Genomic DNA, 41,048 nt, shown 5'->3' with positions numbered 1-41,048 from the left:
ACTCCCCACACGTTCGTCCTGGAGCCCGCGTCGATGCGGACCAGGCTGCCGTTGATGCCCACCCACGGGTTCGACGCACCCTGGTCCCCGGCGTACCGGTAGATCTGGTTGCCGCTGTTGACGCCCCACACGGTGCCGTCGGCCGCGGCACCGATGTCGCTCAGCGCGCCGGGGATGTTGATCCACGGGTTGGCGTCGTAGTTGGTGTACCGGTAGATGGCACTCGCCGCGTTCACCCCCCACACCGTCGTCCTTGATCCCGCCGAGATCGCACTGAGACTGCCCGCGATCTTCACCCAATCCGCCATGGCGAACTTCCCCTCTCGCGTTTCGTACTTGTCCACATCCTTGGCAAGCGGACGAGTCGGCCAAACAGGTTAATACCTGTACTAATCCTCAAAAGAGTCTGTAAACCGATGTTTGATGTCGGATCGCGTTGGGAGCCGCGGGAGGGAAACAGCCCGGAGGGGAGGCGGACGACCGAAAACGCAGTCCCGCCCATGGGGGATGGACATGAGCCCCTGGCCTATGCAGGCGACAGATGCGGCTGGATCCGAGGACGCCGGTGGGCCCAGCGCGGCCGACGCAAGTGCTCTGCCTCACCGCGGGCTACAACTCGAACCGGTGGCCGATGTCCGTCGACACCAAACCGACAGGAAGGCACGCATCTACGAGCGACCGAACTGCTCGGGAGTGGTATTGGAAACCGTGGACCGGGCCCGTTCCAGCGTCAGCGAGTTCGGGGCCAGCGTCGAGGTCGACTGATCGGACGGTGCGGCGCTGCACTCAGCACGCAGCGCTGCACCGGCTGATCACAGCGCGCGGCACCTGGCCGGTCGACAGCAGCAGCTCCCACTCGGTCAAACTTCCGCGGCAAACGGTCAAGGCCCCGTGGCAGCGGACAGCCGTCGCTCCGTCGGGCCCCGCAAGGTGCGCCGTTCGGGTGGCATGGGAACGGCACAGAGGGGCGGTGCCGGTGGGCCGGTACGCGAGCGGGTTCCCTGTTGGCGTTCGCTCCCCCACCCGCAATCGGAACGAGGTCCCCCACGTGCGCAGTCCCCTGATCTCGGCGGCCGTTGCCGCTGCCGCGGTGATCGTTCTCGCCCCCGTCAGCCCGGCGTCGGCCGCAGACCCGGACGGTATCGGCGACGTCACCTGCCACGGTGGCTCGCTCGACGTGCAGTTCAATCCCGGCGTCACGTTCAGCAAGAACACCGTACGGCTCTCCGCCAACGGTGAGTTGGGCAACTGCTCCTCCCGCCGGCATCCGAAGATCACCGGCGGCACGATCCGGCTCGAAGCCTCCCTGACCGCACAGTGCCCCGGCCCCTACGGACCGGGCTACGCCAAGGCGACGATCTACTGGAACGACGGAACCAGGACCGTCATCGACCAGACCACCTTCCGGGGCGACGCACAGTCCTTCTCGCTGGAGGGCGGCTCCATCGCTACCGGCAGTTACGCCGGCGGCACCGCACGCGCCAACGGCCGCACCACCAGCAGCTCGATCGAACTGGGCGCCGCGTGCGTGAGCGGCGGGCTCACCAGCTACTCCGCCACGATCGACCAGCTCGCCGTCGGCGACATCTAGGCAGCCCGTCAGGACCCCGCGCACGCGGCACCGGGGCGGGCCGGATCACCCCGAAGCTCAGCTCGCGCGGTGGCGACCTGCGACACTGAATGTGGCCCCGCCGACCCCCCGGTCTGCGGGGCCACGGTATCCGGCAGAACATTGACCGGCCGCCGACTGCGGCAACGCACGTCTGTTCAGCCGGCGGGCCCTGTCCCGGATCGCCGCCCAGGAATCGGAGTTGCCGCGGCTTCGCCGGCGGCTCGAAGGCGGTGTCCGGCGGCTTCCACCGCAACAGGCACACGGTCCCCGACCCGCAAGGTAAGCGCCGCCCCGTTTCCGGCAAGGGGAGGTTGGACGCGGTCGTGGGGCAGCGGCATGAGCCTTGGCGTGAGTGCTTCTCAGCCTTGAGGCCGTGGCGGATGTAGTACAGGAACGGGGTCTTCCCGTCACGTTCGGCAGGTCTCCGGCAGGCACGTTCCGCAGGGCCGGCAGCCGGCCGCGAGGGCGGTCGCCTCGTCGGCGAGAAACACGCCGGCCGGGTGCTCTGACAGGTCTTCCGGTCGGCTCCGAGGAGCATGCAGGTGGTGGTGCCCACCGGTTCAGGTGGCGTCGTGGAAGACGAGGCCGAGGGTGTGGCGCCGGCCGGAGCGAACGGCGGAAACGCCGTGCCGTACCGGGGCGGCGGACCAGCCGCGCTTGGACATCACCGGCCGGTCGCGGGTGGTGAAGATGAGTCCGTGGCCCTGGGGGACGAGGGTGGCTGTGGCGCGTGACTGCGCGCGGGGCCGCTGCTCGACGAGGAGGAATTCGCCGCCGGTGTGGTCCGCACCCGGTGTGTTCAGGTTGATGACGACCTGGAGCGGGAAGACCTTGTCGCCGAAGATGTCGCGGTGCAGGGCGTTCCAGCCGCCGGTCTCGTAGCGCAGCAGGATGGGTGAGGGCCGTTCCTGGCCGGCCTGGTGGCAGATCTCCAGCCATTCCTCGAGTGTGTCGGGCCATTCGGCGTCGCGGCCGAGCTTGGCGTACCAGTCGCGGGCGATGGGCAGCAGCCGCGGGTACAGCTCTTCGCGGAGCCGCTGCACCGCTTCGGGGAAGGGGCTGTCGAAGTAGCGGTACTGCCCTTCGCCGAAGCGGTGGCGCCGCATGTCGATCGTGGCCCGGAACAGGTCGGCCCGGTCGTAGAGCTGGGCGATGTCGGCGCATTCGGCGGGGGTGAGCAGCTGCGGCAGCAGTGCGCATCCGTAGTCGTTGATCTCGTCGGTGACCGCGGGCCAGTCGGCGCTGTCGATGCGCCGGGCGAAGATGTCCTGTGTCGTGGTGGTGGTCATGCTGCTGCCTCCAGGGTGAGAAGGATGTTCTTGGCGTCCTGGCCGCCGACCTCGTCGAGTCGCGCGGGTGCCAGCAGGATGCGCGGGCTGACGGTGCCGGACTTCGTCACACCCGGTAAACGCCCCAGCGGCAGCGAACGTGAGACCGCACCTCAAAAAAGCCGGGCGGCACCGCCTCGGGCCGGCCGCTCCAGGTCCAGCAGGTCGAGCTTGCGGTCGAGGCCGCCGGCGTAGCCCACCAGCTTGCCGTCTGCACCGACCACCCGGTCGCAGGGAGTGAGGATGCCCAGCGGATTGCGGCCGTTGGCCGCGCCCACCGCCGCTCATTCCGCACGGACCGGGTGGGCTCCCACGCGCATCTTTTTGACCCTCAGCGGCCCGTTCGTCTCACGTTTCGCAGCGGCCCACCGTCTACGTGCCGAAAAGCCTGCACAAGGCAGCACCCCCAATCCATCTGGGAGCACATCATGTCGGTAGAAGAGAACAAGGCAGTTGTCGGTCGCTGGTTCACCGAGTTCTGGGGCCCCGACTTCAATCCGGCTGTCATCGACGAGATCGCGGCGCCGGACATCCGCTTCGAGTACTCCCTGCATGCTCCCTGCCGCGGACGCGACGAGGTGCGTGCCTTCGCGACGAAGTTCCGGGCGGCGTTCCCCGACCTCGCCTTCTCCGGTACCGCCGACCTGATCGCCGAAGGCGACTACGTCGTCGGCCAGTGGGAGGGCGGCGGCACCCAGACCGGTGACGCCTTCGACGACATGCCCATTGGCTCCCTGCCCGCCGGCACCGGCAAGACCATGCACTTCACCGGCACCACCGTCCTCAAGGTCGAAAACGGCCTCATCACCCAGGAGATCGGCCTGGACGACGGCGTCACCGTCCTCCAGCAGCTCGGCCTCGTCACCAAGGCCTGACATCGCGGCGGCATGACCGAGCCGCCGGATAAACGCTGAAGGAAAGCGGGCGGTTCATGGCAGCCGGAAAGTGTGCCATGACCCGCCGGCGCACCACATCCGAGCGGCCCCGGCGGCCCGACCCTCACCCCGCCCTGAGTGCAAGGGCGCCGGCGCCGCTGCTACGAGTGCCGCGCGGGCCCGCACGGAGAGAGGGGCCGCCGCAGGACAACGGCTGACCGATCCGGACCTGCTGGCCCGCGTGATCGGCGAGCCCGCCCCCGCCCAGCCAGTGGCGCGCAGCGGATCCTTGGTCGGGTATCTCTGTAGGCTGCCGACTTGCCGTGTCCAGCGTGCGGCTTGCTGCTGTGGGGAGGGTTTGGCGGGTGGCGGAGAAGACCGAGCGGAACTCAGTGTCGCTGGGTGTGTTTCTGGCTGTGGCAGCTCACCCCGGGGTGCCGTTCAGCATCATCGAGCTGGCGGGTCGCGGTATTACCGCGGACGCGGCCGCGAGCCGTTGGGTGCTTGAGGTCGGGAAGCCTTCTCTGCACGGCTTCGCCCTCGCCGACAAGTTGATCGACTTCGGCGAGCGGGAGGATCAGCTCGTCGGCCTGTGGCAGGGATACAGAGCCGGCGAGGTCGGCGTGGTGGCCTTCGAGCTCCGGCTGGCGGAGATCGTCGTGGCCATGGAGAGGTGGGCGTCGGTCCCGGAGGGGCCTGTGGCGGACTCCTCAGGGCGGCTTCGCCGAAAACGGGGTCCAGTTACGGATGGGTGACTCGGGGGCGAAGGCTGCTCTCGGTTCGGCTCCGGCGGTTGCTCGTCGCCGAAGCGCGCTGGCATGCCGGACGACGAACCCGTGGCCTTTCCGTCAGCTGCGAGTGGGGCCATGGCCGACGTGGTGCACCGTATGGCCGGGACATCGTCTCTCAAAGTCCCCGGGCGTCCACAGAAGCGACTTCCGGCAGATCGGTTTCTGCCAGAGAGCTGTCCGCCGCCTGGCCGTCGGGCACGGGCACGGGCACGGGCGCCTGAGGCTCAGATCTTCCACGGGCCCCGGCGGAGGCAGACCTGCCAGGGGTCCGAGGTCCGCGGCGGTTGATGATGATCACACCCACCACCGTGATCGCACCGCCGGCCAGAGCAGTGGCGCGCGGTACCTCCCCCAGCCAGACGAAGGCAACGAGAAGGGCGATCGGCGGCACCAGGTACAGCGCCGCCGTGGAGGCGGCCAGCGGCAGGCGCGCGACCGCATACCCCCAGATGACGAAGCCCAGCGCGGACGGGAGCAGGCCCAGGTACAACGCGGCCCCGATCGCCCCGGCGGGAGCATGGGTGACTGCACGGACGGTCGCCGGGACGAGCGGCAACGCGAAAACGGAGCCTGCGACCATCGCATAGGTCGCCACCTCGAGCCCGCCGTACTCACGAAGCAGCGGCTTCGTCGCGAAATGGTAGACGCCTTGCACAACAGCAGCCGCGAGCACCACGAACGCACTGGCCGAAACACCGCCGGCCCCGCCCACGACAGCCACCACCGCACAACCGCAGAGCGCTGTCGCACTGCCACCGATCACTCGCCGGGTCAGCCGCTCGCCGAGGAACAGCGCGCCCAGCAGCACACTGAACACCGGGGCCGCGGCGATGATGAGGCTGGCAGTCCCGGCCGGAACGTGAACCTCGCCCCAGTTGAGGAGCACCTGGTAGGCCGTCATACCGGTCGCCCCGCACACCGCGATCCGCGGCACATCGCTCCTCGCGGGAATCCGCACCCCCGCCAGAGGAGCGCAAACGACAAGCACCAAGGCCGCCGAGCCAAGCCGCAGCACCGATAGGGCAGCGACACCAAGACCGTCCACTCCGACACTGATCGCAGGGAACGCAGACGCCCACAGGACAACGGTGCCGGCCAGGGCCAGAAGGCTGGGCGAGAACAAGCGAGAGGTCACGGGCCTCAGCGTGGCCCACTCATAGCCAAAGATCTAGTTAGTCTTAGTATGCTTGACCCATAGAACTACTTACGCTTTGGGCCTCATCGGCCCCTGGCCTACCTGACCTGCCGTGACCTGACCTCTACCCAGCCAAGCGATGCCTTCCCGCTCGGATGGAAGGGGGAGTATGCGCATCCGAACACGACTGAGAAGTTCGACTTCATGCTTGATGTGCGACGACTACGTGTCCTCCGCTACCTGGCGATCCACGGAACCGTGGCTGCGACGGCCGAGGCGCTCCACCTGACCGCCCCCGCCATCTCCCAGCATCTGGCGGCGCTGGATCGGGAAGCCGGTCTCCCGGTGGTCGAAAAGCACGGCCGCTCCCTGCGGTTGACCGCCGCCGGGGAACTGCTCGTCGCCCATGCGGAGGTCGTCCTCGCTGACCTGGCCGCTGCCGAGTCCGAACTCGCCGCCCTCAAAGGCGGCACGCGGGGCACGGTCAGGATGGCCGCTTTCGCCTCCGCCGCCCGCATTCTCATGCCCCGCGTATGGTCCGGGCTGACCGCCAGAGGCGAACTCGAAGTCACCTTGTACCTGGTCGAGCAGGAACCCGACCTGGCCCTGGCCGCGCTGCGCCGACAAGAGACCGACCTTGCCATCGTCCACGCGTACACCGTGCTGCCCCGGGAGTTTCCGCCCGGCTGCGAACACCGGGTTCTCCTGCACGACCCCGTCGTGCTCGCGATACACCCCGAACACGCCGCCGCCCTCGGCCTGCACCCCGGTGAACCCGTCGACCTCGCCCGTGTGGCCGGTCATGCCTGGCTCACCCCGGGCCCCGACACCTCCTGTTACGAGATGATCCAACGGGCCTGCGGCGCAGCCGGATTCGCACCTTCGATCCGCACCCGAAGCAGCGACTTCTCCGTGCTGACCGCCCTGGTCTCCGCAAGGGCCGGAGTCGCCCTCGTGCCCCAGCTTGCCCTGCCCGAGACCCGCACATCGCTCGCCCTGCACCCGCTCGCCACGCCTGTCACGCGGACCATCTACACCACGGTCCGCGCCGGCACGACACGCAGGCCCGACCTGGGCCGCGTGCTGGAACTCCTGCGGGCCGCCGCTTCCCAACACCTCGCCGGCACCCCGCACCCCAGCTCAAGCCTCTGACGACGTCGAACCCGACCCGAGCCCGCCGTGTCCAACAAAACCGGGCTGCTGGATCGCCCCAGCGGATCCGACGCTCTGACACGGTGGCCACAGCGGAACGGGATTCAGGGACGGTCGCACCACGATCTGCTTGCTCGGCCGGCGCGGCGCGAAACCGCCGACGCCCAGGCCGATCGGCGCGGTGCCGCTGATCGGGACCAGGACCGTGCGGGTGCCGGCTGAGGCTCTGGCTTGGGACAGGGGCCCTCTGCTGGCGCGCTGGAGCGTGACAGCGAGGCCAAGGCGTGCATGCGACAACAGGTGTTGTCATCCTCGCATACGATGAGCCCGCCCAGCCTGGCGGCCGGGTGCTGCTGCGCTCGTGACGGCGGGAGCTGAGATGAGGAGTCCACATGGCGGGCCCAGCAGAAGAGATACCGGCGCCCGAAGGCGTGGCAGCCCGCAGCGCGGAAGCCGACTCGGTCGCGCCGGGGTTCCTGCGGCGGCGGTTGCCGGGGGGATGGTCGACACGGCAGTGGCTGACGGCCGGGGTGTCGGCTGCCCTTGCCGTCCTTCTCGCGCTGTCCTGCGTGGGGGTGTGGGTGTTCGCCCGGTCCACCGCGATCAGCAATCGCCTGGTCGACGGCAGCACACCCGCCCTGGTGGCCTCGATCAGACTGGAAAGCGCCTTGCTGAACCAGGAGACCGGGATCCGCGGTTACGGGCTCACCGGAGAGCAGACGTTTCTCCAGCCGTACCAGCAAGGCCTGGCGCAGCAGAGCGCACAGACCGCGCGGTTGCGGGTGCTGCTCAGCGACGGCGGCCACGGTGACCGGGTGGCGCTGGCGGACCTCGACCAGGTGCTGCGCCGGGCGCAGAGCTGGCAGCAGCTCATCGCCCGCCCTGTCGCGGCCTCCCCCGCCGGGAAGCCGGCCGTACTGGCCACCGACCGGGCCGCCCAGGGCAAGCAGATGTTCGACGCGCTGCGGGTGACCATGACCGCCCTGGAGCAGGACCTGCAAAGCGCCCGCGATCACTCCCGCAGCGATCTGACCGGGGCCCGGCAGCTGCGCACGACGGTGTTCTCGCTGATCGCCGCCGTCGTCGCAGCGCTGGCCGTACTGGTATTCGCCGGCCTGCGCCGGGGTGTCAACCGCCCTCTGGAACAACTCTCCCGCGATGTCCGGCGGGTCGCGGCCGGCGACTTCACCCACCCCGTTGCCGCCACCGGCCCCGCCGACATCCATCAACTGGCCGCCGATGTCGAGCAGATGCGCCGACGGCTGGCCGACCAGCTCGCCGTCACCGACGAGGCCCGCGGCAGGCTCGACGAGCAGGCCGCCGAACTGCGGCGCTCCAACGCCGAGCTGGAGCAGTTCGCCTACGTCGCCTCCCACGACCTGCAGGAGCCGCTGCGCAAGGTCGCCAGCTTCTGCCAGCTCCTGGAGCGCCGTTACCGGGACCAGCTGGACGAGCGCGGCGTGACGTACATCGGGTACGCCGTCGACGGCGCGAACCGGATGCAGGTCCTGATCAACGAGCTGCTGACGTTCTCACGGGTCGGGCGGGTGCACACCGAACATGTGGAAGTCGACCTCGACCAGGTCTTCGCGGGCACCACGGACACCCTGAGTGTGGCGATCGAGGAGTCCGGCGCGACCATCACGCACGACCGCCTTCCCACCGTGTACGGCAATGCCGGCCAGCTGGGGATGCTGCTGCAGAACCTGCTGTCCAACGCGCTGAAGTTCCGCTCCCCCGACCGCGAACCGCACATCCGTGTCACCGCCACCCGCGACGGCGACGGGGACGGCGACCTGTGGCAACTGGCCGTGACCGACAACGGCATCGGCATCGACCCCGAGTTCGCCGACAAGGTCTTCGTCCTCTTCCAGCGCCTGCACACCCGCGACGCCTACCCGGGAACGGGCATCGGCCTCGCCCTGTGCAAGAAGATCGCCGAATTCCACGGCGGCACCATCACCCTCGACACCGCGCACTCCCCCGGGACGCGCATCGTCTTCACCCTCCCCGCAGCCCCGGATCCCGCCCGGCCCCACATCGCGAGCGCGACGCGGCAGGAGAACACCGTCGGGTAGGCGGCCGCTTCCGGCCGGTGCGGCGGGGAGGAGGGCCTTGTCTCGGGCCGCGGTCAGCGGCGGGGCACGAGGTCTGCGCTCATCGGTCGGCTCCGGCCCTGAGGCGACGGCCCCCGTGGTGCGGGCCGTGCCAGTCGAGGCACAGCACGGTGGCGTCGTCGGCCAGGTGGCCGCGGCAGGCGTCGGTGACCGCTGTGGTCAGGACGCGCACGACCTCGCGGGGGTGTTCCGAGGCGGTGTCGCGGACCAGGCCGGGCAGGTCCACGGACTCGGCTTGCCGTTCCTGCATGCCGTCGGTGTAGAGCAGGACGCGGTCGCCGGGGCGCAGGTCGAGGTCCTGGACGTGGTAGGTGGTGGCTCCGGGGACGCCGAAGAGCGGGTCGACATCCAGGCGCATCTCGTTCACCGTGCCGTCGCGCAGGAGCAGCGGACAGGGGTGCCCGGCGTTGACGAGCTGTGTGCCGGTTCCGTCCAGGGCGATGCGCAGGAACTGTCCGGTGGCGACGCTGTGGCGCCCGTGGTCGAGGATCGCCCGGTCGATCCGGCGGGCCTGGTCAGCCAGGTCGGCGCCGTCGCGGCGAGCGCCGCGCGAGGCGTTGACCAGGAGGGTGGCCATAAGGGCGGCGTCGACGTCGTGGCCCATGGCGTCGGTGATGGAGACGTGCAGGGTGTCGTGGTCGAGGGTGTAGTCGTAGGTGTCCCCGGCGGCGGAGTCGGCGGGCTCCAGGGACGCCGCGAGGGCGAACTGTGCGGCTTCGCAGGAAGGGGCGTCGGGCAGGAGCTGGCGCTGGATCTCGGCGGCCAGGCTGAGCGGGGTGGCGCGCTGGCCCCAGCGGTAGAGGTCGGTGAAGCGGCGGTCGGTGACGATGATGTAGGCCAGTGCGTGCGCGGCCTCGCGGACCTCGTCCAAGATCTCCTGGCTGACCTGCGGCAGGGACAACTCCAGGACACCGATGGTGTCGCCACGGTTGGTCACCGGGGCGAGCAGCCGCTCTCCGTGGCCCGCGTCGGAGGTCCGCACCAGCTCCTGGGTGCGCAGCACCCGGTCGTAGACGCTGCCGGCCAGCCGGATCTGATCGGCGTCGCGGTCGGCCTGCGAGGCGGTCTCCTCGTCGACCCGCACCATCTGCCGGCCGACGACGTCGACGAACAGGAACGACACCGCCCGCGCCTCGAACCGGTCGCGCAGATTGCGCGCCACCACAGCAAGAGACGCCCCCGGCGCCGCGTCCTCCGCTGCCGCCAGCACCTTGGCCAGCCCGAACCCGTCACCCGCCACCGTTGCCTCCCGAGTGTTCTCCTGCGGATGTCCCAGCCTGACCGCCGGCATCGCCCGCACCCGATCTCACACCGCTTCGACCGTGCGCAGCAGGCAGGCACGCCCAGTCCCTGGCATAAATGACCCTTCGTGAGAGTTCCGCGCGCAGCTCGGAGCCGACCACGGATCCGCAGGTCACCGTTCGCGGACGCCCGTCGGTTGGCGTGCGCTGCGGTCGGTCGGGTAAACGGTTCCTGTTGTCACTTGTCCGAGGGAGCTGTGCATGCCGGATTCTCCGCAGCGCGAGATGCCTCCGGCCGAGCCGGGAGGTGAGCTCCTGGCCGGCCGGTACCGGATGGAGGGGCATGTGGGCCAGGGGGGAACTGCGGATGTCTTCCTGGGGACGGATCTGCGGCTGGGCCGCACGGTCGCGGTGAAGCGGTTCCGTCCGGGTACCCGCGCTGTGGCCGAGGACCGGTTCTGCGAGGAGGGCGTCCTGCTGGCCCGGCTACGGCATCCGAACCTGGTGACCGTCTACGACTCCGGCCGGGACGCGCAGGGCGCCTACCTGGTCATGGAGCACATCGACGGCATGACCCTGCGCGAGCGGATAGCGGCCGGTCCGCTGAGGTACGACGACGTCGTACGGCTCGGCAGCCGGCTGTCGTCGGCACTGGCGCATGTGCATGCCGCGGGCGTGGTGCACCGTGACATGAAACCGTCCAATGTGCTGGTGAACGCCGACGGAGAGCCCTTTCTCGCTGATTTCGGGGTGTCCCGCCCGATCGATGAACCGACGCGCGCCGAAGCGGGCACGCTCGTTGGCACCGTGGCCTATATGGCCCCCGAACAGATCCTCGGCAATGGCTCGGGGCCGGCGTCCGACGTCTACGCGTTGGGGCTCGTTCTGCTGGAGTGTCTCAAGGGCGCGAGGGAATTCCGGGGCGCTCTGCCGGAAGCCGGATACGCCCGGCTGATGCGGTCGCCGGAGATCGGGGAGGACGTGCCCGAGCCCCTGAGGCCGGTCCTGGAGGCGATGACACGCTCCGACCCGTGGTCCCGACCCGGCGCCGCGGATTGCGCCGCACTCTTCCGCTCGGTCCCGGACACGTGGGTACCCCCGCCCGCCACCGCACCCGAGGCAGAGACGTCCTGGACAGAGGGCGCCGATGCCGGCCCGCCACAAGGCACCCCGGCGCGGCGGCGGCGTCTGCCGCTCGCCCTGGCGGCTACGGGCGCGCTCGCGGTCATCGCCACGACGGGCATCGTCGTGGCGGTCTCGGACGGCGGGCATCACGCTCCCGGTGCGGCGGACCACCGTCCCGCGCCGGCCACCTCGTCAGCCACGAGGCGGACACCGGCGTTGCCCGCTCGTACGACCGCCTCGCGCCACGGGTCGACGACCGGACCCGCCGCCGGCCCTTCCTCAGCCCCTGACCGGGCAGCGGCGGTCGCACCTCCGGCGGATCCCGGTCAGGGCCCCAAAACCCCGCCGGGCCATGGACACAGCGCCGGTCACGGCAAGGGCCTCGCGAAAGGCAAACACAAGACGAAGAGCTGACAAAGGACGCCGCCGGCCGGGCGCCGGGACGGGGACAGGCGGCAATCCGGTGAACCGGGGAAATGGCAGGTTCTTGTCAAAATCCCGGCCAAGCTCTTGTCTTTCCGGCACCCCGCCGCCCGCTGACGTGATCAGGTCGCTCCGAACAGTCCACATCCACGTTCGTTCGGGAGACTCCGTGCAGGCACCGACCCGCAAGAGACACTGGCTGACGATCTCGACCATCACGGCACTGGCGGCGCTGTTCGCGATTCCGGCCGGTGCCGCGCCCGGGCATCCAGCCATTCACCCGCGAGCGTTCAACGCCGCTGTCACGGCCGCCGACGGCGGGGGTGACGACGACGGTGGCGGCGAGGCCGACGAGATCGCCGAGGGCGCTGACCAGTTCGCCGAGGCGCGCACCTCCCCCGGCACCATCGCCCCCGGCGCCTTCACCGCCGCCTGGGACCAGCTGAACAAGCTCCAGCAAACGGGGGGACGTTGGAAGCCGGTGACGGGGCTTCCCTACAACTCCGACGATCCGCGCTACCGCGACATCTCCTCCAACTCCAGCGGCGGTTCGGGCCTGGTGACCGGCCGGGCCGCCGCACTCGCGGCCGACGACGACGGATACGTCTACGAGGGCAGCGCCGGCGGCGGTGTCTGGCGGTCGGCGACCGGCGGCGGGCACTGGCAGCCGATCAGCGACGCGCTGCCCTCCCAGGCCACCGGCGCGCTGGCGCTCGACGGCCGGGGGCGGCTGTGGCTGGGCACCGGTGAGGCCACGACGAACGCGGACGCGTACCTCGGCAGCGGGGTGTACGTCCTGGCGCATCCGCACGGCGGCACCTTCAGCACCTACGACCGCGTCGGCGGCGCCGAGTTGGACTCCACCACCATCCACACCCTGCGCTTCGGCGGCGACAAGGTGTGGGCCTCGACCAGCAAGGGCGTGTGGAGCCACTCCACGACGGACCTGCGCGGCCCGTGGAAGCTGGAGTTCGCCCCCAACCCGGCCTATCTGCCCGGCGGTTCCCTCGCGAGCGACCCGAACGCGCCGTACAAGAACATCGCCAACGACGTGGCGATCGACCCCAGGAACCCCTCCAACGTCCTGCTGGCGGTCGGCTGGCGCAGCGGTGACACCTACAACGGCTTCTACCGCAAGGTCGGGAGCAGTTGGACCCGGGTCGGCTCGCTGGGCGCATTGCCCACCGACGCGGCCACCGTGGGCAACGTGACCTTCGCCCGCTCCAAGGACGGCTCCCGCTATTACGCGATCAACCAGTCCCCCACCGCGCTGAACACCGACCCGGACAGCAACCTGGACGGCATCTACGTCTCGAAGACCGGCGACCCGTTCGGCAACTGGACCCGGATCGCGGACACCGAGACGCTGGCAGCCTCCGGCTCCGCGCTGGACGAACCGGGCTTCATGCCCGGTGTACAGGCCTGGTACAACGAGTTCCTCCAAGTCGACCCCACCGACGCCACGCACGTGTACGCCGGGCTGGAAGAGGTCTTCGAGACCAAGGACAGCGGCGCGAACTGGTCGGCGGTGGGCCCGTACTGGAACTTCGACTTCCCCTGCTGGAGCATCGACCCGACCAAGCAGACCGGCGACTGCAGCCCCACCACCCACGCCGACCAGCACGCGGTCACCATCGGCAGCAACCACGGCAGGCCGTACGTCTACGTCGGCGACGACGGCGGCGTCTACAAGCGCCCGCTCAACGGCCGCACCGACGCGGCCGGCCACGCAACCGACTGGGTGTCCACCAACGACGGCACCATCGACACCCTGCAGTACTACTCGGTGGGCATCGGCCGCGACCCCTCCCGCCGCGGCGTGACCGTCAACGGCGGCCTGCAGGACAACGGCCAGTCCATTCTGCGGCCCGGTGACAAGGTCATGGGCTCCAACTTCGGCGGTGACGGCGGCGACACCCTCACCGACCCGGCCAACGGGTGCGATATCGCCCAGGAATACGTCTACCTGGCCGTCAACGTCACCCAGAACTGCGCGGTCAACAACGGCGCCTGGGTCGACGACCCCGCCAAGGCCACCAGCTACGACGTCGCCCCGCCCGACAACGCCACCGGCGCCGCCCGCTTCACCGCCCCCCTGACCGCGGACACCCGCGACAGCGACACCTGGATCGCCGGCGGCCAGCACGTCTGGGTACAGACCCACGGCTACGCCATCCGCAGCGGCGACGAGTGGACCGATGCCTTCGACCTCGGCGACGGCCACACCGCCACCGCCGTCGCCGCCCAGGGCGGCAAGGTCTACGCCGCCTGGTGCGGGCCCTGCAACAACCAGGGCTTCACCCGCGGCATCGCGGTCGGCAACGCCGACGGCACCGGCTGGCACCAGGTGAGCCTGCCCGCCACCGGCGCCGACGGAACCGTGCCCAACCGGTACCTGTCCGGCCTCGCCATCGACCCGGCCAACTCAAGCCACGTCTATCTCGCCGTGAACGGCTTCTCCCGGCACTGGACCGAAGGCCCCGGCGCCGGCGTCGGCCACGTCTTCGAGTCCACCGACGGCGGCACCACATGGAAGGACATCTCCGCCAACCTCCCCGACGTGCCCACCGACTCGCTGCTGGCCCTGCCCGGCGGCGGCCTCGCGCTGGCCACCGACCTCGGCGTCGTCTACCGCGCCCCGCACCACACCACCTGGAGCCGCGTCGGGAAGCTGCCGGCCGTGGCCGTCCTCCAGCTCAAGGCCGGCCCCGACGGGCGCGTCTACGCCGCCACCCACGGCCGTGGAATCTTTTCGATCACGCTGAGGTGACACCCTGAGCTGATCTCCGCCGCAGCGAAGGGCCCGGCCGTCGAGCGACCGCCGGGCCCTTCGTCTTCCATACGTACGCGTCGCGAGGCGCAATCCTGCTGTCAGCCGGAGTCACCTTCACCGCGGCGCGCGCCACCCAGGACGGCGTCGAGATCAGCCTCCTCGGACGCCAGGTGACGGTCGGGTCCTCACGTTTCGGCCGGTGAGGCGCTTTCTCGGTGGCGGACCGGCATGGACCCGGTATCAAGCGGGGTTCACCTTCAGGGCTTGAGGATGATCTTGTTGGTTTCGCCCCGCTTGTTCTTGAACATCTCGTAGGCGCGCGGGGCCTCGTCCAGGGGCAGGTGGTGCGAGACCACGAAGGAGGGGTCGATGTCGCCGCTGCGGATACGCTCCAGCAGCGGCTTCATGTAGTGCTGGACGTGGCACTGGCCGGCGCGCAGCGTCAGGGACCGGTTCATCAGCGAGCCGATCGGGAACTTGTCCATCAGACCGCCGTAGACACCGATGGTCGACACCGTCCCGCCGTTGCGGCAGGCGAGGATCGCCTCGCGGAGAGCGTGCGGGCGCTCGGTTTCCATGCGGGTGGCCTGCTTGGTGCGGTCGTACGCGTTGACCGGACCGGTCGGGTGGTGTGCTTCCATACCGACCGCGTCGATGCACGCGTCCGGGCCGCGGCCGGCGGTCAGGTCGCGGAGTGCTTCGAGGGTGTCTGTCTCTTCGTAGTTGAGGGTTTCCGCGCCGGTGTGCTCGCGGGTGCGGTCCAGCCGGGAGGGGAAGCGGTCGATGACGATGACCCGTTCAGCCCCGAGCAGGTAGGCGCTGGCGGCGGCGAACTGGCCGACCGGGCCCGCGCCCCACACCGCGACGGTGTCGCCGGGCGTGATGTCGCAGTTGTCGGCGCCCATGTAGCCGGTGGGCAGGATGTCGGACAGGAACAGGACCTGGTCGTCGCTCAGCTCGTCGCCGACCTTGATCGGGCCGATGTCGGCAAAGGGCACCCGGGCGTACTCGGCCTGGCCGCCGGCGTAGCCGCCGAGCATGTGGGAGTAGCCGAAGATCCCGGCGGGGCTGTGGCCCATGAGTTTCTCGGCCAGGCCCGCGTTGGGGTTGGAGTTCTCGCACACGGAGTACAGCTCGTGCTTGCAGGCCCAGCACCGGCCGCAGGCGATGGGGAAGGGGACGACGACCCGGTCGCCGATCTTGAGGTTGCGGACGTCGGAGCCCACGTCGACGACCTCGCCCATGAACTCGTGGCCGAGGACGTCGCCCTTCTTCATGGTGGGGATGTAGCCGTCGTAGAGGTGCAGATCGGAGCCGCAGATGGTGGTGGAGGTAACACGGATGATCGCGTCACCGGCGTTGAGAATCTTCGGGTCCGGGACGTCGAGGACATCGACCGAGTTGCGACCGGTCCAGCAGGTGGCCTTCATGGCGGTTCCCCTTGTCGAATCTGTCGGATCTGTCGAATCCGTCGGAGCTGTCGGATCTGTTGATCGGATGGTTGCCGGATCGGACGGTGCCGGATCCGATGTCAGGCGGCGGCGGGCGGCTGGGCCGGACGCTGCTTGGCCTGGCGCAGGGCACGCGTGCCCTCGGGGCTGGCGTCCGAGCGGACCACTTCGCCGGCCTCCATGAGCTGTTTGAACCGACGCAGGTCGTCGCGGACCTGCTGCTCGGGCTGCTCGCCGAGCAGCTTGGCGACGGCGGCGCCGGCCCGGCCCGCCGGCGGGTCGTAGGCCAGCTCCACCCGTACCTCGGTGCCCCGGTCCCCGGGAGCGTCCGAGAACCGCACCGACCCGGTGTTCCCCACCAGGGTCGGGCCGGTGGACTGCCAGGAGATGACGGTGTCCGGGCGGTCCTCGGTGATCTCGGCGTCCCACTCGATCGTCCGCTTGGCCGGGCCCCGGGCCCGCCAGTGCGAGCGCCCGTCGGCGTCGGTCTGCACTGATTCCAGGTGGGCCATGAAGCGCGGCAGGTTGGCGAAGTCGTGCCAGTAGCGGTAAACCTCAGCGCGCGGCCGGTCGATCGTGATGCTCGCGTGCAGGTCCCTGGTGTGCTCGTCGTCCTTCTTCCGCCGCCGCGCCCGGACCGCCGCGTACACATCCGCCGCGGTGATCGCGGCCACCGCGGCCGTGGCAACGGCCGTCCTGCGCTTCCGCTCACCATTGCGGACAGCCAGCGCCCGGCCCAGCGCGGTCAGGTCGATCGCGTCGCCGGCGACGCGGGTCCACACCCACGGGGCCGGTTTGCGGCTGCCCAGCAGCAGAGCGGCGTGCCCCAACTCGCGCGCGCCCAGCAGGGGCACGACCGTCCGGGCCTCGGCGGAATCGTCGACGCCCGTCAGCCGGCTGACAGCCCGCGGCGCGGCGACCTCGGCGCTCCCGAGGCCCAGACTGGCCCAGCCCAGCAGCTTGGGCAGGCGCTCTGTGGTGGAATCGTGCTGCTGCGTCATGGAGTCCTCCACGGATCGGGCCTGTCCCCGTACAGGCGCCTTGGTGATATCAGCAAGGGGGGAGCTTCCCCGGCAGTCATGGGAGAGAGCCTGATCATTCGACCACCCAGGCGAGTGGGCGCGTGGATCGGTGAGGGTCGGCGCGCTGCGAGCAGCGAGCACCGCCGCCGCAGGCCGCCGTCGTACTGACGTACTGACCCCGACTCCGATGCCAAGGAGCGCTTCGCCCGCAACCCTTCAACGAAAGATCCTTTTGTCCGTCCTGTCAAAAGGATCTTCCGGGCGATCGCTGTTTCGCGGCCCGTGCTCGGGTATCCGAGGCTCAGGGGACCAGACCGAGTCGTCCTGTCATGGCGTGACACGAGGTGACCTGACGCAACGGTCGCCGGCGGCCCGCCTCCGCAGGAGGGATACGATGCCCGATCGCAGCCGTAGCCGAGGGCCCGTGCTGGTCGCTGACGCGGGTTCGTCGAGCTTGCACCTCACCGTCTTCGCGGACGACGGAACGGTCCTCGCGTCACGCGACAGCGCGTCCGCGCCCGGCAGCGACGTGGCCGAGCGGCTTCGAGAGCTGCTGAAGGATGCGCCGGCGGTGGTGGGGGTGGGGCACCGCATCGTGCACGGCGGTCCGGAGTTCCGGGCGCACACGCTGGTGGACGGGCCGGTCCGCGACCGGCTGCGACGCACAGCCGAGCTGGCACCGCTGCACGTGCCGCCGGCCCTCGCCGTCCTGGACGCGGCACGCGACCTGCTGCCCGACGTGCCGCATGCCGTGTGCTTCGACACGGTCTTCCACGCCGGCCTCCCGGCCGCCGCCCGTGCGTACGCGGTGCCCGAGAGGTGGCGCCGCGAGTACGGGATCCGGCGCTACGGCTTCCACGGGCTGTCCTACACCTGGGCACTCGCCCGTACCGCCGACCTGTTCTCCGTCCGCCGCGAAGACCTGCAGATCGTCATCGCGCACCTCGGCGGCGGCTGCTCGGCGTGCGCCGTGCGCAACGGGCACAGCGTCGACACCACCATGGGGTTCACCCCGCTGGAGGGTCTGGTGATGAGCCGCCGGAGCGGCAGCCTCGACCCCGGCGCGCTGATCTGGCTGCAGAACCGGCACGGATTGACCCCGCGGGAACTGGACGACGCGCTGAACCACCATGCGGGACTGCTGGGGCTGTCCGGCACCTCGGGCGATACCCGTGACCTCGTACGCGACCGCGCGGCCGGCGACGAGAACGCCGCCCTGGCGCTGGACGTCTTCACCCACCACTGCCGGCGCGGCATCGCCGCGATGGCTGCCTCCCTGGACCGACTGGACGCCCTGGTCTTCACCGGCGAGATCGGCGAGGACCAGCCCGAGATACGGGAGGCGGTCTGCGCCGGGCTGAGAACCCTCGGACCGGCCGGTGGTCTGCGCGTCCCCGTGGGCGGCTCCCAGGCCCCGGCCGAGCTGCTCAGCGGTCCTGGCGCCGAGACACCCGTCGTCCTGGTCCCCACCGGCGAGGCCCGCCAAGTCGCCGTGGAGACCAGGCGGTTGCTGAGTGACGGTTGACTTTTCCCGCCGACGGGCGATGGACCTCAGCGGGGTGCGTCGAGCACGTTGCGGATGCGGGTGGCGACGTGCAGATTGAGACGGGTCTCGACGTCACCGAGGTCGTGCCCGGTGATCTCACGGATGCGCTGGAGTCGGTAGCGGACCGTGCTGCGGTGGATGAGCAGCGTCTCCGAGGTCGCGTCGTAGCTGCCGCCGCTCTCCAGATAGCGGGAGAGTGTCATCAACAGCTCGGTGTGGTGGCGGGCGTCGTAGTCCAGCAGCCGGCCCAGCCATTCGCGGACGAAGCGGTCGGCTTCCCGTTCGCCGTCGCCGGTGCCCATCATGCGGCACAGGCCCAGCTCCTCGAAGCCGGTGCTGCCGTACGGGTCCTGGGAACGGCGGCGGACGGCGAGGGCACGGACGGCCTCGTCGTAGGAGTGCGGCAGATCGGTGAGGGTGTCGCAGGGGCCGCCGACCCCGATCGCGCCGGCCCCGGTGCCGAGTTCGTCCGAGACGGCCCGGTGCAGTTCGTCTCCCGGGTCGCGCCGGTCCTCACCGGCCAACACGACGACCGTGGTCGCGCCGCGAGAGCCGACGAGTACATCCCGGCGCAGCCGCCCGGCCGCCCGCGCCACCGCGTCGCCGAGTGCGCCGCTCTCGGCTGCGTCGGGCCATTCCAGCACGGCGACCTTGTGCTGACGGTGCAGGTCGTGGCCCAGGGCTGCCGCCTGGGTGAAGCTGTCGTCGGTCGCCTCACCTGAGATCAGCCGGTCGACCAGGTCGCAGCGCAGCTGAGGCTGAAGCTCGGCCAGCCTGCGCTCGTGGGAGAGCTGCGGAGCCAGCACCAGAGCGGCCTGTTCGAGCGCCGAGGTGTCGGTTTCCGCCGCCCGCCGGTCCGGGTCGACCAGCGCGACCACGCCGAGCAGATCACCGGCCATCTCGACGGGGACGACCAGCCGGTCCCGGTCCCGGACGGCGCCGGGACGGCGCCGCGCGCCCTGCATCAGGGTGTCCCGGCGCCCGTTCTCCGGCCCCGGGGGCGGTCCACCGCCCGGTCCTGGCCGGCCTTCGTCCCGATCGGGACCAGCCCAGGCCCGCAGGTTGCCGAAGCGGTCCTCGGTGAGGGCCGTGAATCCCGTGTGGTCGTGCAGGGCCTGCAGGATTCCCGCCTCGCCCCTGCCGGAGGCGGCGGCGCGGGAGAGCGCTTCGTGGGAGGCGAGCCGCGAGGCCAGGGCGGAGGAGATCGCGCCCGGGCCGGCGGTGGATGAGCCGTCCTCGGTCCCCGGTATGTTCCTGGTTTCCGACAGGTCCCCGGTCCCCGGCGGGCTTTCCGGCCCGGGGCGGGCCGGCTCTCCCCGGCGCCCCGCGAGGCGCGCGAGGGCGATCCCGGTCTGCTGCGCGAGCAGATCGGTCAGGGCGGTCTCCTCGGGTGAGGGGGTGGTCGGGGAGCGGACGACGAGATAGCCGAGGCAGTGGTCCCGGTACCGCAGGGCGATGGCCCGTACCCACCGGCCGCCCGGCTCGTGCAGGTGCCTGCTGCGGCCGTGCAGAGCCTCGATCCGCCGGTCGAGCCGGTCGGCGGCCACCACCTCGGCGGCGGCCGCTTCTGCCGGGGATTCGCCGGTGGAACCCGCTCCCGGCTGCCGCGCCGCCGCGCTCCCCGGCCGGGCGACGGCGGAAGCAGCCACCCGGCACGGTGGGCAGCGCCGCGCCAGACCGTGGTGCACGGCATACGCCGCTTCGGCGGTGAACGGGCCGGTGGCGGCGATCGCCGCCATGGCTCCCCACAGCACCTCGCGCTCGTCGTCGCCGTCGAGCATGACCGTCACCAGCCGTAGCAGAGCGTGCCGTGCGGCCCCCGGCTGCGGGACGGGGTGAGCGGGTCCGGCGGTCGGAACAGGAACAGCGTCCATCGCAGGTCCATTCGCGGCTCGGCAGCGGCTTCCCGCCTTCCACGCTACGCCGCTCCGCACCGGCTCTCACCTGCGAGCCGTGCCGCCGCCCCGTCCTGGCGGACCGGTCGGGGACCGGGGATTGGTCCTGCCGGAGCGAGGAACCGGGGCGCGTCCCGTAAGAGGCTCGACTGAGGTGGTGTGTGCCGGGACCGATCTCCTGGCGGCCCCGCCGTCCGAACCGTGTCGCGACAGAGGAGATTCCCATGGCGAAGGCAGTCGGTATCGACCTCGGTACCACCAACTCGGTCATCGCGGTCTGGGAGGGCGGTGAGCCGACCGTCGTCCCGAACGCCGAGGGGAACAGGACGACCCCATCGGTGGTCGCCTTCTCCGAGAGCGGTGACCGGCTGGTCGGACAGCTCGCGCGCCGGCAGTCGATCCTCAACCCCAAAGGGACCATCACCTCGGCCAAGCGGTTCATCGGCCGTCGCTACGACGAGGTCTCCGACGAGGCCAAGGCGGTTTCCTTCGATGTGGTCGAGGGAGAAGGCGGGGTGGCCCGCTTCGAGGTGAACGGCAAGCAGTACGCGCCGGAGGAGATCAGCGCGCAGGTGCTGCGCAAGCTGGCCGACGACGCCGGGAAGTCGCTCGGCGAGAAGGTGACCGAGGCGGTCATCACCGTGCCGGCGTACTTCAACGACGCCCAGCGCCAGGCCACCAAGGACGCCGGGAAGATCGCCGGCCTGGAAGTCCTGCGGATCATCAACGAGCCGACCGCCGCGGCCCTGGCCTACGGGCTGGACAAGAAGGGCCACGAGACCGTCATGGTCTTCGACCTCGGCGGCGGCACCTTCGACATCAGCATCCTGGACGTCGGCGACGGCGTGGTGGAGGTCCGCGCCACCGCGGGCGACTCCCACCTGGGCGGCGACGACTTCGACCGCCGGGTGGTGGACCACCTGGCCGACGGCTTCCAGAAGGCCGAGGGCATCGACCTGCGCAAGGACCCGCAGGCGCTGCAGCGGCTGTTCGAGGCGGCCGAGAAGGCGAAGACCGAGCTGAGCTCGGTCACCCAGACCCAGGTGAGCCTGCCCTTCATCACGGCGGACGCCTCCGGGCCGAAGCACCTCACCGAGACGCTCCGCCGCTCCACCTTCGAGCAGATCACCGCCGATCTGGTGGAGCGCTGCCTCGACCCGGTCAAGCAGGCGATGGGCGACGCCAAGGTCACCGACAACGACATCGACGAGGTCATCCTCGTCGGCGGCTCGACCCGTATCCCCGCCGTGCAGACGCTGGTACGGCGGCTGACCGGCGGCAAGGACCCGAACATGAGCGTCAACCCGGACGAGGTCGTGGCGCTGGGCGCCGCCACCCAGGCCGGGGTGCTCAAGGGCGAGGTCAAGGACGTCCTGCTGCTGGACGTCATCCCGCTGTCGCTGGGCGTGGAGACCGCGGGCGGCGTGATGACCAAGATCATCGAGCGGAACACCACCATCCCGGCCCGCAGGTCGGAGACCTTCTCCACCGCCGAGGACAACCAGCCGGCCGTGGACATCGTGGTGCTCCAGGGCGAACGCGAGATGGCCGCCGACAACCGGGTGCTCGGCCGTTTCCGGCTGGAGAACCTCAGGCCGGCCCGCCGCGGCGAGACCCAGATCGAGGTCACGTTCGACATCGACGCCAACGGCATCCTCAAGGTCAGTGCGAAGGACAAGGACACCGGCGCCGAACAGGGCATCACCATCAGTGAGGGCTCCAACCTCGACCCGTCCGAGGTCGAGCGGATGATCCAGGAGGCCGAGGCCAACCGCAGCTCCGACCAGGCCATGCGCGAGGTCGTCGACGCCCGCAACGAGCTCGACGCGGCCGCGTACCAGGTCGAGCGCCGGCTGCACGAGTTGGAGGACGCCGCACCGGAGCACGAGCGGGCCCGCGCCCAGATGCTCATCGACGAGGCGCGTGCCGCCGACAAGCAGGACGCGCCGCTGGACCGGGTGCGCGGTCTCACCTCCGAGCTCCAGCAGATCTACGCGGCGCTGGCCTCCCACGCCGCCGGAGCCGGGCAGCCGGGCGGCGAGCCCGGCGGTGGCCCCAGCGGCGGACCCAGTGGCGGACCCGGCCAGGGTCCCGAGGGCGGATCCCCGGGGGACGACGACGTCATCGACGCAGATTTCGACAAGAGCTGAGGATGCGACATGTCGGATCAGGAACAGCCGCGTCCCGCCGAGGACCGCTCCCCGCCCGAGCCGGAGCAGACGCAGCCCGGGCAGACGCCCGCACCGCAGACGACGCCGCCGGCCCCCGAAGCCGAGCAGCAGGAGCCGGCGCCCGCGCCGCGCAGCCCCGAGGTGGAGGAACTGGAGGACCGGTGGCGGCGCGCCCTCGCCGACCTCGACAACCTCCGCAAGCGCTACGCCCGTGAACTTCCCCGGGAACGGGAGGCCGAGCGGGCCAAGGTGGCCGCGGCGTTCCTCCCGGTGGTCGACAACCTCGACCTGGCCCTCGCCCACGCGGGCGGCGACGACTCCGGCGCCATCGTCAGCGGAGTCCGGGCGGTACGCGACCAGGCCGTCGAGGTGCTGCGCAGCCTCGGCTACCCGCGCTACGAGGAGACCGGCGTCCCCTTCCACCCCGAGCAGCACGAGGTGGTGTCCGTGGTGGATGACCCGGACACCGCTCCGGGCACCGTCGTCCAGGTGCTGCGGCCCGGCTACGGCGAACCCGGCCGCCAACTGCGGCCGGCCGCCGTAGCGGTCAGCCGCCGGCAGGAATGAGGCCGCGATGGCAGAGGACTACTACCAGGTGCTCGGTGTCCCCCGCACCGCCGACGCCGCCGAGATCCAGCAGGCGTTCCGTACCCTGGCCCGCCGGCACCACCCGGACATCAACCGCGATCCGGCAGCCGAGGAGCGCTTCAAGCAGATCAACGAGGCGTACAGCGTGCTGTCCGACCCGGACACCCGGGCCCGCTACGACCGCTTCGGCCCGGACTTCCGGCAGATTCCGGAGGACTACGACGAGCGGGTCGCGGCCGGCCAGGGCTTCGGCGGCGGAGGCGGCGCGTACCGGGGCAGTCCCTTCGGAGGCAGCCGAGGCGCCGACCGGGCCGGCGCCCGGACCTGGACGGAGACCGACTTCGACAGCTCCGGCGTGGACTTCGAGGACCTCTTCGGAGGCATGTTCGGCGGCCGGGCCGGCCGCGCCGGGCGGGGCAGCCCGATCCCCGGCGCGGACCAGGAGGCCGAACTCACGCTCAGCGTGGAGGAGGCGTACCGCGGCGGCCGGCGCAAGATCACCCTGGGCGGCCCCGGCGGGGAGCGCACCTACGACGTCACCATCCCGGCCGGGGTGGTCGACGGACAGCGCATCCGCCTCGCGGGAGAGGGCGGCCGGGGCCGGGGCCCGGGTTCCGCGGGCGACCTGTACCTCGTGGTCCGCATCGCCCCCACCCCCGCTACCGGCTCGACGGGCGCGACATCCACGTGGACCTGCCCGTCACCCCCTGGGAGGCCGCCCTCGGCGCGACCGTGCCGGTCACCGGACCGGGCGGGTCCGCGAAGGTGCGGGTGCCGCCCGGTACCTCCACCGGTCGCCGGCTGCGGCTGCGCGGCGAGGGGATGCCTCATCCCAAGGGTTCCCCCGGCGACCTCTACGCCGAGATCAAGGTCATGGTGCCGCCCTCCCCCAGCGCGCGCGAACGCGAGCTGTTCGAGGAAATGGCCGCCGTCTCCTCCTTCGACCCGAGGAAGCAGACATGACGACACATCACCATAATCCCTCCCCCGGACGGGCCGCGGGCGCCGAAAGCACGCGCGCCGCCCGCCCCGTCCGGCAGGCCGGCCCCGACTACCCCCTGACGCGGGTCCACCGGATCAGCCCCTACCAGCTCACCGTGGCCGACGTGGCCGACCACAGCGGACTGCCGCCCGACCTGGTACGCCGCTTCGTGGCCCTCGGGCTGGTGGACGCCGAACGTGACGCCCGGGGCCGGCTGTGGTTCCGGGCGGGCGCGCCGTCGGCCATCGCCCGGGTGCAGCGGCTGCGGGCCGGACTGTGCCTCAACTACGCGGCCGTCGGCCTCGTCCTGGACCTGCTCGACCGTATCGATCGCCTGGAGACCGCGCTGCGGCGCAGCGAACGAGCCGCCAAGGAGCCCACGACATGGACATGAACCGCCTCACCCAGAAGTCGCAGGAAGCCCTGCAGGAAGCGCAGAGCGTCGCGGTACGGATGGGCCAGACCGAGGTCGACGGGGAGCACGTGCTGCTGGCCCTGCTCGATCAGCAGGACGGCCTGACCACCAGGCTGCTGGCCGACGCCGGCGCCGACCCGGCCGCCCTGCGCGCCGCCGTCGAAGCCGATCTCGCCAAGCGGCCACGCACGACCGGTCCGGGCGCCGCCCCCGGCCAGGTGATGGTCACCCAGCGGCTGTCCCGGCTGCTCGACACCGCGGAGCAGGAGGCCAAGCGTCTCAAGGACGAGTACGTCTCCACCGAGCACCTGGTGCTGGCCCTGGTGGACGAGGGTTCGACCACCGCGGCCGGCCGGCGGCTCGGCGAACAGGGCGTCAGCAAGGACTCCTTCCTGGCCGCCCTCACCACGGTGCGCGGGAACCAGCGGGTCACCTCCGCCAATCCCGAGGAAGCGTACGAGGCCCTGGACAAGTACGGGCGCGACCTCGTCGTCGAGGCCCGCACCGGCCGCCTCGACCCGGTGATCGGCCGCGACGCCGAAATCCGCCGGGTGATCCAGATCCTCAGCCGGAAGACCAAGAACAACCCCGTGCTGATCGGCGAACCCGGCGTCGGCAAGACCGCCATCGTCGAGGGCCTGGCGCAGCGGATCGTGCGCGGTGACGTGCCCGAAGGGCTGCGGGACAAGACGGTGTTCTCGCTCGACATGAGCGCGCTGGTGGCAGGCGCCAAATACCGGGGCGAGTTCGAGGAGCGCCTCAAGGCCGTCCTGGCCGAGGTCAAGGGCGCCGAGGGCCGGATCCTGCTGTTCGTGGACGAACTGCACACCGTCGTCGGGGCCGGCGCCGCCGAGGGCGCGATGGACGCGGGCAACATGCTCAAACCGATGCTGGCCCGCGGCGAGCTGCACATGATCGGCGCCACCACGCTGGACGAGTACCGCAAGCACATCGAGTCCGACGCCGCCCTGGAGCGCCGCTTCCAGACCGTGCTGGTGGACGAGCCGACCGTCGAGGACGCCATCTCCATCCTGCGCGGCATCCGCGAGCGGCTGGAGATCTTCCACGGCGTCAAGATCCAGGACGGCGCCCTGGTCGCCGCGGCCACCCTCAGCCACCGCTACATCAGCGACCGCTTCCTGCCGGACAAGGCCATCGACCTGGTCGACGAGGCCTGCGCGCGGCTGCGGACCGAGATCGACTCCATGCCCGCCGAACTCGACGAACTCACCCGCCGGGCCACCCGGCTGGAGATCGAGGAGGCAGCGCTGGACCAGGAGACCGACCCGGCCAGCCGCGCCCGCCTGGAGGACCTGCGGCGCGAACTGGCCGACCTGCGCGGTGAGGTGGACGCCAAGCACGCCCAGTGGGAGGCCGAGCGCCAGGCCATCCGCAAGGTCCAGGAACTGCGCCAGGAACTGGAAGCCGCCCGGCAGGAGGCCGACCAGGCCGAACGCGCCTACGACCTCAACCGGGCCGCACAGCTGCGCTACGGAACCGTCAGCGACCTGGAGCGCCGGCTGGCCGCCGAGGAGGAGCAGCTCGCCAGCAAGCAGGGCGAGAGCCGGCTGCTGCGCGAGGTGGTCACCGCCGATGAGATCGCCGAGATCGTCTCCGCGTGGACCGGCATCCCCGTCACCCGGCTCCAGGAGGGCGAACGGCAGAAGCTGCTCAAGCTCGACGAGATCCTGCGCGAGCGGGTGGTCGGGCAGGACGAGGCCGTCCAGCTCGTCGCCGACGCCGTGATCCGGGCCCGCTCCGGAGTGCGCGACCCGCGCCGGCCGATCGGCTCGTTCATCTTCCTCGGCCCCACCGGCGTCGGGAAGACCGAGCTGGCCAAGACGCTGGCCGCCGCGCTGTTCGACAGCGAGAGCAACATGATCCGCCTCGACATGAGCGAGTACCAGGAACGGCACACCGTCAGCCGGCTGGTCGGCGCGCCCCCCGGATACGTCGGCTACGAGGAGGGCGGCCAGCTCACCGAGGCGGTGCGCCGCAAGCCCTACTCGGTCGTCCTGTTCGACGAGATCGAGAAGGCGCACGCCGACGTCTTCAACACGCTGCTCCAGGTGCTGGACGACGGCCGGATCACCGACGCCCAGGGACGTACGGTCGACTTCCGCAACACCGTGGTCATCATGACCTCCAACCTCGGGTCGCAGTACCTGCTCCAGGACGCCACCCAGGCCGGCGAGATCAAGCCCGAGGCGCGGGCGCTGGTGATGACCGAACTCAACGGTCATTTCCGCCCCGAGTTCCTCAACCGCGTCGACGACATCGTCCTCTTCCACCCGCTCGGCATCGCGCAGATCGAGCGCATCGTCGATCTGCTCCTCGAGGAGCTGCGCGACCGCCTCGCCGAGCAGCGCATCACCCTCGTCCTCACCGAGCCGGCCCGCCGGCTGATCGCGGCCGAGGGCTACGACCCGGTCTACGGGGCCAGGCCGTTGCGCCGCTTCATCTCGCACGAGGTCGAGACCAGGATCGGCCGCGCGCTGCTCAGCGGTGAGGCGCGCGAAGGCGTGACCATCCTGGTCGACGCCGGGGACGGCGAACTGACCGTCACCCTCCAGGACGAACCGCAGGAGCCGTGATGAGTACTTCTCCAGAAAGCCGCCCCCCTAGCGGCGGGCGTACCGACAGCACGGGCAGCACCGGCAACACCGATTCCTCGGTGCGGACGGTCGCCTGCGTCAACTGCGGCCGGACCAACCGCGTACCGGCCGCGGCGGAGGGCAGCCCGCGCTGCGGGAACTGCCGGGCCCCGCTGCCCTGGATCGCCGAAGCGGGCGACGCCGACTTCGGCGAGGTCGCCGAGCAGGCCGACCTGCCCGTGCTCGTCGACCTCTGGGCCACCTGGTGCGGCCCCTGCCGCATGGTGAGCCCCGCCCTCGAACAGGTCGCCGAGGACCTGGCCGGCCGGATCAAACTCGTCAAGGTCGACATCGACAAGTCGCCGGCCCTGGCACAGCGGTTCGAGGTCCAGGCCGTACCCACCCTGCTGATCCTCGACCACGGCAGGCTCGTCGCCCGCGAGACCGGCGCCGCGCCCGCGACCAGGCTGCGCCAGTGGGTGGACGAGTTCCTGTCCGCGCCCCACGGATCAGCCGATTCCGCCGCCAGGAGGCCGTGATGACCAGTCTTCCCGACCCGCATCTGTCCATGGTCCGGCCCGTGACGCCCAGAACACCGCAGGGCTGCGAGGACTGCCTGCGCATGGGGACTCCGTGGGTGCACCTGCGCCTGTGCCTGACCTGCGGCCACGTCGGCTGCTGCGACTCCTCGCCGATGCGGCACGCCCGCGCTCACGCGGCGGCCGACGGACACCCGATCGTGCGGTCGTTCGAGCCCGGCGAGGACTGGCGGTGGTGCTTCGTGCACGAGGCGATGGTCTGAGCCCGGCGGGCCCGCCCGGCGCTTCTTCCGGCGCTGTTGCCTCCGCACCCGCTTCCACTGCTGTTTTCGCCGAAAGGAGTGAGCCGTGACCGCAGCCAAGGCCTCACACGTCATCGACGTGCTGTACGCCACCGAGCCGACCGCACCGATGCCGGTGCCCACAGCCGATGTCTACGGCGCCTATCCGCGGCTGACCGACGACCAGATCGCGATCCTGGGATCCTGCGGACAGGAACGGCCGGTCCGCGAGGGGGAACAGCTCTTCCGGGCGGGCGAACCCAGCGAGGAGTTCTTTGTCGTCCTCAGCGGCACGGTGGCCGTGGTCGAAGGCCACGGCGACCAGGAGCACGTCCTCCAGTTGCACGGTCCGCACAGCTTCCTCGGCGAACTCGGGCTGATGGAGGGCCAGACCGCCTTCCTCAGCGCGGTGGTGAGCTCACCCGGCGAGGTGCTGGCAGTGGATTCGGCTGCCCTGCGCGACCTGCTCAGCGGCGAACCCGCGCTCGGCGACGTGATCCTGCGGGCCTACCTGCTGCGCCGTACGATGCTGGCCGGCGCGGGCACGGGCTTCCGTATCATCGGCTCCGCCTTCTCCCCCGACACCCGCCGGCTCCTGGAGTTCGCCGCCCGCAACCGCCTCCCGCACCGCTGGGCCGATCTGGAGAAGGACACCGAGGCCGAGGCGCTGCTGACACGTCTTGGTGTCGCGGCGGAGGAGACCCCGGTCGTCGTCTGGCACGACCACCAGGTGCTGCGCAATCCCTCCAACGCCGAACTCGCCCGGCTGATCGGGCTGCGGACCGAGACCGTCGCGAGGGCCGTCTGCGACCTGATGGTCGTCGGCGCGGGACCCGGCGGCCTGGCCGCCGCGGTGTACGGCGCGTCCGAGGGGCTCTCCACCGTCGTCCTGGACGCGGTGGCGACCGGCGGCCAGGCCGGTACGTCCTCCCGGATCGAGAACTACCTCGGTTTCCCCGCCGGGATCTCCGGCATGGAACTCGCCGAACGCGCCGTCGTGCAGGCCAACCGTTTCGGCGCCCGGATCGACGTCCCCGCCGAGGCCGTCGGCCTTGAACAGCGCGAGGGGACCAACGTCGTGCGGCTGGCCGACGGCGGCACGGTCGCCGCCAACAACGTGGTGGTGGCCACCGGCGCCCGCTACCGGCGGCTGACCGCCCCCGGCGTCGAGCGGTTCGAGGGACTGGGGGTCCACTACGCCGCCACCCTCTGGGAGGCGCGGACCTGCCGTCTCGACCCGGTGGCCGTCGTCGGCGGCGGCAACTCCGCCGGCCAAGCAGCCCTGTTCATGGCGCGGGAGTCGCCCGCGGTCCATCTGCTGGTCCGCGGCGGAGACCTCGGCCACAGCATGTCCCGTTATCTGATCGACCGGATCGAGCGCCACCCCCGGATCCATGTCCGGCTGCATACCGAGGTCCGGGAAGTCACCGGCGAAGACAGCGTCGAATCCGTCGTCGTCGAGGACAACCGCAACCGCGCGCAGCAGGTGCTGGCCGCCCGTGCCCTGTTCGTCTTCATCGGCGCGAACCCCGCCACCTCCTGGCTCGCCGACGCCGTCACCCTGGACCCGCGCGGCTTCATTCCGACCGGGCAGGACGTGGTCCATCCGACACCGGACCTCTGGGAGCCCCTGGCCCGCGCGCCGCTCGCTCTGGAAACCGGTCTGCCGGGAGTCTTCGCTGTCGGCGACGTCCGCAGCGGCTCGGTCAAGCGGGTGGGCTCCGCGGTCGGCGAGGGCGCCATGGCCGTCCGTCTGGCGCACGAGCACCTCGGGGAGGTGGGACCACCCGTCACCCGATGACCTCAGCCCACTGACATCAGCGCATCCACCGCAGCGAAAGGTGAAATGACATGCCCGTCATGGGAGTTCCCAAGTTCGAGCGCTTCTTCCGCGCAGCCGCCGACCTCGACGTCAACAAGAACGACCTCAAGCGCTACAACGACTTCGTGGACGCCAAGCTCTACGACCTCTTCCTCATCGGCACGGCCGATGCCAAGGCCAACGACCGGGACATCATCGAGCCGCAGGACCTCCCGGTCACCAAGGGCCTGCAGGAGAGCATCCATGCCTTCAAGAAGCTGGAGGAGGGCATCGAACTGCGTCCGCTGCTCGACCAGCTCGCCGCCCGCCCCGCCCTCGGCATGGACGCCGCTGAGGACACCGAGCAGCGCCTGCCCGACCTGGCCGGCGGCCTCAGCGTCGCCCTCGCCCGCGCCCTCAAAACCATCGCCCGCGACACCCGCCGCCCCTCCACGGACCAGTGGGACGAGGCCTTCGAGCTCTTCGACCTGCTGATCTGACCGAGTCGGCCGGCACCATCCGGGATACGCCGTCTCCCGCTGTCATCAGGAGCGCGCGAGCCGGGCCGCGAGATAGGGCGCGGTGGCGCTGCGGCGGGCCCTGGCCACCTTGGCCGGCGGGCCCGCCGCGACCACCTGCCCGCCCGCGTCGCCGCCGCCCGGGCCGAGGTCGATGACCCAGTCGGCGGTGGCGATCGTGTCGAGGTCGTGCTCGACGAGGACGACCGTGTTGCCGGCGTCGACGAGCCGGTGCAGCTGTCGCAGCAGCAGCGCGATGTCCGAGGGGTGCAGTCCCGCCGTCGGCTCGTCGAGCAGGTAGAGCGCGTGCCCGCGGCGGGCTCGCTGCAGTTCGGTGGCCAGTTTGATGCGTTGCGCCTCACCACCGCTGAGTTCCGTCGCGGGCTGGCCCAGCCGCAGGTACCCCAGTCCCACCTCGCGCAACGTCTCCAGACTGCGGGAGGCGGCCGGGACGGCGGACAGGAACGCGGCGGCCGCGTCCACGGACAGCCCCAGCACTTCCGCGATGTTCTTGCCGCGGTAGGCGACTTCCAGGGTTTCGGCGTTGTACCGGGCGCCCTTGCAGGTCGGGCACGGCGCATAGGTGCCGGGCAGGAACAGCAGTTCCACCGCGACGAATCCCTCGCCCTGGCAGGTCTCGCACCGCCCTTCGGGCACGTTGAAGGAGAACCGCCCGGCCGAATAGCCGCGCGCCCTGGCCTCGTCCGTCCCCGCGTACAGCTTGCGCACCGCGTCGAACATCCCCGTGTACGTGGCCAGGTTGGACCGGGGGGTTCGGCCGATGGGCCGTTGGTCGACCCGCACCAGCCGGTCGAACGACTCGACCCCCGACGCGTCCTGGACGTCGAGCTCCAACTGCGCCTCGTCGGGCTCCTCGGGTACGACTCCGAGGTGGCCGCGGACGACCTCGGCGAGCACCTGCGTCACCAGCGTCGACTTTCCGGAGCCGGACACGCCCGTCACCGCCGTCAGTACGCACAGCGGTACGTCGACGGACATGTCATGCAGATTGTGGCGGGAGACGCCGCGCAGGCGCAGCCAGCCGTGCGGTGTGCGCGGGCGGTGATCGAGCCGCTGGGCGCGCCCGAAGAGGTACTGGCTGGTGGCCGACTCCCCCACCCGCTCCAGACCGGCGACCGGGCCGCTGTACAGCACGCGCCCGCCCCCCTCGCCGGCGCCGGGGCCGATGTCGACCACCCAGTCGGCCCGCCGTACGACATCCATGTCGTGCTCCACGACGAACAGCGAGTTGCCCGCCGCCTTGAGCCGGTCCAGCACGTCCAGCAGCGGTTCCGCGTCCGCCGGGTGCAGCCCCGCGGAGGGCTCGTCGAGGACGTAGACGACGCCGAACAGCCCCGAGCGCAGCTGGGTGGCGATCCGCAGCCGCTGCGCCTCGCCGGGTGACAGGGTCGTCGAGCGGCGCCCGAGGCTGAGATATCCGAGGCCCAGGTCGAGCAGTACGCCGACCCGCGCGACCAGGTCGCCGCAGATCCGGACCGCGACCTCGGTCGTCTCCCCGGACCGGGCGGTCGACGTGGTGGCGTCGGCCTGGGACCGCTCCGCGACGGGCCGCAGCAGCGCCACGACCTCGGTGAGCGGCATCGCGTTGATCTCGGCGATGGAACGTCCGGCGAAGGTCACGGCGAGCGCCTCGGGCCGCAGTCCGCTGCCGTGACACTCGGGGCAGGGCACACTCCTGACGAACCGGAGCGCCCGTTCGCGCATCTTGTCGCTCTTGGAGTCGGCGAGGACGTGCATGACGTGCTTGCGGGCGCTCCAGAACTTGCCCTGGTAGCCGTAGTCGACGCGGTCCTCCTCCGGCTCGATGTACACCGAGGGCTGCTCGTCGGTGTACAGCAGCCAGTCCCGGTCCTTCTTCCGGAGCCTGCGCCACGGCCGGTCGATGTCGATCCCCAGGCCGCTCACGACGCTGCGCAGGTTGGCGCCCTGCCAGGCGCCCGGCCAGGCGGCGATCGCCCCCTCGCGGATGCTCAGCGAGGGGTCCGGGACCAGCAGCTCCTCGGCGACGTCGTGCACGACGCCCAGTCCGTGGCACTCCGGGCAGGCACCGGCCGCGGTGTTGGGTGAGAACGACTCGGCCTCCAGCCGTGCGGCCCCGGGCGGATAGGTGCCGGCCCGGGAGTACAGCATGCGCAGCAGGTTGGACAGCGTGGTGATGGTGCCGACCGTCGAGCGAGAGCTGGGCGACCCGCGTCGCTGCTGCAGGGCCACGGCCGGCGGCAGTCCGGTGATCTCCTGCACGTGCGGCGCGCCGACCTGCTGCAGCAGCCTTCGGGCATACGGTGCCACGGACTCGAAGTAGCGCCGCTGGGCCTCCGCGTAGAGCGTGCCGAACGCGAGCGAGGACTTGCCCGAACCTGAGACACCGGTGAAGGCGACCATCGCGTCCCGCGGAACGTCAACATCGATGTTCCGCAGGTTGTTCTCACTGGCGCCCCGCACACGCACGAAAGGGTCGGTCGCGTCCACGTTCACCCTTACTGCTTACCTGATCGCCCCGGGAACCGCGCGACAGGCGCCGCCGGTAGTGGCGGTACGCAGTCGGTCCCCGGTCGGGCTCGACGCGATGTCGTTCTCTCAGCCCTGGAGTGCGGGGTCGAGGGTGATGTCGAACTCGATGAGACGGAACGGCGCCTGGACGCCGAACTCGGCGGCACGCCTCTCGTCGTCGACGGTGACGACTGGGCGGATCAGCTCGCGCTTCACGCCGAAAACGGCATCCGAGTCGAGGTAGGGGCTCCCGTCGAGAAACATATGGGTGGTGACAGGGTGGTGCCCCGGTGCGCCGACGATGAAGTGGATGTGCGCCGGCCGATAGCTGTGCCTGCCGGTTGCTTCCAGGAGGTCGCCGGCAGGACCATCGGTCGGGACCGGGTAGTGGCGCGGCACGACGCTGTTCAGCCAGTAACGCCCGTTGTCGTTGGTGGTGAACAGTCCTCGTAGGTTCAGCTCGGGCTGCTGGTCGGGTTGCTGTACGTCGTAGAAGCCGTCCCCATTGGCCTGCCAGACATCCACCAGAGCGCCGGGCAAGGGGGTTCCGTCCAGTGAGCGAACGGTGCCCGCCACGACGCACGGTTCGCCCTTCGCGTCCAGCGAGATGGTGGCGCCCAGATCGCGCGGCGGGGAGTCGACGAGGTGGAACGGACCCAGCACCGTCGACTCGGTGGCCCCGGCAGGCCGACGGTGGTTGATGGCGTCGACGAGCATGGACACGCCCAGCAGATCGGAAAGCAGGATAAATTCCTGACGCTTGTCATCGCACTTCTGTCCGGTCGCGGTCAGGAATTCAATACCCCGCATCCATTCTTCCGTTGTCGGCTCCACGTCGCGCACGAAGTCATGGAGATGGGTCACAAGGCTGGTAAGAATGGTTTTCAGGCGCTCGTCAGGTGTGTTTTCCCATCTGGAGTTCACCAGCGCGGTGGCAGTTTTTCGTCGAAGCCGGGCTCGGTAGAAGATATAACCATGGAGGCGTTCCCGTCCGGGGTAGGAAAAAAGGTTGCCGCGGTCGCGCGCCGGGCAATTGAACACTAAACCAGTTCTGTCCGCCGGTGCAAGCCGGGAGCGTCCGGGGTGCTTTTTCTGGACAGTTGCTTTCGCTATGTGGATATCAAGACCAGGGAAAGCTGGACAGAGGACCGCGGCGGGAAGGCCGACGGCGGGGCGGAGGTGGCCCGCGTCGCCCGCGAGCGCGTCGAGAGGCGTACGGTTGTCGCAACACCCCGACGTCGAATCTGTCGGACGACGTAGGAGAGGACATGCTCTTCCGCTCATCGACCATCGCAGCGATCGGCGCAGGTTTCGGCCCCGATACATCCCAGCATCGTCGCATTCAGGTAGGATCTGTCGTCATCGGAGACGTTTCGTCCTTTCGTGAGTGGGCGGTCGAATGTGACGACGTCGGGTCCGACCTTTTCGTGCACCTGCCGGTGTCCGGGAAATTCGAATCGCGGCATCGAGGCGTCGAAGTGGTGGCCTCGCGTTCATCCGTGCCGGTCTACCGTCCGGGCAGCGGATTCGGCGCACGCTGGGAAGCAGGCAGCCGCTCTTCATGTGTCGGATTCGCGCCGGGAGCGGTGGACGCGGGGCTCGCCGGCCTTCTTGGGGATGACGTGTCGGCCGGGATGTCTTTCGATCCGGTCATGGACACCACCGGGGGGCTCGGGCGGGCCTGGACGGATCTCGTACTTCTCCTGGGTCAGCAGTTGGGGACAACGGACGGCCTGCTTGCTGAGCCTCTGATTGCCGCGCCCCTCGCGGAGAGTTTGCTGAACGGCTTCCTGCTGTCGTCGAGCCACGCACACTCGGAGGCTCTGGCGGCACCGGTGACCGCCGCACGTCCCGTCGCGATCCGAATGGCTGTCGACCTCATCGAGGCTGAGCCGCAGGCCCCACTGACGGTGGAGCGCATCGCAGCGTACGCAGGTGTGGGCGTGCGCACGCTGCAGAGCGGTTTCCGGAAGCACCTCGGGATGTCGCCCATGGCTTTTGTACGTTCGGTGCGACTCCAGAGAGCACACGAAGAGCTGCGCGCTGCCGATCCGTCGACCGCAACAGTCGCCGCGACGGCTCATCGTTGGGGTTTTCGTCATATGGGCCGTTTCGCAGCCGCGCACGAAGCCCGCTACGGTGAGACCCCTGTGATGGCGCTGCGCGGACGGCGACTTCGCCCGACCGCTTGACACCCGCCTGACGCGCCGTCAAGTGCGGTACAGCGCCGTCAAGTGCGGTACAGCTCGGTAAGAAGCTCGAGTACGGTGCGGGTGGCCGGGTGGGGGTCGTCGCGCCACCAGACCAGTCGTACGGCGATCGGTTCGGCATCGCGCACCGGCAGGTAGACGATGCCGGGCCTTGGATACTGGTCGACGACGGACTGCGCGGTAACCCCCACGCAGCGACCGGTGGCGATGACGGTGAGCCAGTCGTCGATGTCGCGGCTCTCCTGTGTCGCCGGGCGCGCGTTCGCTGGCCACAATTCCGCAGTGGTCGACCCGGTGCGCTGGTCCACGAGCAGGACGCGGCTGCTGAGATCGGCCAGCTGCACCGAGCGGCGCCGCGCCAGCGGGTCGGAGGCGGCCATCGCGCACCAGCGTGCTTCCAGACCCACGATGGCGCCCTCGAAGCGGCGGTCCTCCAGCGGCCTGCGCATGACCGCAAGGTCCGCGGTGCCCTCGGCCAGGCCGGCGCTCGGGGAGTTGATGCGAAGCAGGTGCAGTTGCGTTTCCGGGTGCGATTCCCGCCACCGGTGTTGAAAGGCGGGTGTGAGTCGGCCGAGTGCCGACCAGGGGTGGCCGATGCGCAGTTCGACGTGGCCGGATGTCGCATCCTGCACCAGGTTTTCGACCTCGGTCAGCGCCCGCCGGGCGTGCGCCACGACGCGTAGTCCGATCGCGGTCGGCGAGGTTTCGCGGGACGTACGTCGCAGCAGCCGTACGCCGAGGCGCTTCTCGAGCGCCGAAAGTCTGCGGGAGACCGCGGCCTGTGAGATACCCAGAGCGATCGCGGCGTCGGTGAAGGTGCCTTCGTCCACGATGGCGATGAGGCAGCGCAACTGACGCAGCTCGACATCCATAACCGCATCGTATAGTCGGCGGGTTCCATGCATTTTGCGCACGGTCCGGCGCGGCACAGGATCGGTGCATGCAAGGAGCCCCCGCTCGCCCAGCAGACCGAGCCGTCCTGCCCGCGAAGCGGGGCGCCGTGCCCATGGCCGGGATCTGCACGATGCTCGCCAGCGGCCTGTCGACCCAGCTCGGCGCCGCGATCGGGTCGCTGGGCTTCGCGGCGCTCGGCCCGGTCGGCGTCGTCGCGGTCCGCCAGTACGTCGCGGCGGCGGTGCTGCTCATCCTCGGTCGGCCCCGCCTTCGGTCCTTCACGCGGCGCCAGTGGGGGCCGGTGCTGCTGCTCGCGGCGGTCTTCGGGGTGGTGAACCTGTCGCTGTACACCGCGATCAACCGGATCGGTCTCGGCCTGGCGGTGACCCTGGAGTTCCTCGGCCCCCTCACGATCGCGCTGGCCGGCTCACGCAGACGCGTGGACCTGGGCTGCGCCGTACTCGCCGTTGCGGGAGTCGTCGCACTGATGCGCCCGCGCCCCACCGCCGATTACCTCGGCATGGGGCTCGGTCTGCTCGCCGCTGCCGGCTGGGCCGCCTACATCCTTCTCAGCCGTTCCGTCGGGCAGCGCATCCCCGGGGCACAGGGCACAGCCGCCGCAGCGGGGCTGTCCGCCCTGGTCTTCCTGCCCATCGGAGCCGGCGTCGCGGTACACCACACGCCTTCCGCCGGCGCGCTCGGTGCGGCTTTCGCGGCCGGAATCCTGTCCTCCGCTGTGCCGTTCCTCGCGGACCTGTTCACGCTGCGCCGCGTTCCCGCAGCGGCGTTCGGATTGTTCATGAGCGTCAACCCGGTGCTCGCCGCAGCCGTTGGTGCGCTCGTGCTGGGACAGAGCCTCGACGCGGCCGCCTGGTTGAGCATCGCGGCGATCATCGCGGCCAACGCCATCAGCATCCTCACACAGCCGACGCACGCTTGACGCCGCGACGGTGCTCAACGTGCGCGCAAGCAGCGCCCTTGTCACGATCACTCCACTGCCGCAAAGGAGCCTTCCATGCCCGGCGTCACGCCGACCGATCATTTCTTCTCCGTGCCCCTCGACCACGATCGGCCGGACGGCGAGCACGTCGAGATCTACGCTCGCGAGGTCGTGGCCACCGGACGCGAGCGTGCGGGGCGTTCCCTGGCTGCGTTTTGCAGGGCGGCCCCGGCATGCGGCCGCCGCGACCGGTCGGCCGGGACTCCTGGCTGGACCGCGCACTCGACGACTACCGCGTCCTCCTGCTCGACCAGCGCGGCACAGGCCGCTCCAGCCCGATCACCCGTCAAACGCTCCCGGCCCGTGGCGAGCCGGCCGCGCAGGCCGACTACCTCACCCATTTCCGCGCCGACGCCATTGTCCGCGACGCCGAGCTGATCAGGCGCGAACTGACCGACGAACCGTGGTCGGTGCTCGGCCAGAGCTTCGGCGGGATGTGCACCGTCACCTACCTCTCGTTCGCGCCCGAGGGCCTGCGCGAGGCAATCATCACCGGCGGTCTTCCCGGTTTGCGCGTCACCGCCGACGAGGTCTACCGCGCCGCCTATCCGCGCGTGCACCGCAAGAACACCGCGTACTACCGCCGGTACCCGCAGGACGCCGCCCCGGTCCGCCGCATCGCCGCGCACCTGATCGAGCACCCGGCACTCATGCCGGACGGATCCTTGCTCACCGTCGAGGCCTTCCAGTCGCTCGGGATGATGCTCGGCACGAGCGACGGCGCGGACGTGCTGCACTACCTTCTCGAAGACACCTGGGCCGGAGCGGAGCTGTCCGACAGCTTCCTCGCCCGCGCCGCGGCTTTCCTCAGCTACGCCCAACTGCCGCTGAACCCGATCATGCATGAACTCACCTACGCCCAGCGCGGCACCGGCGCGACGAACTGGGCGGCTCAGCGGGTGCGCGGCGAGTACCCCCCGTTCGACGCGCGCACGGCGTTGGCCGGGGAGGACCCGATGCTGTTCACCGGCGAGATGACCTACCGGTGCCACTTCGACCAACCCTGTCTCGCGCCGCTGCTCGAGCCCGCCGAGGCGCTGTTCGCCCGCGAGGACTGGCCCGACCTCTACGATCCGCAGCGCTTGGCCGCGAACGACGTCCCGGTGGCCGCCGCGGTCTACCTCGACGACATGTACGTCGATGCCACCTACTCGCTGCAGACCGCTGAGACCGTCAAGGGCCTACGGCTGTGGGCGACCAACGAGTTCGAGCACGACGGGCTTCGGGCCAGTGGCGGACGCGTCCTCGACCGCCTGCTGCGGATGCTGCACAGCCAGATCTGAAGCGGGGCGACGTGGAAGCCGATCTCACGCGGCATACGGACGAGGCAACGCGTGTCGCCGGGCGGCAGGTCCTCACCCTGGCGCCACCCGCGCTCGGCGCGCTGCCGGCCGAGCCGCTGTTCGTGCCGACCGACAGCGCCATCGTCGGGCACCTGGGCTCGCCGGGCTCGGCACAGCCGGAGCCGCCCTGAACACGCTCGTCAACGTGTGCCACACAGCGGGGTTGGCGCGAACTCCTCGCAGGAGGCTTTCCGCCCGGGGCAGTTCGCAGAGACTCCGGGTGTCAGTCCCGGACCGGATCGCCAACGGGCGCGCCGACGTAAGGGAAGGTGTCCACGGTCCTCGATGTGTCGACCTGCACACCATTGCCAATCGTCGCGTTCGTCATCAGCGAGAGCATGACGTCCATGACGTTGTCCGTCAGCGCGCGGCCGTTGAAGTGCTCCCGATCGAATGCCGCGTCCGAGTCGAGGACGTAGGGCATCGTGGTCGGGAACAGGCGTTGCGTCACCTCGTCGGCGTAGACCGCAGGTTCGGCCGCGGTCCGGGCAAGTGTCGTGGCCCGCTCCACGGATTGGGAGACGATGCGGGAGAAGCGGGCAGTGTCCTGCGACGGTTCGGTCCGGTTGTACTGCTCCTTCTCCTCTTCGTCGAGGATGAAGATGTTCGTCATCAGGGGAAGTCCCCATCGGGAGACCTGCGTCTCGGGCGCATGCCCGAAGAGCGAGATCGTGGCCCAGGCATGGACCTCGTGTCCCGCCGTCGCGATCATCTGCACTGGCACTTCCAGCGCGATGGCCGAGACGTTCCTGTTGCCGAAGAAGTTCGTTCCGTCGTGGAAAGCGTCGGGCGCGAACTCACCTCCCTGGAGGCCGCTCCTGAACTTCTGCAGACCCTCCCGGTTGGCGGCGAACAGCTCCGGTGCCAGGCCGGCGAACAGCCGGACGCCCTCCTCGGCCGTGATGACCGCGCCTGTACTGCCGGACGCCACGACGCTGCCGCCCCCGCCCGCCCGGGCGTCCGCACCGGTCGCCCGCCGGACCTCAACGCTTTGCGTGTGCTCGCCGTCCGCGCCGTGGACCGGTTCGCCGAACCGAACGCTGAATGTCACGTCCGCCTGCGCGTCTCCGTCCAGGTCGAATCGGAAGGCGTACAACCCCTCCTCGTGGAAGGTGTCGGACGCCTTGACCCCCGCGTTCGGGTTCACGGTGAGGATCATGGCGACGTGCCCGGGACGTCCACGGAACAGATAGAAGTCACAGAGATTCAGCCGTGGATCACGCCGCGCGGTTGCGGTGTCGAAGTGGTGCGACACAGGAATGCCTTTCGCTCGCAACCCATCCAGTCGGGATGCCGGGTGTGGAGCCAACGCATTCGTGGTCCGATCCCGCGACCCGTAGCGGTGTCAGCGTACGGTGTGGAAGATCATTGTCAAGGAAGGTGCGCAGGGCACCCCATTTCGGACCGGCCTGCTCGCCGACGCGACTTCGGCGGGCCCAGCGGACGTCCACCTGCTTCAGTGCCCACCGTTGTGGCGATCCGCGCTGTCGATCAGCCGCTTGTACTGGGGGTTGTCCTCGATGAACCGATCGACGATGGGGCAGCGGATGCTGATCCTCGCGCCCTTCGCCTCCAGGTCGTCCAGGACACGGCGAATCAGTACTTTCGCGAGCCCCCGCCCCCGATACTCCTGCCGGATCGTGGTGTGTGTCAGGACATGCTGTCCCGCGACTTCCTCGTAGACGAGCAGTCCTGCGCTCTCGCCCCCGTAGCGCACCTCGTAGAACCGTCTCGCCGCGTCATTGACCACCTCGACCTGTGCATCCTCGGCCTGAGCCGGACTGTCTTCTTCTGCCATGTCGCCCACCTCTTTCTCGTTCAGCTCGCCGGACACGCGGTCCGGCTCCGGTCGGGCGCGCCTGTTCGGCCGGGCCAGCGGAAATCGGCACCCTTCACTCGGCCACCGGGGCGCTGACCCCAGGGCTGCGGCTTGGTCACGTACCGCACCAGTCTCCCCGCCGCGACGGCAGACCCTCAGCCAGGGCCTTGCCCAAAGTTCCGCAGACCCGGCCCTGGGCATGTCCGTCCGCGCCGACGACATGGGTTGCCGTGCGGCACGCAGGCATCGTCCGCCCGGCACACCGTGGGAGGAGCGCCGGAGGTCTCGACGCTCGTGTGACGCGGACACATCGGGTGTGCCGCTCAGGAGGCGGGGGTCGGCGCGCCGGTCGGCGCTGCCGTGTCGTCGGTACTGGCGCCGCCAGCGGTGCCGTCAGCGATGTCGGTGCCGGTCTCGCCGTCCGGCGCTCCGTGCGCGGCGGCGGGGGCGCCCACCAGGCCGGCTGCGGCGGCGGCGATCGCGCAGAAGCCGAGCGGGAGCAGGAAGGCCACGTTCAGCGGCATCAGGCGGGTCAGGGCGCCGATGACGGCCGGGCCGGCCAGCATGCCGAGATAGCCGACGCCGGCCACCCGGGAGACATTGACGCCCGCCGCCTCCTTGTCGATGTGCCCGGCGGCGCTGAACAGCTGCGGCACGCAACCCGACAGGCCGATCCCGAAAACCGTCCAGCCGGCCAGCGCCAGCGGTATCCACGGAGCGAAGACCACCGCGGCCATGCCCGCGGCGGCTGTCGAAGCGCCGACCCGGACCACCGCGACCGGGCCGAAGCGGGCAGAGACCCGGTCGGTGACCAGCCGGCCCGCGGTCATGGCGGTGGAGAAGGCGCCGTAGGCGAGGGCGGCGGTGGCAGCGGAGGCGCCCAGCACGTCCCGCAC

32 protein-coding genes and 3 pseudogenes are annotated in these 41,048 nt (G+C 70.5%); 21 read left to right on the top strand and 14 right to left on the bottom strand.

Annotated features, from left to right (window positions below):
* A partial coding sequence (locus GA0115240_RS12135; protein WP_346267937.1) for a tectonin domain-containing protein occupies positions 1-308 on the bottom strand: 308 nt, incomplete at its 3' end.
* Between the two features lie 740 nt (positions 309-1,048).
* On the opposite strand from GA0115240_RS12135, the gene GA0115240_RS12130 reads away from it, so the two are divergent.
* Entirely contained in the window at positions 1,049-1,591 is a 543-nt protein-coding gene (locus tag GA0115240_RS12130; protein ID WP_093736688.1) for a hypothetical protein, read from the top strand.
* Between the two features lie 581 nt (positions 1,592-2,172).
* Here the strand turns inward: GA0115240_RS12130 and GA0115240_RS12125 are convergent.
* Both GA0115240_RS12125 and GA0115240_RS12120 read right to left on the bottom strand, forming a co-directional pair.
* Positions 2,173-2,901, bottom strand: coding sequence for a 2OG-Fe(II) oxygenase (locus GA0115240_RS12125; RefSeq protein ID WP_093736687.1), 729 nt, complete (start codon positions 2,899-2,901; stop codon positions 2,173-2,175).
* Positions 2,902-3,053: 152 nt separating this feature from the next.
* Complete coding sequence (locus tag GA0115240_RS12120) at positions 3,054-3,218, bottom strand: MGMT family protein (RefSeq protein ID WP_093736686.1); 165 nt, start codon at positions 3,216-3,218, stop codon at positions 3,054-3,056.
* A 150-nt stretch (positions 3,219-3,368) separates the two neighbouring features.
* Here GA0115240_RS12120 and GA0115240_RS12115 point away from each other — a divergent pair, with 150 nt between their 5' ends.
* Together GA0115240_RS12115 and GA0115240_RS12110 are read left to right on the top strand one after the other, a co-directional pair.
* Positions 3,369-3,815, top strand: coding sequence for an ester cyclase (locus GA0115240_RS12115; protein WP_093736685.1), 447 nt, complete (start codon positions 3,369-3,371; stop codon positions 3,813-3,815).
* 365 nt (positions 3,816-4,180) lie between these two features.
* Positions 4,181-4,570 carry a hypothetical protein gene (locus GA0115240_RS12110; protein WP_093736684.1) on the top strand — a complete coding sequence of 130 codons (390 nt, stop codon included), beginning with the start codon at positions 4,181-4,183 and terminating at the stop codon, positions 4,568-4,570.
* A 151-nt stretch (positions 4,571-4,721) separates the two neighbouring features.
* Here GA0115240_RS12110 and GA0115240_RS12105 read toward each other — a convergent pair whose 3' ends face one another.
* Entirely contained in the window at positions 4,722-5,741 is a 1,020-nt protein-coding gene (locus tag GA0115240_RS12105; protein WP_093736683.1) for a DMT family transporter, read from the bottom strand.
* Positions 5,742-5,945: 204 nt separating this feature from the next.
* On the opposite strand from GA0115240_RS12105, the gene GA0115240_RS12100 reads away from it, so the two are divergent.
* Together GA0115240_RS12100 and GA0115240_RS12095 are read left to right on the top strand one after the other, a co-directional pair.
* Positions 5,946-6,893, top strand: a complete 948-nt coding sequence (locus GA0115240_RS12100) for a LysR family transcriptional regulator (RefSeq protein WP_093736682.1) — start codon at positions 5,946-5,948, stop codon at positions 6,891-6,893.
* Positions 6,894-7,285: 392 nt separating this feature from the next.
* Positions 7,286-8,971 carry a sensor histidine kinase gene (locus GA0115240_RS12095; RefSeq protein ID WP_093736681.1) on the top strand — a complete coding sequence of 562 codons (1,686 nt, stop codon included), beginning with the start codon at positions 7,286-7,288 and terminating at the stop codon, positions 8,969-8,971.
* 79 nt (positions 8,972-9,050) lie between these two features.
* On the opposite strand, the gene GA0115240_RS12090 is transcribed toward GA0115240_RS12095, so the two are convergent.
* A complete protein-coding gene (locus tag GA0115240_RS12090; RefSeq protein WP_256069778.1) occupies positions 9,051-10,250 on the bottom strand; it encodes a PP2C family protein-serine/threonine phosphatase in 1,200 nt (399 codons plus the stop codon).
* Positions 10,251-10,512: 262 nt separating this feature from the next.
* On the opposite strand from GA0115240_RS12090, the gene GA0115240_RS12085 reads away from it, so the two are divergent.
* Together GA0115240_RS12085 and GA0115240_RS12080 are read left to right on the top strand one after the other, a co-directional pair.
* Positions 10,513-11,790 carry a serine/threonine-protein kinase gene (locus tag GA0115240_RS12085; RefSeq protein ID WP_093736679.1) on the top strand — a complete coding sequence of 426 codons (1,278 nt, stop codon included), beginning with the start codon at positions 10,513-10,515 and terminating at the stop codon, positions 11,788-11,790.
* 178 nt (positions 11,791-11,968) lie between these two features.
* Complete coding sequence (locus tag GA0115240_RS12080; RefSeq protein WP_093736678.1) at positions 11,969-14,569, top strand: glycosyl hydrolase; 2,601 nt, start codon at positions 11,969-11,971, stop codon at positions 14,567-14,569.
* 260 nt (positions 14,570-14,829) lie between these two features.
* On the opposite strand, the gene GA0115240_RS12075 is transcribed toward GA0115240_RS12080, so the two are convergent.
* The gene (locus tag GA0115240_RS12075; RefSeq protein WP_093736677.1) at positions 14,830-16,002 is read right to left on the bottom strand and encodes a zinc-dependent alcohol dehydrogenase; all 1,173 of its coding nucleotides are present in this window, start codon (positions 16,000-16,002) and stop codon (positions 14,830-14,832) included.
* Positions 16,003-16,103: 101 nt separating this feature from the next.
* The gene (locus GA0115240_RS12070) at positions 16,104-17,024 is read right to left on the bottom strand and encodes an SRPBCC family protein (RefSeq protein WP_093736676.1); all 921 of its coding nucleotides are present in this window, start codon (positions 17,022-17,024) and stop codon (positions 16,104-16,106) included.
* Between the two features lie 445 nt (positions 17,025-17,469).
* Here GA0115240_RS12070 and GA0115240_RS12065 point away from each other — a divergent pair, with 445 nt between their 5' ends.
* A complete protein-coding gene (locus tag GA0115240_RS12065) occupies positions 17,470-18,570 on the top strand; it encodes an acetate/propionate family kinase (protein ID WP_256069777.1) in 1,101 nt (366 codons plus the stop codon).
* A gap of 26 nt (positions 18,571-18,596) precedes the next feature.
* On the opposite strand, the gene GA0115240_RS12060 is transcribed toward GA0115240_RS12065, so the two are convergent.
* Positions 18,597-20,372, bottom strand: a complete 1,776-nt coding sequence (locus GA0115240_RS12060; RefSeq protein ID WP_093736674.1) for a PucR family transcriptional regulator — start codon at positions 20,370-20,372, stop codon at positions 18,597-18,599.
* Positions 20,373-20,710: 338 nt separating this feature from the next.
* Between GA0115240_RS12060 and dnaK the strand changes: the two genes are divergently transcribed.
* From dnaK to GA0115240_RS12015, 9 genes and pseudogenes are all read left to right on the top strand, one after another.
* A complete protein-coding gene (gene dnaK / locus GA0115240_RS12055; protein ID WP_093736673.1) occupies positions 20,711-22,636 on the top strand; it encodes a molecular chaperone DnaK in 1,926 nt (641 codons plus the stop codon).
* 9 nt (positions 22,637-22,645) lie between these two features.
* A complete protein-coding gene (locus GA0115240_RS12050; RefSeq protein ID WP_093736672.1) occupies positions 22,646-23,224 on the top strand; it encodes a nucleotide exchange factor GrpE in 579 nt (192 codons plus the stop codon).
* Between the two features lie 7 nt (positions 23,225-23,231).
* Positions 23,232-24,208 (top strand): annotated as a pseudogene (locus GA0115240_RS12045) (DnaJ C-terminal domain-containing protein).
* Positions 24,205-24,621, top strand: coding sequence for a chaperone modulator CbpM (locus tag GA0115240_RS12040; RefSeq protein WP_093736671.1), 417 nt, complete (start codon positions 24,205-24,207; stop codon positions 24,619-24,621). The pseudogene GA0115240_RS12045 and the gene GA0115240_RS12040 overlap by 4 nt, the downstream one beginning before the upstream one ends.
* Positions 24,612-27,236 (top strand): ATP-dependent chaperone ClpB, encoded by a 2,625-nt coding sequence (clpB, locus tag GA0115240_RS12035; RefSeq protein ID WP_093736670.1) that lies wholly within the window; start codon positions 24,612-24,614, stop codon positions 27,234-27,236. Before GA0115240_RS12040 ends, clpB begins: the two co-directional genes overlap by 10 nt.
* Entirely contained in the window at positions 27,236-27,775 is a 540-nt protein-coding gene (trxA, locus tag GA0115240_RS12030) for a thioredoxin (RefSeq protein WP_093736669.1), read from the top strand. Before clpB ends, trxA begins: the two co-directional genes overlap by 1 nt.
* Positions 27,775-28,038 carry a UBP-type zinc finger domain-containing protein gene (locus GA0115240_RS12025; RefSeq protein ID WP_093736668.1) on the top strand — a complete coding sequence of 88 codons (264 nt, stop codon included), beginning with the start codon at positions 27,775-27,777 and terminating at the stop codon, positions 28,036-28,038. The genes trxA and GA0115240_RS12025 overlap by 1 nt, the downstream gene beginning before the upstream one ends.
* An 85-nt stretch (positions 28,039-28,123) precedes the next feature.
* Complete coding sequence (locus GA0115240_RS12020; protein ID WP_370673326.1) at positions 28,124-29,857, top strand: FAD-dependent oxidoreductase; 1,734 nt, start codon at positions 28,124-28,126, stop codon at positions 29,855-29,857.
* 59 nt (positions 29,858-29,916) lie between these two features.
* Positions 29,917-30,357, top strand: a complete 441-nt coding sequence (locus tag GA0115240_RS12015) for a DUF1931 family protein (protein WP_176725048.1) — start codon at positions 29,917-29,919, stop codon at positions 30,355-30,357.
* A gap of 45 nt (positions 30,358-30,402) precedes the next feature.
* On the opposite strand, the gene uvrA is transcribed toward GA0115240_RS12015, so the two are convergent.
* Together uvrA and GA0115240_RS12005 are read right to left on the bottom strand one after the other, a co-directional pair.
* Complete coding sequence (gene uvrA, locus GA0115240_RS12010) at positions 30,403-32,871, bottom strand: excinuclease ABC subunit UvrA (RefSeq protein WP_093736666.1); 2,469 nt, start codon at positions 32,869-32,871, stop codon at positions 30,403-30,405.
* 102 nt (positions 32,872-32,973) lie between these two features.
* On the bottom strand, positions 32,974-33,813 hold the full coding sequence (locus GA0115240_RS12005) for an intradiol ring-cleavage dioxygenase (protein WP_237554811.1): 840 nt from the start codon (positions 33,811-33,813) through the stop codon (positions 32,974-32,976).
* Between the two features lie 341 nt (positions 33,814-34,154).
* Here GA0115240_RS12005 and GA0115240_RS12000 point away from each other — a divergent pair, with 341 nt between their 5' ends.
* Positions 34,155-35,078 carry an AraC family transcriptional regulator gene (locus tag GA0115240_RS12000; RefSeq protein WP_093736664.1) on the top strand — a complete coding sequence of 308 codons (924 nt, stop codon included), beginning with the start codon at positions 34,155-34,157 and terminating at the stop codon, positions 35,076-35,078.
* Between the two features lie 38 nt (positions 35,079-35,116).
* On the opposite strand, the gene GA0115240_RS11995 is transcribed toward GA0115240_RS12000, so the two are convergent.
* Complete coding sequence (locus GA0115240_RS11995; RefSeq protein WP_093736663.1) at positions 35,117-35,968, bottom strand: LysR family transcriptional regulator; 852 nt, start codon at positions 35,966-35,968, stop codon at positions 35,117-35,119.
* 68 nt (positions 35,969-36,036) lie between these two features.
* On the opposite strand from GA0115240_RS11995, the gene GA0115240_RS11990 reads away from it, so the two are divergent.
* The 3 genes and pseudogenes from GA0115240_RS11990 to GA0115240_RS11980 all read left to right on the top strand — a co-directional run.
* Positions 36,037-36,930: an EamA family transporter gene (locus tag GA0115240_RS11990; RefSeq protein WP_370673325.1), complete on the top strand. Its 894-nt coding sequence runs from the start codon at positions 36,037-36,039 to the stop codon at positions 36,928-36,930.
* Positions 36,931-37,005: 75 nt separating this feature from the next.
* Positions 37,006-38,273: pseudogene (locus tag GA0115240_RS11985) on the top strand (alpha/beta fold hydrolase).
* Between the two features lie 11 nt (positions 38,274-38,284).
* Positions 38,285-38,437, top strand: a pseudogene (locus tag GA0115240_RS11980) (MATE family efflux transporter); the annotation flags it as partial.
* Positions 38,438-38,556: 119 nt separating this feature from the next.
* Here GA0115240_RS11980 and GA0115240_RS11975 read toward each other — a convergent pair.
* The 3 genes from GA0115240_RS11975 to GA0115240_RS11965 form a co-directional block, all read right to left on the bottom strand.
* Positions 38,557-39,609, bottom strand: a complete 1,053-nt coding sequence (locus GA0115240_RS11975; protein WP_176725047.1) for a DUF4331 family protein — start codon at positions 39,607-39,609, stop codon at positions 38,557-38,559.
* Between the two features lie 180 nt (positions 39,610-39,789).
* On the bottom strand, positions 39,790-40,167 hold the full coding sequence (locus GA0115240_RS36810) for a GNAT family N-acetyltransferase (protein WP_161302169.1): 378 nt from the start codon (positions 40,165-40,167) through the stop codon (positions 39,790-39,792).
* Between the two features lie 308 nt (positions 40,168-40,475).
* Positions 40,476-41,048: MFS transporter (locus GA0115240_RS11965; RefSeq protein WP_141708808.1), on the bottom strand; the 573-nt coding region annotated here is incomplete at its 5' end.

This window comes from Streptomyces sp. DvalAA-14, assembly GCF_900091855.1.
In the GTDB taxonomy this organism is placed as follows: domain Bacteria; phylum Actinomycetota; class Actinomycetes; order Streptomycetales; family Streptomycetaceae; genus Actinacidiphila.
The sequence above is the reverse complement of the archived record's forward strand: the minus strand, read 5'-3'. Positions and strand labels throughout refer to the sequence as shown.

Coding starts and splice junctions, on each gene's coding strand:
- GA0115240_RS12125 (WP_093736687.1), bottom strand. CDS start 2,901: ATGACCACCACCACGACACAGGACATCTTCGCCCGGCGCATCGACAGC.
- GA0115240_RS12115 (WP_093736685.1), top strand. CDS start 3,369: ATGTCGGTAGAAGAGAACAAGGCAGTTGTCGGTCGCTGGTTCACCGAG.
- GA0115240_RS12100 (WP_093736682.1), top strand. CDS start 5,946: ATGCTTGATGTGCGACGACTACGTGTCCTCCGCTACCTGGCGATCCAC.
- GA0115240_RS12095 (WP_093736681.1), top strand. CDS start 7,286: ATGGCGGGCCCAGCAGAAGAGATACCGGCGCCCGAAGGCGTGGCAGCC.
- GA0115240_RS12085 (WP_093736679.1), top strand. CDS start 10,513: ATGCCGGATTCTCCGCAGCGCGAGATGCCTCCGGCCGAGCCGGGAGGT.
- GA0115240_RS12075 (WP_093736677.1), bottom strand. CDS start 16,002: ATGAAGGCCACCTGCTGGACCGGTCGCAACTCGGTCGATGTCCTCGAC.
- GA0115240_RS12070 (WP_093736676.1), bottom strand. CDS start 17,024: ATGACGCAGCAGCACGATTCCACCACAGAGCGCCTGCCCAAGCTGCTG.
- GA0115240_RS12060 (WP_093736674.1), bottom strand. CDS start 20,372: ATGCTCGACGGCGACGACGAGCGCGAGGTGCTGTGGGGAGCCATGGCG.
- dnaK (WP_093736673.1), top strand. CDS start 20,711: ATGGCGAAGGCAGTCGGTATCGACCTCGGTACCACCAACTCGGTCATC.
- GA0115240_RS12050 (WP_093736672.1), top strand. CDS start 22,646: ATGTCGGATCAGGAACAGCCGCGTCCCGCCGAGGACCGCTCCCCGCCC.
- GA0115240_RS12040 (WP_093736671.1), top strand. CDS start 24,205: ATGACGACACATCACCATAATCCCTCCCCCGGACGGGCCGCGGGCGCC.
- clpB (WP_093736670.1), top strand. CDS start 24,612: ATGGACATGAACCGCCTCACCCAGAAGTCGCAGGAAGCCCTGCAGGAA.
- trxA (WP_093736669.1), top strand. CDS start 27,236: ATGAGTACTTCTCCAGAAAGCCGCCCCCCTAGCGGCGGGCGTACCGAC.
- GA0115240_RS12025 (WP_093736668.1), top strand. CDS start 27,775: ATGACCAGTCTTCCCGACCCGCATCTGTCCATGGTCCGGCCCGTGACG.
- GA0115240_RS12015 (WP_176725048.1), top strand. CDS start 29,917: ATGGGAGTTCCCAAGTTCGAGCGCTTCTTCCGCGCAGCCGCCGACCTC.
- GA0115240_RS12000 (WP_093736664.1), top strand. CDS start 34,155: ATGCTCTTCCGCTCATCGACCATCGCAGCGATCGGCGCAGGTTTCGGC.
- GA0115240_RS11995 (WP_093736663.1), bottom strand. CDS start 35,968: ATGGATGTCGAGCTGCGTCAGTTGCGCTGCCTCATCGCCATCGTGGAC.
- GA0115240_RS11990 (WP_370673325.1), top strand. CDS start 36,037: ATGCAAGGAGCCCCCGCTCGCCCAGCAGACCGAGCCGTCCTGCCCGCG.